This window comes from Nitrososphaerales archaeon (genome assembly GCA_032906765.1).
In the GTDB taxonomy this organism is placed as follows: Archaea; Thermoproteota; Nitrososphaeria; order Nitrososphaerales; family Gagatemarchaeaceae; genus DASPPF01.
The window spans coordinates 163,020-209,971 of the sequence record JAJTZB010000004.1; the positions used below are offsets into that span (position 1 = coordinate 163,020).

The window sequence follows — 46,952 nt, forward strand, 5'->3', positions numbered from 1 at the left end:
GGTGACCGTCGTGGCACCTGTGAGCGACGGCAACGCCAGTTGGTAGGCGTAGGACGCGGCGAGCCCGAGCGCGACCAATATGGTGATGATGGAAAGCGTCCTGATCTTGGAGGCTCCGCTCTCGACGTGCCGGATGAACTCTTCGTGCAGGCCGAGGGCAGCGGCAGCCTGCGGCTCTTCCTTCTCAGACATCTGTGTCGAATTAGCGCTCTACGGCATAAAAGGCCTGCTCATCTTAGATGAGTCAGGGTAGACCTTCTCCCATATCTTGCGCCAATCCTCGGTGAGCTTGTAGCCGTCGGGAGTGACGCTGTAGACGTCGTGCCCGTCTTCCGTTTCCTTCCTCACCAGTCCCCTCGCTTCGAGCTCGGCTAGTATCTCAGCGCATTTGTCGTAGCTGAGGTTGCACAGCCTCGAGAGCCTCGTGGGGCCGCTCGGGCGCTCGATCAGGCGCCCTAGAACGTCCATGTAAATCTCGATTCTGGGGCGGTGCCTCAACCGAGGCTATTCTCGGCCTGTGATAGATAAAGCAGGGACACTCATCTAAGAAGAGTTTCTTACGTGCGTCAGTCATTTTAGCATTGGAGTGACCGAACTGCCCCATGAACGCTGTGACAAAGGCGGTCTGGCTCGGCCACTGCAGGACCGGCGGCAGGCTGTGCCTCAAGCCGGACGAGCTTCTCCCGGGGGTGAACGTCATCGGGAACGGCGCCGACGAAGTATCCTCGGTCATCTCGTTCGCCTGTAGCGAGGTGGGTCTGAGGACGCTCGTCCTCGACTTCGGCGGGAGCATCGCTGAGAAGGCCGCGGGCCGACTGGACGTCAGAGGCGTCGGCCATTTCCTCTACGACTCCATGAGGCTCGAGGAGAGCGCGTCTCTCCATGCCGAGCTGGCCGCGTCGGCCTACACTATGTCGCTGAACCTCTCGTTCGAGCAGGAGGGATTCCTGAACTCGGCGATGCAGTTGATAGGCTTGGAGCAGGGAGTGGCAACCCCGGCCTCGCTCATCGACAGGCTGGGCGGTGCGGGCGAGTACAGGGGGCACACGGCAGACGAGCTGAAGGGGAAGCTGGGGGCGCTCAGGTCGCTCGACGTGACGGGCGAGAGCGGCGCGGTCAGGGAGATGATGGGGAAGAGTTCCGTCGCCAGCTTCGCGGGAGCCGAGTCCCGTCAGGCTGCGGAGGTCGCGCTGATGCTGTTCATCGCCAAGGTCCTGGCCCTCGGCGCGTCGGGCGAGAAGCTCCCCGACGTCATCGTGGTCAACGACGCGAACCGCGTCTTCTCCAACCTGCCCCTGACGCGCCACGGCAACAGGTTGCTGACCGCGCTGCTCGCCTCGGAGATGGCGAGGATGTTCGCCTCCGAGGACACATACGGCCTCGACCACCACTTCATCGAGACGGCGCCCGTCAGGATTCTTTCCAGCGGCCTCTGGAACGAGGTGGGCGGAGGGAGGGCTTCAGTCGGCGGGCTTTACTCTCCCCAGCACGCGGCGCAGAAGAAGGGTTCGGCCATACCTTCCGCCTTGATCCTGACCCCGAACATGTTCGTCCTCCAAGACTCGGCCCGCGGATACGAGGAGGTCTTCGTGCCGAGGTACTTCCCGCCCCTGCAGGCAGAGGCCGTCGTCGAGGTGCGACCTGCGAAAGACGAGAACCATCTGATCAAGCAAATCCTCGAGGCGGTCTCGAGCTACGACAGCGCGACCCGCGGCTCCGTCGTCTCCTACCTCTCTCTGGACAACCCGAAGGAGGAAATCGAGAAGGCGATTGACAGGCTGCAGGCGCAGGGCTACCTGACGGTGGCAGGGAAGGACGTCAAGCGAGACGGCCCGCTGGTCTCCGTCAAGCTGACTGAGACTGGCTACAAACTGCTGGGGAGCCTGGGCTGAGATGGAGAAGCTGCCCACACAATGCAAGGCGCTCGACGCCCTCACGGACGGCGGCCTGCCGACGGGCACGATAACCCAAATCTTCGGGGAGAAGGCGCTCGGCAAGAGCATCCTCTGCTTCCAGGCCGCGTGCGCCACAGTCGCTGCAGGACGTACGGCGATTGTCATGGACACGGAGCAGTCGTACCTGAGCTACCTTGTGGAGTACCGCCTGCCGGGCATGGTCAAGCGCTTCGGGAAGGAGATACCCGTCAAGGACATCAAGCTGGAGGCGGTTCCGAAGTCGGCGGGGAGGAAGAAGGGGGTCAGCAGGAGCGAGCTCGTCTCCCTGCTCAGCGGCGCGCTCACCCGCGCTGGCGTGGCGTACTCGGAGAACCACCTGTCCTCTGTCGCAGACATCCTCTGCCCCGAGTTCGACGTCCAGGTGGAGGCGCCAGACGAGCCGAGCGTCCTCATAGTGCAGATGCCCGAGATCATAGACCTGCTGAAGCTCCACGGCGTGGACGCGTACAAGGCCGTCTCCGAGGGGGGCAGGGTGGAGATGCGGCTGAAGTCGACCCCCGTTTACGAGTCGGCGCTCTACAGGCTGGTCGAGCGGACGAAGGCGAAACTGCTCATCTACGACTCCCTCTCCGCGCCGCTGAAGTCGACGTTCCCGTCCACGCAGGACCTGCCGGCGAGGAGCTCGAGCCTAGCGATGCTGCTCTCGCACGCGCAGAGGCTCTGCATCCAGTTCGGGATATCTGTCCTCACTACGAGCCACGTCTCCATAGACCCGATCAAGGCGTGGAACAGGCACCCCTACGGCGGGGTGATACTGGGCCACGACGCGAAGTTCAGCTTCGAGCTGACCAAGCCGAACGCGAAGAGGAACTCGGACGGGAACCCGACTGCAGTCAACCCGGAGAAGGAGATTGATGACGAGAATAGCGGGAGGGCGGTATGGGTGGCGAGACATCCTGCGATGGCGGACTATTCTCGCTTCGGATATTCGCTGCTTGACGGTGAGGGGTTCCACTGAGCATGCTAGCGGAGAGGCACGCGACTGAGCCCTGGGACCCTGTCGAAGGCAGTGTCGTCGGAGACGATTGCGGAGTCAAGCGAGAGGGCGGACGCGGCGAGGAAGCTGTCGTAGAAGCTGAGGCCGTATTTCGACTCCAGCTCGCACTGCAGGGCGACGAGGGACGAAGTGACGGTCCCCACCTCCTCCACGCCGTGCTCCCTGAGCACTGCGCCGACGTCGAGCATCGCCTCGCTCGTCTCTGCGGAGCTGCGCCCTCTCGCCCTCAGCACCGCCATGAACTCGAGGAGGCAGACATCCGTGGCCACGAGGTCGCGCCTGGAACCGAGGAGGTGGATGGCCTGGTGGTGCTTGCGGTCGTTGGGGCTGAGAGCGAACAGGACTTCGGTGTCAAGCGCCGGCATGCTTCTTCAGCCACTCCTCGGCCAGCTTCTCGTCACGCTTCTCGTCGTACGGCTCGCGTATTATGCGCCTTAGGCTTTCGTATGGGTCCTTCGGGAGAGGACGGATCAGGATGTCGTCCCCCGCCGCTAGCACCATCACTCTCTGGCCCTCCTCCAACCGCAGCTTCTCCCTTATCCTCTTGGGAACAACTATCGCGAAGCGCTTTCCCACAATGGCATCTTCTGACATTGCTGTCTTCATCAGATGATAAGATGTCTCTCAGATATAAGCGCAGCGGTCAGGAGTGGGATTGCTCGCCCCCGATTAGAGCGAGTTGCGGAGGACGCGGCTGATGGGCTGGGGGCTGAAAATCGGCCTCTTCGTCTTCGCGCTCGTCGCGATTGGCTTTGGGGCCTGGATTATAGCCATCCCGATTCTCGCATTCCTCTTCATCCCACCACTTCTGCCGAAGAGGAAAGCGCCGCGCGAGCAGAATCAGAAGGTTGGCTCCACTGGGAGGCGTAGAATGCCGGGCCTGAAGCTGCTGGGCGGGATTCTCGTCGCGCTCAGCGTCGTGGCTTTCGTCAGTGGAGGGATATTTTCGCCGATCGTGCTCGTGGTGGCAGGCTTCGCTATTCTGTTCAGGCCGAACTTCGGGTCAGGGCTCTCCTCGCGGGTCAAGCCGGTCGACGACTCTGTACTCCTGCGCGGAAGGTTCGTCCCGTTCAGGTGGTTCGCGGTGGCCGAAGCGAAGTTCGCGACGCGCGACCCCGAGGGCGCCCTTTCGGGGATTGACGGGAAACTGCTGCTATTGCCTGCGCCGACTCCCCGCGTCCTCCTCATTTTCTCTGTCGCCTCGCTCCGAAGAGGCGGAGCCGAGAAGGACATTCTTGGGTGTATGAAGGCGGCGGCAAGGACGCTGGGAACGTTGGGCGTTTACCTTCTGCCTCTGAACTCAGAAGATGCGTTCGAGCTCTCGAAGCTGGGAACCAAGCAGACAGGACAACAAGTCAGCGGACTCAGGGACTTCGCTTCGTCCGCGGATTACGGGCCGCTCATGGTGGAGGCCGGAGGGGGCTACGTCGGAAGGTTCGAGATTTACGAATGGGAAGCACCGGGGAAGGGTGGCAACTCCGCGTTCTCCGAGCCAGGTAGACGACTCGGCGACTCACTTCTACTACGCAACCTCTTGCAGGCTGTCATGGTAAGGACTGGAACGCCGCAGCCTGACAGATACACGGCCTTCCTGAGCAGCATGGCAGCCACGGCGGGAGAGACTCTCGGACAGAGGATGACGCAGGCGGCTGAAGGGTCAGACGGCCAAGTCGTTCTTGTCGCGTCGGTCGGCAGCCCGCAGGTGGAGATGAGCAAGGCGCAGCTTCGCTTCCTGACCAACGTCTACTCCTGAGGTGGTGGGACATCGGCCTCGCAGCCAAGCTTCTCGGGCTTGTCGTGGTGCTCGTCGCCGGCGCCCTGACTTGTGTATACTTTAAGTAAGCCATGCTTCTGTATACAGATGATGTCTACCGTGTATAGCGTGCGCATCCCAAAGAAGCTGAAGGAGGCCCTGCAGAAGCTTGACGGGACGGATTGGCAGGGGGAGCTAAGAGCATTCCTAGAGAAGAAGGTGAGGGAGGAGACGATGGCCCGACAGCTCGACGAGGGGAGAAAGCTCAGGTCCAAGATGCGCGCGACAGTCAGCGCAGCGGAAATCGTGAGGGAGGACAGGGAGAACGCCCACTGACGTGGTGCTGGATTCGGCTGCAATTGCAGCGCTCTTCTTCAGGGATTCTCAGTCCGAAAAGGTCGAGGCGGCCTTGGCGAAGTACTCGAACCTCCACACCCTCGACCTTGCGTTCGCCGAGGTCTGCAGCGTCGCGTGGAAGCGGGTCAAGTTCTTCGGTGAGGAGCTGGAGACGGCGTCGAGGGCCCTTGCCCTGGCGAAGGATTTCGTCGACAGCTCCTGCCGCGTCGCACAGAGCAGGGACCTCCTCCAGGAGGCTCTCAGACTGGCAGCGGAGCAGGGCACGACTGCCTACGATTCCCTCTTCCTTTCGCTTGCGCTGAAGTCGAAGACGAAGCTCCTGACCACGGATGAGAAGCTGCACAAGAAGGCGGAATCGTCGTCCAAGACGCGAGGCCTCACTCTAATGCCGTGACTCTTGACAGATGAAGATGCTAACTCATGTCGTGTTCGGCTACTGAGCCTTCTATCTGACCCTGACCGCTCGGTCGAACAAGGCCTGCAGCTTCGGGCTGTCCGCCGCCACCCACACAACCCTGTCTTCCTTGTCGATCATGATCTTGCCGGAGGCATCCAAGTACTCGATCGCCCTCTTGAACGTCTGGTACATCATCTTCTTCGGGAGAGACGTCCAGAGTTCGGTCCTCCTGGGGGGAATCTCGGACTCCTTGATCGTCCTTTCTATCATCAGCAGCGTCTCGAGCGTGGGCCAGTGCCCCTCGGCTCCGGGGCTGAGGACCGATGGCTTCATGCGACGGAATGGGTCGTTTGATTATATAAGTCTATATGATTACTGAGCACTGCGCGGTCGGGCCGAAGGCGGGGACGACAAGGAGCTAATCCATGGCGATTCTAGGGCGCCTAGGGTTCTGTTGCGCTGCTTGGATATGGGGGCTTATGAGCTAAAATGAAATCTCAATTCAAGGAGAATGCAAGCTAGAAAGTCGGTCAAACAGCTCTATCGGCCTAGTCCTCAAGTTCTGTCAATCATGGAAGACTTCCGCCAGATGGTCAACGACTGCGTAAGAATTGGATTGAAGTTTGAGGATGAGAGTCATGCAACTCCCTCGATGAAGAGACTATCCTTGCTGTGTTACGGTCAACTCGAAAGGTATGGGGTCTACTCGGCTTACCGCCTGACAGCGATTAGCAAGGCCGCCGGCATCCTCTCCGCTCGTAAGAAGTCAATCAACCGAGGCTTTCATACTAAGAGCCCTTATGTTTCAAAGCCGCTTCTCGTATCCTGCTACCATCTCAAGATTCAAGATGGCATGCTCAGAGTTCAGCTGGGAGATAAGCGGTGCGAATACATCCCTCTCAACACCCATACCCTCCAATTTCTGTCAGACACTACGCTGAGAATCAATTCCTTTACCTTGACCTGTACTTCTCTGTCGCTCTGCATCTCAAAGGAGGCGATACATATGGAGCCGAGTGAACTCACGAGTACAGTTGGAATCGATAGGAACCTCCGAAACCTCGCTGTAGGAAACATTGAGAAGGTCACCTACTATGACATGAGCAAGATTGTTCAGATTGCCGAAAATACAAGGAGTGTCGTCAGGTCATTCAAGCGCAATGATGTAAGGATCAGACAATCAATCTCTTCGAAGTATGGCAGGAGAAGGAGTGAACGGGTGAAGCAAATCATTCATGGTGTAACGAAACGGATTGTACAGGAGGCGAAGGCGAAGAAACAGGCGATAGTCTTCGAGGAGATTAGAGGAATCCGCAACCTCTATCGGAAGGGAAACGGTCAAGAGAGGTCATTCAGAGGGCGAATGAACTCATGGCCTTTCCATGAGGTGAAGAGGCAGATTGAGTACAAGGCTGCGTGGGAAGGGGTGCCAGTAGTGACTCTATCACGGAATGATACAAGAGGGACCACAATGGACTGCGTGAGATGCGGGGAGAGACTCCAATTACCAGTCCGTGGCGATTTGGAACATCATCGCCAGTTGTGGTGTGAGAAGTGCGAGAGATGGATGGATAGGGACCTCATGGCCGTCCTGAACATCTCTCGCAGGGGGCGGTTGAGGTTCGACCGTTCACTGACGGAAGGCGAGGCAAGCGAAGCAATGAAGGGGAACGCGGAACACGACGGGGAGCCGCTAATCCTCAGAGTGGATGCCTCGAAATTGCGCCTTGCACAGCAGTCGCAATAGAACCGGGCACGACAGCAGGAACGGCATGAGTGTGAGGTCGCCTCTGACCCATTCCATCTTCACGGCACCGGTATGGGGAGCGGGAACGGCGTACGTGCTGTGGCTCGCGGGCTCCGCCCTGGGCTTGGTCGGCCCCGGCTTTGAATGGTTAATCATAGTCTCGGGTGTCCTCGCGGCATATTCTCACCTGCTGCTGGATTCGATCACCGAGGGAGGGGTTTACTTCCTGACCAAGAGGATTGCCATAGCGCACTTCAGCTATTCCAATCCGGCATTGAACGCAGTGTTTGCCGCCGTGGGGCTTCTACTCTTCGTGGTCTGAATCATTTCCCCTAGGCGTCTGGGACAGGGTAGACGAACCACTCTGGATCCTCCAGCTCGTGCCAAATCTTTCTGTATTTGGAGTTCCACTCGAACTCCGCTAACAGGATTTCATGGATGTCGTCGGCGATTGCCCCGTGGTCGTCTGTGCCGAGGACCTCGGCGAATAGCCGTTCAGCGTCCTGGTTCAGTTCGATTACGAGCTTCACAGGGCCTTGGGCTGACAGCTCTTGGTATATGTCCGCTCGTCTAGAGTTCCCGGCCGCGTGTCAAGCATTTCCGGCTTCGGCGTTCATAGACGCAAGACCTCGTCATCCCAATCTGGTTATAGTTCTCTTTCGCTTACCCCTCCCAACCAATTTCGAAATCGATGGCCTCCTGTTTTAAGCAGCCGTCAGGCGATTCTCATCAATGACAAGCGGGGAGAGGGGACACGAAAGCGGATTCGTTGAGCTTGAGCCTGTCGTGGATGGCCTGGGGATGACACACTTTGTGCCGCCGAAGAGATGCAGGAACTGTGAGGATTAGATGAGTGTGTCTGGATTTGGATCAGGCCACATGGGTGGTCGCTTCGAGGTGGTTATTCCGACTAGGGCAGGAAAGGACCTAGAAAACGCCGACAGGACTCGGGATGCGCACATCCGCATCGAAAGCTACAGGCATGTGGGCACTAACGTCTACGTTGACGTCTTCGACTCAGCCACTGAAGATGCTGACGACGCGCACATAGTCTCAGAAGCATTCCCCTGGGCCGATGAAGGAGCCGACCAAGCCACCCGTTTCCTTCAGAAGTTTGGCTTCCGAACGGTAGTCATGATAAAGTAGTTACACTTCAACAGGACTCGGCGTCCGAATGTCGGCGCTCCGGGAACTGCTTACCACCACCTTTTGCTGTACTTGAGACTGATTGTTTCTTCTTCCCTGGCAGGCTTCCTGAATATGTAGAGGTGCTCGTGAGCAATCTTGTAGAAGTCGTACTTGTGACCTCCCCACCGTTCGCGGGTGCTCATGGTCTTGTGCTGCAACTTGATGATGTCCTCCCTAAGAACGAAGCCAGCCTCCAAGTACTTGGCCAAAACACCGATGCTTATCGGGATGTAGTGACGGTGCTTGCGCGTATCCCCAATCAGGATAGCGCAGTGCCGATCCGCTTTCAGTATTCGGAAGCACTCCGCAGCCACCTTTTCCATCTGAGCTAGGAAGTCCTCGAGTTTGAGGGCCGAGAGATCACCCAGCACCCGGGCGTTTGAGTATGGTATGATACCCGCATACGGCGGATGAGTGGCCACAAGATCAATTGACAAGTCTTCGATTGCATCCAGCGAACGAGCGTCGCCGATGTATACCTCAATCTTTGACTTCGGGTGCTGATCTGCGGGGTAATCAAAATCCAGTCTGTTAATTGCGACCATTGCGGCGTCGGGGTTGATATCGACCCCAATTGCGTTGCGCCCCATCAGCTTGCACTCCACTAGGGTTGTACCGCTGCCAGTCATTGGATCGCAAACGGTGTCTCCAGGCTTTGTGAAGTGGTCAACCAGGTTTCTGGGTATGAACGGACTCCAATTGCCCCGATAGTTTCCTACATGAGTAGCCCAATCTCCACGATCGGGGAAGCTCCATACGGTCCACTCTTCCTGAGAGTACGTGTCGGGCTGAAACTTGGTTATCTTCCAATTCTTGACCAGCTGGACGTCTTTGTTCTCGATTCGAACCGAGTCATGCTGTCGAAGAAACTCGGCGTAGTCGTGATGCGTCACCAGCCTCATGCCAGGAATAGCGGCTTGTTGGACTTGGGTTGCCGAATGGGATCTCCTGCCTTTCTTCTGCTTTGATAACCTTCTTTGGGACATAAGAGCGCCACTGTCAAGACGATCGAGCTTAAGTAAGATCTGATCGAGCTTTCTGCAGTGCGATCGTGACACCCGAAGAGAAATACTCTCTCTTTGCCTCCCGCGTTTCTTTCTTTGAGTTTCGTGACGATCTACCGGAGTTCAAACGCTCCGATTTCGATTACTCGAGAATCGGCGATGCCGTTTCCGGCCTCCAGAGGGGCGTTCCCTGGCAGACTGAGCGATTGACGGCGTTCCTCGCAAAAAACCCGCAGGGAGCTCAAGCGATTGAGGGACTCTTCCAGCAGTTCCGATTTAGCGATGCACAACTTACGCACTTCCTCTTTGATGTCAAGGAGGGACTGAACGTTGACGACGTGAACAGACTTTACGACTACGCCATCAGTAACATCCAACACGACCCCCATTGCCAAGACCTCGTCTTGCAAGAGGCCCGGGCCTCGAGTGGCTCACTCGTAACCCTAGATGACCTGCTGACAAACAGCAAACGGTTAGGGCGAGAGATGGTCGTTGGAATCTTCAAGATAGTTGTGTCAAAATACGTATCCGAGGCATCGAAAGAATTCGGAGTCTTCTCACGAAGAATGACGAGCACCCAATTCGGAGTAGCCGATAGACTGGCAGACTATTCCATTAGAGTTCTCAAGCTAAATGACCTGCTCGGTGCCGTGAATGGCATCAAGTATCTTGAAAACAAACAGATTCCAAGAGATACGAAGGGGCTGCACGGTGAATACGCGCAAAGGAGAGTTGAGCAGGCATTGATTGCTGGAAAGTTTCGATCTCTGGAACCTTCCCTCGTGAAGTTGGGAATTGGATCCTTGTTACCAAAGATGATAGACTTGGGCAGGGTTGGTTTGGACCCTCAGGGCCGATACTTCTGTGCACAGAAGATGGTGGAAGGAGTGGGCGAACTGAATGGTAAAGAGAAGAGATTCGATTTTGTTTTGGTAGTTGGAGGCATTCCAAAGCATCTGTTCGAAGTGAACTTCTACGCTACCACTGGTACAAAGATTGGAATCAACGAGCAGGAATATGTCATCCTTCACGACGTTGTAAAGAAGAAGACCCAATTCGAGTTTCATTGGATAACTGACGGGAATTATTGGCTATCGCCAGGAGGCAAGCGGATGTTCCTGAGACTTTTGGAGCGCTTCGGTGAAGTATACAATCTCAATACATTCGCCGAGAACCTTAATTCGTTCTCCTGAATTCGAGTTCGTGATTCCTAATAGTTTCTGACCAGTAACTCGTCAACTGGTCCTCGTTTTGTACCAATGCTGCTTATGGCCCTTCCAGCTTTTACTACCTCGATTCTGTAATCGTAACCTTCGTAGAGCTCCCTCACGCGAGGCGAGTTGCTTAACATCACGTTGCAGCCCCTCCCGGCAAGGATGTTGAACAGTCTTGAGAGGGCCCGCTGGTCATCCCACGTGAAGTCTACAGCTGTGTACGACGTGAAGTTGGCAGTCTTGCTTATCGGGAAATATGGGGGATCAAAGTATACGAAGTCGCCTCGCTTTGGTTCGTCGGCCATGGAATGATAGTCGCGGTGAAGAACAGAGATGCTAGGCATATTGAGCACACGATTTACTGCGACTAGGTTCTTCTCATCATAGACCCTTGGGTTCTTGTATTTGCCGAAAGGCACGTTGAATTCGCCCTTCGCGTTGACTCGATACAGACCATTGTAGCAAGTTCTGTTAAGATAGATTAGGAGCGCAGACCTTTCGGTTCGATTCTTGATGCTCGCGTGCCTTCTGATTTCGTTGAATCTTTTTCTCGCGGAATAGAATTCTTCATGACTCTTCACGCGTCGTTGAAAGTCACGAAGGATAGAAGACAGCCCGCCTAAATCGTCTTTGATTGTGAGGTAGCAGTCGACGAGGTCTGCGTTCGAGTCAGAGAGTCGAGCGCGAGTTATTCTGTTGGTTCTCACGAGATGGAAGAAGACGGCCCCGCCCCCTAGGAATGGTTCGTAATACGTTCCGAATGCCTTCGGGAAACGGGTTTCAAAAGACTGAATGAGCTGAGATTTGCCACCAGCCCATTTGAGGAAGGGAGTGGCTGAGACGCCAGTATCCTCCTTTAGGATCTCCATCGCTCATGTGTGAGTTTAGAGAGTGTTAAATCTAATCAGGGCCGCCGATTCACCAAGCATTTTCCGGAGGCAACACGGCATGTAACACAGAACCCGGCTTGGTCGCGATGAAAGTTGAGAGGCTCGTGGAGCTCCTACCGTGCATAAGGGTTTGTCGAGGGTTCATTGCGCCTCCGCCGGAGCACTCATCCAGTAGCCTCAGCGCTTGATATCTCTAGAAAGCACCACTAAGATGACCTGGCGACTTCGCGAAATCTTCGTAAATCTTTCTGGCTATAGGAGAAGAAATCAGAGAGCATCCGATCGAGTTCTTTGGGTTCGGGGTTCTGGCGCTTGAGACCAACTACCTCTTCAAGTTCGTATGCTTTGCTGGCGGAGTCGACATATATCTTTAGCAAACCAACTCCAAAGCGAGCGGCCTCGGTAATCAAGTACTCGGGGATGGGATGGGCAATGTCTGGAACCTCCACCACTAGGTAGGTATAGTGCGCCCACCTCTGGTGGGAGGCAGCCTCGTACACGCTCGCCAAATCGGTCAAATCAGAGAACCGCTTGATTTCGAAAGTGCTCACTTCTACAGATCTTTGCGGGAGCACGTCGAAGCGACTTACCTGGATTGAAGTGATGTCTGGTCTTGACCATTTGCCGAGCTGACCTTTCCGCACCTTCGATGCAGTGATCCTAGCCCAATACTCGTCGCCGTCATCTCTGACTTCTTTCCCCCAGTTTGCATCTAACCATTGTAAAGCCGGCTCGTACAGTTTGTCCTCGTCACCTACCAACATGGTAGCAAGAAGCGCGGAACCCGAACTCGATGCGGAGATGATAGGAGATGTTGTTTCCTTTCTAGATTCTGTTCGGCCAAATTCGCTCTGGAGGCGGTTTCTTCCTTTTTCAGTAATCCTCCATATCCCGCGTGTCGACCTGTCAAGTTCTCCTTTGCTGACTAAGTGTTGCCTCACCCACTGAACGCGGTTGGTCCAGTAGTTTCCTGTACCCGATGGGAGTTTGCGATTGAGGTCTTCGGTTGTCAGGTTGGGAAACAATCCAGTGACCAGTCGTACTGCCTCCTTCATCCTCAACTCGCCCCCTGACTCCGCTATGACTTTGAGAAGCGGCAATTCGACGTCCTTCTGCGCTGGTATGGGCAACCTGCGGTAGACGACGAACGAGCTTTGGATTTAACCATTGCAGAACTGGAGAATCAGAATTGAGAGGGATTCCATGCACCTCCGCCGGGACATTTGGCTTGGGCGATTAGAGAGGCTTATTGCGTGACAGTCGGAGTGCCCAACCGGAATGAATGCGCGCCGAGGCAGAGCCCGTGCAAGACCTTGCCTACGAGGACGTGTGGCAAGGCCACTATCACATTTCAGCGGCTCGGGCCCAGCGTGACCTTCGTCCCGTGAAGCTCCCCTCTGAAAGAAGCAAGTCTTCTTCCAACTCTACAATGTTCAATGGCGCAGGAACCGTGAATCTATTGGAACTTATTTTTGCAAGAACTTTTCGAGATTCAACCCCCTTCTCCATTGCCACATTTGATGCTCACGAGAAACCAGACGCTCGGTTTCTTCGACTAGACCAAGGAACTCCTGTTTCGTTGTTGCGTCCTCCATTGTTTTTGCGATTTCCTCGAGTGATTCGTGTGAGTACTCGTAGGGCTCCACCAATTCGTCGTAACGTCTGCTTTGTGCCCAGCCAATCAAGCTTGAGATGGTTGTGGCTATGATGGTCAGGAGGACCGATGCTCCGAAAGAAACCTCTAAGAATCCCACTACTGCAATGACTACGCCAGCTCCCTGCAGGAGTGTCGCAGCGAAGGCATAGACAGTTGACAGCTGTTGGTTTCGTTTCGCTTTCGCCAAGTACCACTTACTCTGGTCGAGAACTCTCTCTTTGATGTAGACCTCGCGTTGTTGCTCCCATGGAGCACGCCGCAGATGTTTCATGGTATCAGTCGTTTCGTCTTCGAGTTTTGCTGCGTCGACTAGACCCAATGTCTTGGTGTATCTAGACCTGGCGAATGTTACTTGTTCAACAAGATTCCTAGCGGAATCGTCTTCGGTCTCGAAACCAGCCGATGCCGTGGCGTATTGCCACTGCATGCTCTTCGCTGTCTCGGCGACCGCGCGCGCCTCGAACCACTTTCTCTCAAAGCGGAAGATTTGGCGACTAACCTGTGCTACCATCCCTACTACTAGAAGTAGGATTATTGTCAGGACGAGACCCTGCGAGAGCACCTCAAAGACAGCACTCCAACCTGAAACAATTGATACGCCAACGCTTCCGCCGAGCTCTAGGAGGACGGTGACTCTCGTCCAAAGTTCGTTCCTTCGCGCGATTCTAGAGGCTATCGAGTGCGTGTCTCTGGGTTGCAAGGATTGCTCCAGTTCAAATCAGGCTGCACGAGCAGGTTCAATGCCAGAGTTGTGTTCGGCCAACTTCGTCGCAACCTTCCCGCAGACTGCCTCGAAGTCGGCTTGGTCAAACTCAAGCCTGTCGAGCGGCTGTATCGTAAAGCCAATGTGAAGCCCCTTCTCCATAATGGGGATTACGGGTTTTCCCAGACCCAGAGCAATCCCGACTTCTTGATCTACGCCGCTTGAGGGATTTGCCTTCGTGTAAATTGCAACGACGTAGTCGGACTCTTGGATCTTCACCCTGACCTTGTCCTGAATCGGCGTGCCTGGACTCAACTCCTCCTCTGCCGCATACACCCTCATGTTCTTCTTCAGGAGCGCGTCTCTCAGGGTATTCTTGAATGACTCGTCGGCAAAAGAGTGAGCTATGAAGACAAGGGCTCTCTCCGGCGGCCTCGCCCTCGCGCCCGATTCTATCCGAGTTAAGAGGTCCTCGACTCCTCTCTTGTAGCTCCCCATGAAGTCTATCACGAATCTGCCGATGATTGCATCGGGAACTTCGCACTTCTTGTACATTATCGGGAGGACCGATATCTTCTTCTCTTCTAGCTCTTTGACTAGTTCTACGATGAGATCTTCCCGGACCCAAGCCGACTTTACGGAGTCTTGGCTCAGCACGACTCCTAGGCTGTCGCCTTCCTCCATCTGCGGATGATTGACAGGGCGGATTGGATTCCCATCTTTGAGGTCGAAGTTGTCAGCCCAGACCTCGACCCTGTAGCCCCGGAGGTCCGTCGCCAGCTTCTCGACGAACGCTCTGTCTTTGCCGGAGTGGGCTAAAGCGATGCGCGGCGGGTTCTCTTTGTTGAACTTGAATATTCTCTTGAGGTGTATGTAGCTTCCGCTCACATCGTCTAGCGAGTAGGACACGACTAGGCCTAACTGTCCTGCCTTCTCCTCGTCCAGCTCAACGGCTAAGTAAAAACAGAAATCTCTGTAGGAAACGGATCTCGAGTAGTAGCTTTGGATGAATTCTGCGTCTCCTACTCTAATCTTGCCCGGCGGCATCCCGTCGACCACCGTCTTGGCGACGCTAAGTTGGAAGGGAATTCCAGAGAGTTCTGCCTTGTTGGGCGGCCCCGTCAGATTGAAGTAGAGACTCGTGCCCGTTCCTTCGGGTACGATATACAGAGATTTCAGCAGGAGGAGGTAGCCCGCATTCATCTTTCTGGTCAAATCGGCGGTAAGAGAGATTACTTCTCTCAAATCCGATGCCTCCCTGCCGGGGGTCTGGACTCCTCCCGCAAGACCAGCCTCTACTCGCAGAAGGCTGTCATGGTACCTTGTGATGTCTTGGACCGTCGCCGGATGGAAGATTTTGCAGAAGATTTGTTGCCAGCAACCCGGGGAGTCTTCAGAACCATTCGTCATCAGCCTCACTAGGTCCGAGAGAGAGAGCAGGTCAGTCTCGCGAGACCAGCTTGCTCTCCTCTGTTGGTTCGCGTTGACGGACGCCAGGATTTTCTCACGGGACTTGGCGTCTGCGTGCTTGAGGCGGTTGGGGAAGTCCCCGTAGACCAAGGTCATGACGTTGTTCACGAAGATTCGAGTCTTCTTCTCGATGAATTCGCGGAGTTCGCCGACGCATTCCTCGCTCTTCCCCGCAATCCATTTGTCTCTTGCCTCAACCAGGGCTTTCGCGTCTTCGTTGTCGAGCCCATTTGAGCTAACGTGGACCCAGCTCAGGGCGTGGTATTCCTTTCTTACGAACTCAAAGAGGGTCTTGAACGCCCGGTTATAGCTCCCGATGGTATTCCAGAAGTTGTCCGGGTGCACACAGTCTTCTTCGTCCATGATTCTCCTCTGAAAGTCCGCGACGTCGTCGGGGAAGTTCCAGAAATTCTCCCAGAAAGTGAGGTCAACATGGTCGGCAGGAGATTCGTCAGACCGCTCTACGAAGGTGACAAAAAACTGAGTCAGAACGTTCAGTGACTCGATGCATTTGCTCAATACCTCTCGGTTGGTAGTACGTTCCGTGTAATATGCCAGAGCTTCCACAATCTCCGTGTGTAGGGCCAGTATCTTGGCCAACATGTCTCGGGAGTCGGCCTCGCATTCTTCGGAGAAGGCCTTGATTTGTTCAATCTCCTTGCTCATCCTGAACTGTTGCCTGATTACCTGCGGGATGCCGTAGATTTTGAAAAGGTAGTCGTCCAGAGAAAGTGGATACTGCTCAGCAATCGCCTTGCTCACGTCTTCGAGCTCCTGGCAAACAGCCCACGAGTGCTGGTGGTCGCCGTCGTCAACTCTCGAAATCAAGAGGGCGCTTTCAAGCGCCTTGAGGTAGAACAGGCGCCCCTGCGTTTCGAGTTCCCTGAGATAGGGAAGGTTCCTTGCCTCTGCGATGTCTTCGTCTCTTAGCCTCTTTGTTCTCTCGTTCCTGAAAATGTCTGTCAGAAGCCTGATACAGATGCTCCTGTTCCGTTGGTCGCCCTTTATTCTATCCTCCAGCAGCGTCCTGAACCGATTGCTGAGAGTCTGGTTGCGTTGGAACACTCCTCTAATCTTCGAGAGTATCTCCGCGGGTATCTTCACGGGGTCGAAGGCGAGCGCGGTGAAGTCGTCGTGATCGAATTGGAACTCGAGCCTTTCCATGAACTTGCGAAACGTGAGCTCCTCTTTGTGCACCACCAGGTTGGTGTAGACCTGCTCCACATAGTCCACCCTTATCGCCCGCTTTACTTCTGGGTTGGGATAGAACGACTCCAGCCTTTTGTTGAGCATCTCGTTGGCCTCATCTACGGTGATCGGCGCTATTGTCTCTCTGCGGACCAGAGATGCGGAGTAGCTCGAGTCTGAGGAGATGGTTTCCTTCCAGGACAGAGCTCCTGCGACGTAGAAGCCCAATTTCCCAGATACATCGTCGAAGTACTCGTCCTTCGGGGCCTGGAGGTACTTCAGAAACGTGAGCGCTGCAGGAGCATCAACGTCCAACTTGTTCAGATTGTCAATGAACACCAAAATCCCGTTGAACTTCGGCTTCTGGCCCAACCTTCTCATGAGCTCCTTCAGGGATAGTTCTTGACCGCTTTCCCCCAGCCCCAGAATTCTCCTCAGTTCGGCCGCAAACTGTTCTTCGAAGGCGGCCCTGAAGCCGTCGAAGTTCCCGTAGCCGCTCAGCCTAAGGAACGCGGTGTCTATCTGACGTAGGGCCGCCGCGCGCTGTAAATACTGCAGGATGGCCGATTTGCCTGAACCGTATATCCCGAAGAAGACGGTACTCTTGAATAGCTCCTGCGGCAGCTCGTCCATGTATCGAATGTATTTCTGGAACAAAGGTGTCTTGACAATTACCGAGTCAAAGCGCTGAGGCTCGATGCCATAGAGCCCCTGCCTCTCCTTGAACGGGTTCGCGGTCAGGTGTAGCTTTTCCCACCATTCCAATCTCTCCTCCGTGTCAATCTCCTCGGGGAGCTTGACTGGCTCTTGAAACTCCTTGCCGTCGATGACTGAAGGAAGGGCAGCGATTTTGGCCATCTTCTCCTCGAGTGTCCGGTCGGCCTCCTCGATTGCTCGTTCGTTTTCTAACCTCGTGCCCTGTGTTTTCAGCTCCTTCTCGAGCTGGGCACGGACCTGTTCACGAATCGACTCCAAGAAATCGCCCCGCCGCACCTGGGCGTAGTCTATATCTGGCCCTGTGTGCCTGGCCTCGATAGCGTCTTGGAATGGCTCTGGATTGAGACGCTTCTCCTTCATCAATCCGTTCGACAGTACCTCGTCTAGTTTCTCCCTTGTGGTTATCTGCGACCTCCTGATGAGGAACCAGACCGTCTCTGCCGCTATCTCGCTGTCGCGTGGGTATCCCTGTCCAGACTCACCGTACCTCACCAGAAAGTATTCTCGTTTCTTGTCACGATATTTCTTTTGATCGAATGGGGAGGAAGTTAGCAGTTCGAGATTGTTATCATCGCGGATGAACCCATGGATGAGTTCGAGGCGATCCAACCCGCTTGGTATAAGCGGAATGTTATTTACGAGTGTTTGATGATAATCTTGGCGATTCCTGGTGCGTATGCGAGTCTCTTCTGAGAACCTTTCTCCAAACTCTTCTGAGACACATTAACATGTGACAGGCAAGCCTCGCCGTGAACAGGTGTTCATTGAACCTCCGCCGAGAAAATCGTATGATTCTGGCTGTTGGTTTCATCCCTTCCCATCCTGGCGTGGAGAGGGCAGCGTAACTATCCCATGGAATCCAATGCCAGACAGTCGTCAGCTCATGAGCTCTGACACTAGGGCCTTCGCTGTATCGGCAATCAAAGACGATCGCCTGTGCAAGAAGGATTCGAAGTCATCATCTAGAATTCCAAACTCCTTGAGGTCGCCTATGAGGTGACTTGATAGTGCTTCCGAGAGGTGGCTGTTCTTCTTTTGCAGCTCAGTGATGTACTCGCTGGGTGGTCGGTTCGAGAATCCGATGTTATCTCCCAAAGGCACAAGAGCAATATTAGCCATGCTGTTGATGTATGGTTTGACCTCTTTCTCGAAATCCTTGTCACCACCGTACTTTGTTTGTAGAAAGTCCTTTGGAAAGATGTGATGGAGGCTCCTGTTGTTCACCTCCGCGAAACTTGTCCCTAAGTTGATTCTTGTGTTGTTGACCAAGTTCAATGGTTCTTTGCTCCCTAGAATCCAAAGGATCGTTCGACTCACTGCAGACTGCGCACTGAACTCGGACTCCCTTACTTTCTTGGCGTCTAGCACTTGAATCTCGGTGAAGGGGTCGTGTGAGTTGTCAGACTTCAGCGCATTCATCTCAGTGATGTCAGCCTCAGCTTTGGGATTCTGTCCTTGAACGTATCTCTCAGACAATCCAACGTGGAGGACATAGCGCTTTAGCTTTCGTGCCGTTGTCGGGTCAACACTCGTAGCGGGTCTGTTGTAGAAGAAGGCTGTCAAAGGAGCCAGCATCACGTCATAGGGAAGGAACTTCGATGTAGGAACACCAAGGGTGTCTCTGGCTCGGTCTATCGCAATCTTCAGTGACTTCTCCATGATGTTCCACTCCGCCTCGAGCCTTTCTCCCGAACCCAGAATGTGCTCTCGAGAGATTCCGCCTTTGAGGCATGCTGAGAAACACTGTAGAATCGTCCTATCGCTAATGGAGAACCCGCGGGCGTCAAGGAAGCCTGTGAGATCATTAATCCTATTTCTCAGATTGAATTTCTCTGTGTATGTTTTCGCTACCATGAGGTCTACTACTGTTAGTACCGTTCCGGTGTTATTCGTCCTCTCAAAGATTGTTGCGGCAGTTCCCAGATCCTGCCTGACGATAACCGTAGGCAATGCCAATTGGGTGAACCGTTCATACAGTTGGATGTACGATTGGATATTGTCATCGTGAGCGATGGTGGATTCGAGTTTCTTCAGAACGCCCATGTTCATGGAGGAACTCTTTGAAGGCCAGTCGATTTTGATTGCTTCGTCCACTGGCAACATCGTCTTGTCGTTCGTTGCGTCCGTGTTGCCTACCAAGTCATTCTTGTTGATTAGTTTGAATTCCCTCGTTGCAAGGTTGTAGAACGCCCTGTATTGGTTGTGCTTGCGGCCACCTATCTGCAGGTTGTTCTTGAGAATGGTTAGAAGCGTAACAAGTCGCTGCTGTCCATCAAGTAAGTACCGAGCCTCAATGCCGTCTTTCAGATCTTGTAATGCCAGCCTCGCGGGGTTCAGTTCTTTCAGCCTTTCGGTAGTAGCCCAAACTAGAATAGATCCAATCGGGTACCCAAGACTGATACTCTTGAGAAACTCCATGATTTGCTCTTCACCCCAAATGAATGCTCTCTGGAAGTCTGGAATGCGCAGAGTCCCATTATGCATTTCTGACAACAGCGCCGTCAGCTTTACTGTGTCCACCTCGGGCAGAGCTGGCATGGGGACGGTTCGGTCTCCGGCTAATTATAACCATTCATTACGTCTGGAAAACAAAGCTCCGTGCGTGACTTCCGTGTGCTTTGGTTTGTATGATATCTTCGATTCCAAATCAGAAGAGTCGTTGCCGCGCATAGGGTTCATTGCGCCTCCGCCGGGAGATACCCATCCTGCGTTGGGAGATAGTTGGTCGACCGGCTGAACAAGTCGCCCTTGCGGGCTTCTTGCGTACACCGCGACTACTTCAAACCAGTCTTCTACTGGATCCCTTCTCTGTTCGCCCCTCCCTCCTTGCGGAGAGAGGTTTGGACAAAAGGCTCACTCTTCTCGGGAGTGGCTTCCCGCTTAGATGCTTTCAGCGGTTATCCACGATTGCTTAGCTGCCCGGCGGCGCCCTCTCGGACGACCGGTACGCCAGAGGCAACGCCCCGCTGTTCCTCTCGTACTGGGCAGGGCTTCCCCTCAGTGAACCACCGCTTCCATCAGGTAGAGGCCGACCTGTCTCACGACGGTCTAAACCCAGCTCACGTTCCCCTTTGATGGGCGAGCAGCCCCACCCTTGGCCCCTGCTGCAGGACCAGGATGGGAAGAGCCGACATCGCAACTTTGCCCAAGATTACTCTTGGAGTTAGACTATGTCTTCACCCCCGCGCACAACGGGGGGTCGGCGTATGATGGCAGGAGTTTTGAATGGCGCACCCGAGCGTATGTCGCGGCACGTCGGAACGTGACGCGTCCCTTGCGGGATACTCGAGCTTGCCCTCCGAGCCATCTCATTACGCACATCTTCTGCGCGCTCAGTCGTTACGGGGTCACAACGGTTAGGTCGTTTCCTCTCGCTGATTTTCGGTGGCATCCGGGATGTTAGCAGCTTTGAGACTCTTGGCCCTTGGAATCGAGGTTTGCTGAATCGATGCTTGAAGCGGCCGGGGTCGCCGGACTCGTTGACGCCGTCCAATTTGGCGAGCCGCCTGTCGCGGAATCCGTGCTTCCCTGAATCGATGTCTGGGTAAGGACCGTGAAATCTCGCGCTGCTACCGCCGTATGCTACCACATCTTTTTGTCGCGGCGTTCCGGACGAACCTGCATGAGCACGATCAAGTGCGCCGACTGCGGGTGCTCCCCAGACGAATGCCGAAAGGCAAAGTCGCCCAGAGACTGCCCGAGCTGCACGCTCGACGAATGCTGCTGCTGGTCCGCCGTACACCGCTGAACCTTCCATGTTTCGGAGTGCTTCGTCCCGTTGGACTTCCCTCGGCGTTGCCCTCTCCCGCTCTTCCCAAAGCGCCCCGAAGGGCGTCCTGGATAAAGGAGGTCGGGTTTCGCCGATATAAGCCGATACTCGTATTTTTTCTGCGGATACTTCAATCGCGTTACCACGATCTTGCCCCAAGGCCCACAAATGGGCCGAGGTACCAAACCGCGGGGTCGATTGGAGCTCTCGCCCGCGACGAGCCTGTTACCCCTGGGGTAACTTTTCTGTCACCTCCGGCCCCCAACAGTGAGGACACGGAGGATCGCTAGGCCACGCTTTCGCGGCTGGACGCTCTGCGTTTAAGCGCCCAGTCAGGCCGGCTTTTCGCCTTGCCGTCAACTCCGGAGTTCCAGCCGATGTTAGCAGAGCGATAATCGTGAACTGTTTGGAGGAATCGCTTTCCCTCCTTCCTGTTGTTCAAGCTCAGAACCCATCTTCTGTGCACACCACTTTGAGTAGCGTATTTCGAAGACGGCGAGATTCTGATTGTCTTGAAGTCCAGGGCTGCCAACAAGTCTCCGAGGTCTCTAAGCAATCTGGGTGGCTTCGTTGTTTCCTTCGAAGCGAGCGCTATTCTTGCCCTCCCGCTTTCGCCATCGCAGTAGTATGCTGCTGCAACGTATGGAACTATTAAGTTCCGCGTTGTCAGCTTTCGTTTGATCGATTCTGGAATGCCGATGTCGGATTGGACCTTGCTGCCCTTCGGCAACCCAAGGTTCCTCTCCAGCAGCACTCCGATGATTGCAGGGTAGTAGAGTGTCGTTGCCACGCCACTTGGGCGCGATCTGACCAGTGTTCTTCCGAAGCAGATCTCGACCAGTCGTCGGAACCTGTTCAGGAGTGACTCTTCGTCGGAGGTGTAGTGAACCCTCCGGTCTGTGTCTATTCCACCATCGTGCAGTAGATGACCCAGAAATTCTGCGAACTCCCGGTTCAACTTCTGTTCGACCCTTGGTTCGAATAGTCTTTCGCTGTCGTACCTTGTCCTGATGTATGCGATCCTTGGCTTCATCCTGGCCAAGTCGCAAAGTTTGTTCAATGCTGAAAGCGGATAGCAAGCTTCGCCCTCCTTCCACCTATACAGTTGCTTGGAGCTCAGTTTGAGACTGTCGGCGGCATGCTTGACGGTTCCTTTCTCAAGGAGCCGCTTCCACAGTTTTGTGTGAAAATCGTCCTCGGCCACAGCGTATATGTTGTCGGACATTGCTCAATATATCTGTGGTTGAGGGCAATTTAAGCTGCTCTGCTCATCGGTTTCTGACCCGGATGAGCCGACCTTAGGGCCCTCTCGATATCTTTTCAAGAGGGTGCCGCCCCAGCCGAACTGCCCACCTGCCGTTGTCCTTCCTTGGAAGTTAGCGACGCAGTCGTGAGAGGCTGGTGTTACATTGTTGCCTCCACGCCACCCGAAGGCAGCGCTTCGAAGGCTCCCAGCTACACTCTGCAACCGCAACCGCATCGCAGCAACAAGCTGCAGTAAAGCTCCACAGGGACTTCTCTCCCCGATGGAAGTCGATGGACTGTTCGTCCACCTTACGTAGGTTCGCCGGGTCGTAGATAGGGACAGCGGGGCCCTCGTTGGTCCATTCATGCACGTCGGAACTCACCCGACAAGGCATTTGGCTACCTTAAGAGAGTCAGAGTTACTCCCGGCGTTTACAGGCCCTTAGCCCAGTTGAACCCGGGTTTTAGGTACCTGCACTGGCCAGGATTCATAAAGCGTACACATCCTTTCGGACTTGCGCTTTACTGTGTTTCTTACCTCAGTCGTGGCTCTCTGTCAGAGGCCCGTGCTGATTCTTTACTTCGCGATACCCCCTTTTGAGAGGCATGCGCGAAATAGTAAACAGTCGGGACCCCCTTGTTATTGCAACCTGCGAACGCCATTTCTCATGACGAACGCAGGCACCACTTCTAGCTAACGTACGTGGCTGATTTCAGCTAGGTCCAATGAGCTCGGAGTTGAGATCCACGCCGATTCGAAGGAATAAATCCTTGAACTTGCGTGCATCTCGAATTGAGCGTAAACATTCTTGCAGGAAACCTTCCAACGGTTCAGTCTTGCTGAAGTTAGGATTGATCCACTGTCTCTTCACGGAGATTCGACGACAGATTATCATGAAGTCGATGACATCGTTCTTCGGAAAACCACGGAAGAGCTTGCCTCTTCTGACCTTGGACTCTTTCAGGAATCCGATGGATTCCCTGAACTTTTCCATGGCTTCAAGCGATTTGATTGTCAGGCCTTCCTTCCTCTCTGAAAGTTGGATGCCTAGTCCATTGAAGAGTGTCTTGAGCTGCTTTCTGAGGTGCGGATTGAAGCAACCTATCTGAATTCCTGTCCCCAATTGTATGGAGCCACTTGTTCTCCGGTAGACCAGAAATTCAGGCCCACCATCGCAAGTGGAGTAGTACTTCAGGAATTCTGATGCGAGCTTTTTGTTGTCGAAGATGGGACGAGGCAGTCTGATTCTTGGATATCCAATCTTACCATTTGGCGATCTTGGATATGTCTCGAACTTCCTTGTCCTTGTAGTTCTTACGAGGCGACCTATCAAGTCCGTAAGGTCCTTCCCATAAGCCCTTGCCCGTAGTGAATTGTATAGGCGGTCCGTCTTCCAGACAATCTTGAGACCGTCTATCGAGCTGAACTCCTTGATGAGTCTGCGGACTACTTCCGGTTGTTCTGTGAATGTGGTTGTGTATCTTGGACCGAAGTCAACTGAACCATCAGCCAGTATCACTGCAAGCATTTTGTAAACTCGGATAGTTATCACCGTAAAGGGAATGTGCTTTTCCATAAAAGCACCGCGGTGACAACAAAAAACGAGCTCCTGTGACCTATTTGCCGAGTTCCCTTACCTACAGTTCCCCGACACGCCTTAGGCTTCTTACCTAGGGGCACCGGTGTCGGATCTGGGTACGAACTTCGATGCGTCTTTCCAACTCCGTCTTCAAGGTCTCCGAGAATTGAGCGAACCACCCCAACGGGCGGCCATTCTCCTCTCGCCACGGTTCTCGTCATTACGACACTCCCCATGGCTCGAAAGATTAGACAGAGCGATAAACTCTGCACGTCCTATCCCAAAGCATCGGAGCCGATTCCCGCTCTTGCGAGCGATTGACGCGTCAAAGGCACTGGAATTTTGACCAGTTTCCCTGGTTCGTGTTTCCCTGTTGAGGATACACTTAGGATCGGCTAACTCCTGGCTGACGACGCATTGCCAGGAAACCCGTGCCCTTGCGGCGGTCAGGAAATGAGGACGTATATTCTCGCATCAGCTGGTCAGTCCAGAAAACGAATAGTGTTCCCAGTATTCCGGAGTTTATCCGGATTGAAATTGTACCATAATCGCTTCGCCCGGCCCTTTCCTTGAGCCGGACGGATGGTTTCCTGAACTTGGCCAGGGGTATGCCCATGCTCTTGGACCAGAATTCCATCTAAGGCTGGACGCTGCTTGATGCTTCCTTGGTGATTCGAATTCCTGCGAATGCTTCAGGGATTAAATCACCCAGGTCCAGCACAGGAATGGTACCTCTACAGTGAGGTGCACACCCTATTAATGCGCCAATACATCATTCTCACCCGACTTGGCTGCTACTACTGCCAGGATCTGCACTGGAAATCGGTCCACCGGACCTCACGGCCCGGCTTCCGCCCAATCTCCACGCCCACCTACCACAAACTTGTCTCAAACAAGTTGTCTGAAGTATCGGCAGCAGGCTTTAGTCCCGTCCATTTTCGGGGCCCTCAAGCTCGGCAGGTGAGCTGTTACGCTATCTTTGAAGGGTGGCTGCTTCTAAGCCTACCTCCCTGCTGTCTGAGCTCAAAGACGCCCTTTGGCTTGACACTTAGCCCGCATTTGGGGGCCTTAACTTCAGTCTGGGTTAATCCCCTCTCGGTTATGAGGCTTACCCCACATAAACCCGCTTCCCCGCTTCTTCTGCGCTGACACATTCGGAGTTCAAAAGGAAGGTGGCCCCTTTCGGAGCCTTGTCTTCTTATTGGTGCTCTACAGCGTCAGCAACATCGACGGAGACAGGACTGGGATCCGCTTCGGTGGGAACTAGCAATCACCAAGTTAGATAGGCTTTTGGCCCCTTGCCCCCGATCAGGGGACTAAGTTGCACGTTAAGACCCTTTCAGGCTTCCACCAGGCTTTCGCCCGGCTTCACCTTGTCGAGGGCACGATCACTTGGTTTCTAGTCTAAACCGCCATGACTTTAAGGCACTTTCGCACCTCCTCCCTGACCCCTTGCGGGGCTGCGGAGAATCGCTTTCGCTTCGCCTCCGGGCTTCGAACCCTTAGGCTCGCCATGACAATTAACTCCCTGGCCCGTGTTTCTAGATCAGCGAGCAGGCGGACTGAAACGAGGGTGCATCAGACGCAAACGTGACGATACGAGTTCCATCTGTTTCTTCCCGTTTAACCTCAGAATCGAGCCATAAGCGTAATGATAAACTCTGGGCCTGAACTCGTCTGACACTTCGAGTAATAGCTTCCTGAGACCATCGATGAACCGTGGACTGTACATTTTGACCGCGAAGTTTCGATAGCCTCTCGGGTGTCTGTCGACTTCCTTGAAAGTAACTGCTGTTCCCTCTGCATCGAAGACTCCGCTGAGGAATTCGGATTTTGTTCCGGCATTTGATGAAGAGATTGAATTGGGAACAACGATGATTCTCGCCTTCGTGCCTGCAGGGACTCCGAGCTCGTGGAGTTTGCTCCACATGGCTTTCGAACTCCTGTATAACGTGTACGAGTTGTTTGTGACATCGTGGTAAATCTTTGGTTCTTCGCGAAAACACTCGATGAATCTTGGCTTCAAGACAGATTCTACGAAGTGGAGATTCTGGTCATATAATCTGACCGAGAACCCGACCCTGGAGATGCTGCCATCTCCGAATGTGAATCCTAGAATGTATGCTAGACTCTCGTTCGTCACGCCAGCATCTGAATGCCCTCATCCAGTTAAACGCCCCTCAACTGAAATTCTAGACGGAATGCGCGACACCGGAGCGCTTACCCCCGATTGAGCTCCCTTGCGGGAACTCGCTCAAGGATCGTACTCCTTTCATGCCGCGCACGTCTGTAACCGTATGGTTTCAGGCTCTTTGCACACCCCTTTCGGGGCACTTTTCAACTTTCCCTCGCGGTACTAGTTCTCTATCGGTCTTGGGTAGTGTTTAGCCTTGGAGGCTGCTTTCCCCCAGTCTTCCCTAGCCATTGACGAGGCCAGGTACTCTGTCGCCGACACAACCTCGGTCGGGCCCAGCCTACGTGAGTATCACACTGTGTTCTCCGCCTTTCCAGGCGAGTTCGGCCGTTCCTTTCCAGGGTTGCAAGCGCCGGCGGCGAACCCTACATCTCCCTTACCTTTCGGCAAGGGATTCGGTTTGGGCTTTCCCGTTTTCGCTCGCCGCTAATAACGGGATCTCAATTGATTTCTCTTCCTGCTGGTACTCAGATGTTTCCTTCCCCAGCGTTCGCGCTCCTCGCGGAGCACCGGAACGCCTTGCGGCAATCCCGGTAGGTTCTAACCCATTCGGAGATCCCAGGATCAAAGGCTGCATGCTCCTCCCCTGGGCTTATCGCAGCTTGCCACGTCCTTCTTCGCCACCCAAGCCAAGTCATCCACCATACGGCGTCGTTGCGTACGGATGAGTAAACATCCCGGCGGATGCTTGCGCGAACCCTATGCACGGCTTAATCGCGGTTCCGCCTTGCGGGCGGGCCGCTGGCCCTTCACACCTAGTCGAATCGACGTGGTGTTGCATCTTCCATGGATCGTGCTTTACATAGATACTTCCTCGTTGCAGTGCGTGGTCGCACTCCCCGAGTTCGTTTCTAAGGAGGTGATCCGGCTGCAGGTTCCCCTACAGCCACCTTGTTACGACTTCTCCCCCCTTGCCGAACTTAGGTTCGATCAGCCCAACAAGAGCTGGCCTCGCCTAAACCCAACTCGGGTGAAGCGACGGGCGGTGTGTGCAAGGAGCAGGGACGTATTCACCGCGCGGTGATGACACGCGGTTACTAGGGATTCCATATTCATGAGGGCGGGTTTCAGCCCTCAATCACAACTGGGGTAGGGTTTGAGGATTGCCTTCCTCTGTCGAGGTCGGGACCCACTGTCCCTACCATTGCAGCCCGCGTGTGGCCCAGGAGTTTCGGGGCATACTGACTTCGGCTGACGTGTCCATGTTCTAACCCCTACGTTCCAAGCAGTAAGCTCAACAGCGATTCTGTATCCCTCACGAATGAATCGTACGACTCGCTTAGGAGGTATGATTCTCCGTTCGTAAGGGGAGTGTCTGATTCTATGAAGGCGACGATTCTCGCCTTGGGTACGTATTTCCGTATTCTGAATCCTTGGTAAGCCAAATCTTCGATTGCCCGCCTGTGCGTATTGCGATTTCGACTTTTGATTCTTCTGCACTGGATGACCGTTTGAGACGGTCTGTCGATGTAGATGTCTGCTGTGACACTGTTGTTCGCGTCCAAAGGAAGGTTCGTTTTCGCGACAATTTCCTTCCTAGCCAAAGCAACCATGACCATTCGTTCTTGGTCAGTGGCGATCTTTGCTAGAAGGGATACCGCACCCTTGCGGGCAGCGGAAGTCGCGCGTTGCTCGCCTTCGTGAGCTTGGAACCATCCTTTCGACTCGGCTCTGAGTGTCTCCAGATGCTGGAGCGCGTCCCGCAAACCTCTGTTCGCGGGCTTGCGTTCGATGAATGTGTTGATCATCCTGGAAGCGGTGTCCGACCTCATTGTCGGTATGAGACCGGTTTCGTACTTGGTGGTGTTTCCGTGGCTCCGACCCAGAATTGATTCGAATTGCTGCTGAGAGAGGCCTAGCATGACTCTCAGAACGAGAATCCTGCGTGGCTTCTCCGTAAGCATTTCCGGTTCGAAGCACGTGAAGTTCCTTGTCAGCCTTCGGACCTCTTTGAAGAGTCTTGTGAACTCAGTCTTCGAGGCACGAAGGTTAGGCAATTCTACGTACCAAGGATGTTATTGCTTGGAGCGTATCTAAGGGAACATAGGCAACGTCATCTGCCGTGGCCCTCTCCTTCCTCCGCTTTAGCAGCGGCAGTCCCGGTAACTAGCCTTCGGGATACTGCTACCCCGACTAGCAATTACCGGCAAGGGTCTCGCTCGTTGCCTGACTTAACAGGACGCCTCACGGCACGAGCTGGCGACGGCCATGCACCTCCTCTCAGCTCGTCAGGTAAAGTCTTCAGCCTGACCCTCAACCTGCTGTCGCTCCTGGTAAGTTTCCTGGCGTTGACTCCAATTGAACCGCAGGCTTCACCCCTTGTGGTGCTCCCCCGCCAATTCCTTTAAGTGAACTGCCGAACGTCGGAGATCTCTCCGGCGCCTCGGATTCAGCCTTGCGACCGTACTCCCCAGGCGGCGAGCTTAACGGCTTCCCTGCGACACTTCGATCGCGAACTGCGATCGAATCATCTAGCTCGCATCGTTTACGGCTGGGACTACCCGGGTATCTAATCCGGTTCGCTCCCCCAGCTTTCACCCCTCACCGTCGAGCGCGTTCTGGCGGACCGCCTTCGCCACTGGTGGTCTTCCGCGGATCAAAGGATTTTACCCCTACACGCGGAGTACCGTCCGCCTCTCCCGCCTCCTAGTCCCGCAGTATCCTCTGCAGGCCAACCGTTGAGCGGTTGGATTTAACAGAGGACTTACGGAACCGGCTACGGGTGCTTTAGGCCCAATAATCGTCCCGACCACTCGAGGAGCTGGTATTACCGCGGCGGCTGACACCAGACTTGCCCTCCCCTTATTCCCCGGCCTATTTACAGCCGAGAAAAGCCCCCCTCAGCGGGGAGCACTCGGACTAGCCTCGTCACGCTTTCGCGCATTGCGAAGTTTTCGCGCCTGATGCGCCCCGTAGGGCCTGGACCCTTGTCTCAGTGTCCATCTCCGGGCTCCTTCTCTCAAAGCCCGTACCGGTTACAGGTTTGGTGGGCCATTACCCCGCCAACAGCCTGATCGGCCGCAGTCCCATCCTGGAGCGGAAGGCACGGAGCATACCCGTGCCGCCTTTTGGACGACCTCTCCTTCCAGATGAGGTCATCTATCGCGTATTAGCCCCAGTTTCCCGGGTTTATCCGCACCTCCAGGGTAGGTTGACTACGTGTTACTGAGCCGTATGCTGCGCCTCTCGTAGCCGAGCGCGCACAACTAACATGGCTAAATCCCAATCCGATAGCAGTCGGGTCCGGCAGGATCAACCGGAGTCAATTATCGAGGAGTACGACCACGCATTTCTGCGAGGTGTAAAGCACAACCCACGTCGGATCTAACTCGTTACGTTAGATCTCCATGCTGTACGCGCACCTGGAGGTCATGCATCTCATGGCGTTCGGGCTCGGCCCTTTGCTCAAGGCAGACGCCGCCAATTAATGCGCAAATTCTCGCGAGGCCTTGGGTCGATATATATGCGTTATCGTGTTAATTCGACACCCTGAGGGCAACGGGAGGCCGAATATTCGTGAAGGAATTACCAGGGAGTGTGCAATATGAAATGGCGAGCGTGCGGGGGCGCTACCTCCAGCAGAGCCTGACTGCCTTGGCGTAGGCCTTCTCGTCGCTCGGGCCGCCCCACACGCCCCCGACCTTGAAGTCGGGCTCGCCGATGATGACGCCGTCCGCGATGTCGTAGAACCTCCTGACGTTGGAGAGGCCGATGCCGCTCCCGATGAGGACGGGCTTGGTGATGGCGCCTTTCACTTTCCTGACGCGTTCGTAAGACGGTGGGACTGGGCTGCGTGGGCCGGAGACAATGACGGCGTCAGCGCCTCCCCTCTCCGCTAAATCCTGGGCGGCGTACTCTATCTCGACGTTGAAGATCGGGTAGGCGTGCTTGACGTGGACGTCCCCGAAGACGAGGACCTCGGAGGAGAGCTCCTTCTTCAGGCGGGCGACTCGCGCTGCGCAGCCCTCGATGATGCCCTGGTCGGTCGCGTACGCGCCGATGAGGACGTTGCAGCGGATGAACTGTGCGCCGGCCACGTGGGCCACGGAGAGCGCTTCCTCGCACGCGTTGCGGAGCATGTTGACTCCGACCTTCATCTTCGTGTGCTTGACGACCTCTTTCGTGACGTTGGCCATGGCCGCGATGGTGTAGGGAGGAAGGTCACCTTTGAGCAGCGGCGTGTCGCCCACGTTCTCCACTATGCATGCGTCGAGGCCGGCCCGCTCGAGCTTGTCAGCCTCGGAGAGTGCGAACTTGGTCAGCTCATTCATGGACATCGTGTTATCCGGGGCGCCCGGGAGCGGGGGCATGTGGATCATGCCGATGATGGGTTTCCCTCGGAAGAGTTGCTTGAACTTCACGATGGGTCGCAAGGCCTGTGGCGATTAAAAGATTTCAGGGCCAGTAGACGTCGGGGTGGAGCCACGGCACGAGCGCAGTCGTGACGCACTGCTGCGTGAGGTCTGCCCTCGTCATCTTCCCCTTCGTCAGGTAATGGACCAACCCGCCCTTGTCGCCTATCTGTCCGACGCCGCTGAGCGCTTCTGCGAACTGCTCGAGCTCCTTGCCATCCTTGACCATGCTTTCCATGGCTCCGCGCGGAAGTGGGTAGCCGGCAGAGTGGCCGAGGGAGACCCTGCCCTTCGAGTCGACCACCGCCGCCTGCTGGTGGTCGAAGTAACCGTCGCCTATCATGAAGATACCAGCCTCCACTCCGACGCCGAAATCGTCGCCCGTGTTTGATATTGCGAACCTGGCCCTCGCGATTGCTCCCTCGACCATCTGCACGAGGCCGACGGGCTGCGGTCTGGCCACCGAAGAGGAGTCAACCGGGCGCAGTTTGACGTCGTCGTAATACTGCGTAAACGCGCGCCTGATGCCTTCCAACTTGGCCGGATTCTTGGTGCCGACTGCTATGATCAACGGTCGGCGAGTAGGGGCGCGGTTGATAAGATGTTGGCCTACGCCACACGGAGTTCGTCGAGCATCTTCCTGATGCTAGCTAAAGGCGTGCCGTCTGGCCTCGCTATCTCCTGCTTCGCTGGTGGATTGGTCCTGTAGGAGGGCATCCTGCCGGTCAGTCTCTCTTCGTATGTGGGGACGAATTCGTTCTGGTAGAAGACGCCGATTGGCGTACGGTCTCCGAACTCGAACGTCTTGAGCACAGCCTGGCCGACCTTCTTCTCCATCTCCGCCTCGTCGCTGGTGTGGACGACGCCGTCGTAGCCCGTCTCCTCGAGCTTGTACGTCCTCGGCTGCATGCGGCCGTTCGCGTCGAGGCGCCCCTCGCCGGCCCAGTACTCCTTTGTCTGGACGTCGTTGTAGGTTGGGCACGGCTGGAGGACGTCGAGGAAGGCGAAGCCCTTGTGCCTGACCGCCTTGATTATCAGGTCCTTCAGGTGCCTGACGTCGTACGAGTAGCCGCGCGCGACGAACGTGTACCCCGAGGCTATGGCGAGCATCAGCGGGTTGACGCCCTGGTTGATGTTCGGCAGGGGGAGCGACTTCGTCTTCATGCCGAGCTTCATCGTCGGCGCCGCCTGACCCTTTGTGAGACCGTAAACCTCGTTGTCGTGGATGATGTATACCATGTCCACGTTCCTCCTCCCGGAGTTCACGAAGTGCCCTGCGCCTATTCCCATGCCGTCACCGTCTCCCCCCTCGCAGATGACCTCGAGGTCGGGGTTGGCGAGCTTGATGCCAGTGGCGAACGGTAGCGACCTGCCGTGGAGAGTGTGGACGCCGTAGGTCTTCACGAAGTGGGGGACCTTGCCGGAGCAGCCGATGCCGGAGACTACGACCGCTTGAGTGGGGTCGACGTTCATCTCGGCCAGCGCCATCTGGACGGCGTTGAGGATGCCGAAGTCTCCGCAGCCGGGGCACCAGTCGTTGTGCGCCGTCGTCTTCAGGTCTGAGAGCTTAAGCGCCACGGTTCAACACTATCCTCTTCGGAGCCTTTCCTTGTGCTATCATCTTGATCGCGTCGTAGACCTCTTCCGACGACATCGGCCTGCCGTTGTACTTGACGACGAGCTGCTCGACCGGGATGCATGTCCTCTCCCTGAGTATCCCTATCAGCTGCCCTGAGTAGTTCATCTCCACTCCCACTATCCTCTTCGCCTTCGAGAGCACCTTGGTGACGTATTCGGTGGGGAATGGGTGGACCAATCTGATCTGGAGGAAGTTCACCTTGATTCCGTCCTCCTTGAGCCAATCCATCGCGTCTAGAATCGCTCCCTTTGGGGACCCCCAGCTGACGATCGTCACGTCTGCGCTCTCCGGGCCGAAGAAGTTCACCCTCTCCTGAATCGGTATCTCCTTGTCTGCTAGGACCAACTTGCCCATCCTCTTCTCCATCATCACATCGCGGTTGGTCGGGTCCTCGCTGATGTGGCCGTGCTCGTCGTGCTCGTCGCCAGTGTTCCAGTAGACGCCGCCCTTTGTGCCCAAGGCCGGCCTGGGCGAGATGCCGTTTGGCGTGAGCTGGAAGCGCTTGAACTCGCCGTTCTCAGCGCCCGGCGCGCTGCCCCTGAGGAGCAGCCCCCTGTCGATTTTTACCTTGTTGACGTCGAACATCTCCATGGTCGAGTCGGAGTTGGCGAGAGCCTTGTCGACCATGTGGATGACTGGAGTCTGGTACTTCTCCGCGTAGTTGAACGCCCTCACGGTGTCGTAGAAGGACTCCTCAAGGTCGCCGCTGGCGAGTATCATCCTGGGGAACTCGCCATGGCCGGCGTGGAGAGCGAACCTGAGGTCGCCCTGCTCGTGCCTGGTCGGGAGGCCGGTGCTCGGACCGCCCCTTGAATACAACGTGACCACGACCGGGACCTCATTCATCCCCGCCCAGCCGAGCCCCTCCGCCATCAGAGAGAAACCGGGACCTGACGTGGAGGTCGCAGACCTCACGCCTGCAAGGCCGCCGCCGATGGCCATCGTTATGGCCGCAATCTCGTCCTCGGTCTGGACGACTGCTATCGAGCCCTTGTTCTGCATCGTCTGGACCTCTCCGACCTGCGGGTTCTCGTGACCAGCGGAGCCGTCAAGGTCGATTATCTCGTGAGCCTCGAGGTACTCGCTCTCGTCGCTGGCGGGAGTGATGGGATAGTACGTCTGGAGCCTGCAGCCTGCGAGCTCCTTGGCCATCGCCACGGTGGAGTTTCCCCTGACGTAGAGGCGCGTCTCGCTTGGCTTCGATGGTTGGAGTTTGTAGCCGAACCCGCCGTTGTACTTCTCTTTGACGTATTCGTACGTGAAAGTGACGGCGCTTGCGTTCATGTCCCCCACCTTGGGCTTGGACTTGAACTGCTTCCTGATTGCTTCCTTAACCAGCCCCTCGTCGTAGGAGAGGAGTGCGAACGACGCAGCCACTGCCAGGACGTTGAGCATCCTCTGCAGCGAGCTGAGCGAGGTCTCGCCCCACTTCTCGCCGACCTTCTTGAGGAGGTCTGTGTAGGGAATGGAGTATACGTGCACGCCACCCCTCCTCGCTAGCTCCAGGATTCCGTTGACATCGGCCGAGAGGTCGCTGCCCGAGAGCTTCTTGGCGAGGGACTCAGTTACATTGTGCTCGATTGTCGGTATGTCTGCAAGTCTCTTCATCCCCTGGTCCGGGTCGTAGATTATCGCGCCTTCCTTTCGGACCTCGAGGGCGTGCCTGAAGATCGTCTCCTCCTCGAAGGTCGCGAGCATGTCGACCGTGTCCACGTGGGACCTGATCAGGGTCTTGGAGAGTCTGACCTGGAAGTAGCTGTGCTCACCCTTGATGTTCGAGTAGTACTCCCTCTTGCCGAAGACATAGAGGCCTCCGGCGGCGGCGGCCCTGGAGAAGATGTTGGCCGAGGTGTCGACCCCGCTGCCCTGTACGCCTCCGATCATCCAAGAGAAATCGTTCCTCTTCAAACGTTATCTCTTGCGAGAATGTTCGGCGGACGTTTAAGACTATGGTATATATAGTATATACTACAGCTGGGTCGCGTGGACGAGCTCAGGAAGGTGCAGAAGGTGGGCTACTCGACGCTATCGGTGTCGATACCCAAAGAGTTCGCCAAGGACCTGCGATTGGGGCCCGGCGACAGCCTCCTGTTCAGGCAGGACGCTGACGGGACGCTCAGGCTCATGCCTGCAACGAGCGCGAAGAAGTCGAGCAAGGTCATGATCAGGGCGGAGCAGGTGGGCAGCGGGGAGATGCTTGCGAGGCTCATCATCGGCTCGTACGCACTTGGCTACGACAGGATAGAGATAGTGAGCAGGAACCCGCTCGGGAGGGTGACCGTGGACAAGGCTGTCGAGACGATTAAGAGGCTCCGCGGCCTGGAGGTCGTGGAGTCTGACAGCAGACACATCGTCGCGCAGAGCTTCACTGACCCCACCAAGTTCCCGGTCGATTCGCTGATCAAGCGGCTGCAGATGCTCGTCTCAGAGAGCTTGGGCAACGTGGTTGAGGCGCTGGACCTGAAGAGGACCGGGAGCCTGAACGATGTGAAGAGGGTCCAAGACGAGATCGACGAACTCTACTGGCTGATAGCGAGGCAGCTGCTCGTCGCACTGAACAGGAGGGAACTGGCGTCTGAGATAGGGATTGAGTCGCCGCTCCACGCCTCGGGCGACAGGGTCTGCGCGAAGACGCTCGATGAGATTGGGGCCATAATCTTGGACATAGCGGAGGAGCTGGTCAGGTTAAAGTCGAAGGGGACGAAGATGGATTTGGCCGTGGTGGAGAAGATCAGGGGGCTCGCTGCCAGTGCGGGCGAGGCGTTCAACGTCACGGTCGAGAGCCTGCTGGCGCCAGACATCAAGCTGCTGGATAGGTCAGCGGCGCTCGTGGAGGAGACGCTGAGGCTGGAGGAGGAGATAGCCCACGAGATGCTGGAGACTGGCGAGTACGGGTTTGCCAGGGTCTTGGTATCGCACTTCGCTCAACTGGCCAGGTACTGTAACATCATCATCGAGATAGCCTCCCACAGGCTGCTGAGGAAGACGAGCAGGATAGCCACCGTCCAGTAAGTGTGGGTACATCCTATATCCACACTTTTCGCATAGGGCGCGATGCGGGGGTAACGAAGCCTGGTTAAACGTGCGGGACTCAAGATCCGGCCATACTTCGGATGGGACATCCCGTCCCTCAGGGGTTCGTGGGTTCAAATCCCACCCCCCGCACTAATGCTGGGTCCCTGACCTGTGGGTCGAGAGGGCCCACGGGAAGATGCGCTCCTCCTCCGCCTTAGTGTGCTGGCCGAAGAGCCCATTCAGCTCCTCTTCCTTCGACTCGAGCTCGGCGGGGGAGAGCGCGGCGAACCGCTCAATCGCCTCCATCAGCGTGTACATCGGCCTGTGCTGGCGGAAGACCATGATCGCGTCCTCTGCTCCCTTCACCCCATACGCTTCTATCAGGACTTTGAGCACCTGCGCCTCCTCGTCCGCAATGTGCCGCGTGAAGACGGCCTTGAGCCCCGCCAGGATCGCCTTGGCGGCCGCATAGTCCCTAGCTTCCAAGGCGCTTCGGAGATTCTCCAGTCCTGCCTTCATCTCGGTGTGTTCCGCCACTAGGACTGCGACCAGGTCTTCCAGTTCCATCTTGCGGGGCGTTTCAGACCTCCCTCCATCTCGCCTTCTTCACGGCTATGAGCGACAAGACGGCAGCGACTGCGAGCATGACGACCCAAGCGACCGCTGTCTCGATTGTCGAGAGCGGGACGAGACCGGCAGCACTCTGCGCTATCTCCGCGGCGTAGGTGGTTGGAGAGAGGTAAGCGATGTACCTGTAGGGGAGAGGTATGTAGGTAATCGGATAGTAGACAGGCGGGAGGGTCGAGAAGAGCGTGGAAATCAGCCTTGAGAACGCGAAGCTCTGCACAATGTCGCTCGAGAAGGTGGAAAGGGTGAACCCGAGAGTCACAGATGCGAGGAACATCAGAAGGAAGACGCAAAGGAGCTCAAGAGCCTGGACCACCCCAGGATGGATGTAGATTGCAGCGAGGATTGTGAGCACGACGAGGGCCGGGAGGGAATAGATGATCTCGGCCAGTGCCATGCCGCTGACGTAGGCGGCCGGGGCGGTCGGCGAGCTGACAACCATGTCCTGGAGCTTGAAATCGTTCTTCAGGTGAGAGAGGTCCCCCTGCAGAGACATGCCGCTCTGGAACATGCTCATTATGAAGCCGCCTTCGATCGCTTCGCCGATCAGCTGCCCCCTGCTGACGAATGCGATGACTAGCAGGAAAGAGAGTGGGGAGAGGACTGTGTTCAGGAGGACTACTGGGTAGTTCTTCATCTCGTAGACAGAGTTCACCAGCACGGATGCGAGTATCTGCCTAGCCCAGGACTTCATCGGGCTACGACCCCTGCCTCGCTCTTGTTCACCAGACGAAAGAAGATGTCGTCGAGAGAGATGCGGCTCATCGAGAACTTGGAGCCGTCCTCCAGGAGCTGCCTCGAGATCCTGTGCGCCTCGACCTCGTCTGTCAGTATCTGTGTCTGCCCGGAGCGTCCCCTCGTCACCAAGCCGTCGGGGACTGGAGGAAGTTCCTTGGCTGAAGCGACCATGATGCTGTACTGGTACCCGACCTCGGAGCGGAGCTGGTCGAGGCTGCCCAGCCCGACGACCTTCCCTTTGTGCAGTATCCCGATGACGGTGGCGAGCTGTTCCGCCTCCTCGAGGTAGTGGGTCGTGAGAATCAGGAACCTGTCCTCCGCCAAGTTGGCCAGGAACGTCCAGAGTTCGCGCCTTGAGATTGGGTCGAGGCCGGTGGTCGGCTCGTCCAAGAAGATGATTTCTGCGTCGGAAGCGAGGACGGTGGCCACGAGCACCTTCCTCTTCATCCCGCCAGAGAGGCGCCTGTTGAGCGTGTCCTCGTGGTGCTCGATTCCCACCTTCGCCAGCACCTCCGAGGCCTTGGCCTTCGCCTCCCCGTAGCCGACGCCCCTCCAGAGCAGGTAGGAGAGGACCGTCTGCTTGGGAGTCATCCATGGTACCGTCCTTGCCTCCTGGGGGACAGTGGCAATCACCTCTCGCAGTTTCTTCGCGTCCTTCATCACGTCCATGCCCCTGATCGACGCTCCTCCCGAGGTCGGCTCCAGCTGCGTGGCCAGAATCCTGACGAGGGTCGTCTTTCCAGCGCCGTTCATGCCTATCAGGGAGAAGACGCCCTTGGATGGAATGTCGATGTCCACCGAGTCCAGGGCCGTCTTGCCGCCTGAGCCGCTGTAGACCTTGGTCAGCCGATCGCAGTCGAGCCCTTCCATGTCCAATTCTACAGTGCCACAACTGGCGGTCGTTATAGAATGTTGCCGAGCGGAAGGGTCAGACCTTGACGCCGAGCACCCGCTCTATGATGTCCGAGAGGGTGATCATGCCTATCATCCTGTCGTCGTCATAGACGAAGGCGATTGTCGTACCTGCATCCTGCAGCTTCTCCATGACAGAAACGAGACCCTCGTCCTTCAATACCTTCGCCGGCTGGGTCATGTAATCGAGGATGCTTTCACTAAAGTGATCCCGGTCTATTGCTTTGGACACAGTCCTGAATGTCACCGCTCCGATGTATTCTCGCCTCTTGTCGTCGTACACTGGCATCCTCGGATGGTTCGTCCTGCCCATCAGCTTCAGCGCGTCCAGCACCGTCCCGCCGCTCGGCATTGAGATTATTTGTTCCGCGGGCGTGATCACGTCCAGAGCAGCGCTCCTCGACGAGCCGAGGGCGGAGCGAAGGAGCCTGCCTGCGTCGGGTTCGATGTGGCCTGCCTTCTCGAGCATCGTCACTACGTCCTCGAACTCATCCACCAGGTCGACCTCCTTGTAAGCTGGCTTTCCGACTATGGCCTGCGAGAGCACCCTGGCGAGTGAGGTGAGAGGAACTGCGATGGGCGCGAAGCCGTCCATCAGCAGCTTGGAACTGGGGGCGAGAAACAGCGCCATTCTCAGCGAGTGCTCTATCCCGATTGCCTTCGGCAGCAGAGAGAGTAGAATCATTATCATGAGGGAGCCGACGACCACGCTGTAGACCCATCCAATCGGCCCGAAGGTCTCGGCGAGGATCAAGCCGATGGAGCTGGCCAGCACCACGTTCGAGATGGTGTCCAGCAGGGTCGTCACGCTGATTAGCCTCGTCTTATCGTTGACTATCTCGAGCGCGTGCTTGGCCCTGGAGGAACCGTCGCTGATGGACGAATTCAGCGAAAGGGGATGGAGGGTGAGGTAGGTGGCCTCGACGAGCGAAACCCAGAATGAGACGAAAGTCGCTGCCCCGAGGGCAGCGAAGACTACGGGCTCAACCATGCCTGCGACCCTTCACGCAGCTGCCTCAACTGACTACCGTGCCTATCACTTGGCCGTGGACAGCCTTGAGCACGCCCTTGGGCTTGGCCCCGTTCAAGACCACGAGCTTGACCCGCGACTTCATCAGCTGTTCGACTGCGACCGGGTCGACGATGCTGTGGATTCCCGGCTTGTGCTCGCCGCCGAGAATCTGCTGCATTCGCTCGTAGGAGATTCTGTCGAGCTTCTTCGCCCGCCTGTTTACCCGCGGGTCGGCGGTGAAGATGCCATCCTGGTCAGAGCATTTGATCATCAAGTCGGCCCTCCACCTTTCCGCTACAAGGGCCGCGACTGCGTCCGTCGTTATGCCTGGCTTCAGCCCGCCCATCACGGACATCCTGTTTCTGGATAGCCTCTGGAGCATGGCTTCGACCGAGGTGGGCACAGAGCTGACGCCACCGAACTTCATTGCAACCAGCCTCGCATTAAGCCTAGAGGCGAAGATGGCAATCGTGTCCTGCTGGAAGGAAGAGAGGCCGAGGTCCCTCGCAGACTCGATGAACTTCCTTGAGATCTGGCCCCCTCCGACCACGACGGCGATGGAATGCCCTTCGGCGGTGAGGCTTGAGAGCACAGTCGCGTACTCCTCGACCAGCTTGGCGTTGGGAGGAGACCCCAGTACCGAACCCCCGAATCTCAGAACCACCTTCATCGCATGATACCTGCTTTCGTTGTTTGGTGTCTGTAGGTTTTATAAATGGGTGCGGGTGTTTCGGGTGCAACTGCATGCCTGAGGCACCCCGCTTCAAGAACGACGCTGCCGCCTGACGTAGAGGATACTCCGCATTGTCAACCAAAGCAGACTCTGTCAGGCTATACAAGGTAAGGAAGCTCATCTCTGAGCTCGCCAGCAAGGAGGGAAGAGGAACCGAGCTGGTCACCCTGTACGTGCCTCCGAAGAAGCCCATCCATGAGGTCATAGCCAACCTGCGGGAGGAGTGGGGGACGGCTGGCAACATCAAGTCTGATACGACGAGAAACCACGTCCAAGACGCCCTCACGAGGACGATGCAGAGGCTCAAGCTGTACAGGACGACGCCGGACAACGGGTTGGTCATCTTCTGCGGCGCCCTCCCCACGAACGGCCCCGGGAGCGAGGTCATCAACCTCAACGAGATCGTGCCACCGAAACCGGTCACAGCGTACCTGTACCAGTGCGACGACCACTTCCACCTCGAGTGGCTGAAGGACATGCTGAGAGAGGAGAAGGTCTACGGCATCATCTCGATAGACGCGTCGGAGGCGGGGCTGGGGATACTCAGCGGAGACAGGCTAGAGATCCCCGACCACATCACCTCCGGCATCTCGGGCAAGACGAGGAAGGGAGGACAGAGCGCCAGGAGGTACGAGCGGGGTCGCGAGATGGAGCTCACGTACTACTACACCAGGGTCGGCGAGCACGCCACGAGGGTCTTCATCGACGGAGGGAAGGTGACTGGAATGATAGTGGGCGGCCCTGGGCCGACTAAGGAGGAGTTCCTCAAGGGAGAGTACTTGCACTACGAGCTGCAGAAGAAAGTCCTTGCCGTCCTCGACACTTCCTATTCGGGAAGGGAGGGCGTCAGGGAGCTGGTGGAGAAGGCGGCCGACACACTGCAGGGCGTTAGGCTGGTCGAAGAGAAGAAGCTCGTCCAGAAGTTCCTCCTCGAAGTGAACAGACAGGGCGGCCTCGCGGTCTACGGGCTGCCGCGCGTCCTTGAGGCGCTCCAGAAGGCAAACGCTGAGGTCGTGCTTGTGTCGGACGACCTCAACACTGTGAGGGTAGAGGCGAAGTGCAAGAAGTGCGGGACGACGAAGTCGGAGATGGCTCAGGGCCCGACAAAGGGGCAGAAGATGCAGGAGATGATTTCAGAGCCATGCAAGAAGTGCGGCGCCCTGGAATACGAAGTGGCCGAGAAGGACGTGGTCGACGTCCTGGAAGAATTGGCGTTCCAAGTCGGCTCGAAGGTCGAGGTGATATCGTCAGGGACAGAGGAAGGGAACATGCTCAAGTCGTTCGGCGGCGTTGCCTCGATCCTTCGTTACAGGACCAGCTGATTCAGCCGCTCCGGACCGCAAATGGTTTAATTCCGAGCGTGGCGCCGTAATCAGGAGGTAGTGTTTTGCCACCAATTCGAATAGGCTTGATTGGGAAGACAAACGCCGGGAAGACGACTCTCTTCAACTCCATGACTTTGATGTCGGGTGAGATTTCGAACTATCCCTTCACGACCAAAGCGCCAGAGACGGGCGTGGCGAGCGTAGTGACGCTCTGCGTCCACAAGGAGTTCGGCGTCCAGGACGCCCCCGCCAACTCCAAGTGCGAAGACGGCTGGAGATTCGTGCCTGTCGAGGTAACGGACCTGCCCGGCTTGATTAAGGGGGCGTGGATGGGGAAAGGGCTCGGGAACCAGTTCCTCAGCGTCGCCGCGCAGTCTGACGCCCTGCTTCACGTGGTTGACGCGTCGGGCAGCGTGGACAAGGACGGGAGGATTACCGAACCAGGCACCGGCGACCCGCTGGCAGACTTCGCAGACGTGGAGCTCGAGCTTGTCCTGTGGTACACCAAGCTGTTCAGCAGCAACGTCACGAAGATCTCGAAGCTCTCGAAATCGCCGGGCTACGGGCTGCCGGACGCTGTGGCCGAGGTGCTCCAAGGCATAGGCGTGAGGAAGGAGCACGTGATCAAGGCGCTTAACGAGTCGCTGTTGAAGGAGAAGAATTTCGACAGCTGGAACGAGAAGGACACGCAGAACTTCTGCTGGATTCTGAGGGAGGTCTCGAAGCCGACTTTGATCATAGCGAACAAGATGGACCTGTCGTTCGCAGCCGAGAACTTCCAGAAGCTCAGGGAGACGCACAAGAGTTTGATCGTTGTCCCCACAAGCGGCGAGGCCGAGCTTACGTTGAGGAGAGCTGAGGCGAAGGGACTAATCAAGTATGTGCCGGGAGAAGAGAGGTTCGAGATATTGAGACCCCAGGACCTCAACGACGCGCAACGGAGCGCGTTGGCATACATCAGGAGGAAGGTGTTCGGCGAGTATCTGAGGACGGGCGTGCAGTTCGCGTTGAACATCGCCGTCTTCAAGCTTCTCGCCAACCTAACCGTGTACCCCGTGTATGACCCCGAAAAACTCACGGACAAGGATGGAAGGGTACTTCCAGACGTATATCTCCTACCGAGCGGATCGACAGTGGAAGACTTGGCAAGGGTTATTCATACCGAACTTGCGAAAGGTCTTCTATATGCCGTCGATGTCAGAACTGGCTTGCATCTCCCCTCAAACTATGAGCTGAGGGATAGAGACGTGTTGTCGATAGTGTCAACAGCGAAACGTGGCTAGCAAGAGCCTTAAAGACAGCACGCAGTTCTTTTCACCAGAGGACAGTTGTCGTACCGAGGACCGGCTCTCTCCGACCTGGAACTGAGGTATCCCTTCGCCCCGCGCTCCAGGAGGTTCTTCGAGTCGATCCCGGTGGAGGAGGGGTTGACTAGCAGAGAGGTCGTCCAGCAGGCAGAAGGCCGATTGCTGAACGCTCTCGGGAGAAGGAACTACGAACCACACCTCTCCGAGCTGATCGAGTTCTCGAGCTTCTTCGCAGCCGCCCTCGTGGCGAGCCAAGACGGCTTCCTTGCCTCGAAGTTCTCGAAGAAGGAGGCGGAGAGGGCGAAGGCTTTCTTCATGAAAGAGGGGGCCAAGGCCAAAGTCGCTGTGGTGGCGGAGTGCTTCAACGCTCCAATGACCCCGTTGGACAGCGGAGACCAGATTGCAAGGTACTCTATGAAATTCGAGGACTATCTCACATTGGTCGCCCACTACGAGCTGTCCAAGCAGCCCCGATGGAAGCTTGCGAGGCAGGCGCTCCAGAAGGGCGTGGTCTTCGTGAACGATAACCTGCTCAACGACCTCTTCGGTGACTGCGCCGAGAAGGCGATTGCAGACGGAGTGAAGAACTTGAGGAAGGCGCTCTTCCCGAAGCAACTATCGGAAATCAAGGCCTCGCTCGCGCGGTACATCCCTGTCCAGAAGAGCGGGACTGGAAGAGGGTACCTTTACGTGGACCACCTGTTGAAGCATCCGGTCGCTGACGGAAGGCACAGGCTCGTCTGGCTCGTCCTGGCGCCTTACCTTGTGAACGTCAAGAAGCTCGCGGACGACGAAGCGATAGACGAAATCAGGGCCTTCGTGTCTGTGGCTGGGGAGACGAGTGACATGAGGCGCTTCATCGAGTACAACGTCAGGAGGGCCCGCAGAAATGGCCTTCTACCGCCCACCTTTTCCACGTTGAAGAACGAGCACCCAGACCTCTATTCCCTGCTCCCGAAGGAGGCGTTGGCCACAGACGCGACCCAGAGGCCCAAGTCTTCGAGAGCGCGGCTCTAGCCATCAATCTTCGGAAGGTATAGATGAAGGAAGTGCGGCCGCCCTCTCCAGATGAGGCGCAAGACCTTCGGAAAAACGGGCAGAGAAGCGTCCGAAATTGGTGTGGGCACGTACTACGATCCCCTCTGGATAGCCACGGCATTCATGGGCTGGAGGAGAGGGGCGGCAAAGAAGGTAGAGGCCATCGGGGCGGGGCTGGAGGCCGGGATTACCTTGGTCGACACGGCCGAGGCATACGGGTCAGAACCACTGGTCGCCGAGGCAATCCGCGGAAGGAAGAGAGATAAGTTCTTCGTTGCGACCAAGGCGTGGTCCAACCACCTTCGAAGGGACGCCCTCAAGAGGTCGCTGGAGAAGAGTTTGAAGCGCCTCGGAGTCTCCTACGTGGACCTTTACCAGGTTCACTTCCCCAACAAGCGCGTTCCCATCAGTGAGACCATGGCTGCAATGGAAGACTTCGTGAGAGCAGGGAAGATTCTTCACGTCGGGGTAAGTAACTTCAGCCTCCAACAAATCCAAGAGGCGAATGCGGCACTGCCGAAATCCCAGCTCAGCTCGGTCCAGCTGCCCTACAACTTGATGAACAGAGCGGTAGAGAAGGAGATACTCCCATACTGCGTGCGTGAGAGGATTGCCTTCATTGCGTACTTCCCATTGGCGCATGGCAAGCTCGTGTCGAACCAGAGGCTCGCAGCCGTCTGCGCGAAGTACGGCAAGACGGCGAGTCAGTTAGCGCTCAGGTGGCTCGCAAGGAAGGACGGTGTGTTCCCAATACCCAGGGCGTCGGAGCCGGGCCATGTGGCTGAGGACGCAGCGGCGAGCGGCTGGGACCTGACCGATGAAGACGCGATGCAGTTAGAGCGCCTGTTCAGCTAGTCGCCTGAGGCTTCCCGCTGAGATTTGGGCAAAGCTGGCGTGTGGCCTCCTTCCCGAACCGCCATGCAAACCGCGGTGGGGAAGAGGACGGAAACAAGAGATGGAGTTTAGGAAACCCCAAAAACCGCTCTTAACTTCAAATAGGTCGCGCAACTGACTGGCTGACGTCGTTTGCAGCCACAGTTCTCGGCCAAGCTCGAAGCCACTTCTTGGGACCCAAAGTTGGAAATCGAGATAAGACAGCTCTGGGAATCAGAAAGGTTGTTCGAATTCAAGCCGCATACAAACAAAAATCGCAATTTCGTAATGGACACGCCTCCACCCTATCCGTCTGGGAGGCCTTGGCACCCGGGCGCCTTGACTCAGTATTCGCAAATCGACATGATCGCAAGGGCCGCGCGGATGAGGGGCTACGCCGTGCTCTATCCAGTCGGCATAGACAGGAACGGCCTGCCGGTCGAAATCTTCGCAGAGAGGAAGTACAGGGTCCAGATGAGGAAGACACCGAGGGAGGAATTCATCAATCTGTGCAAGCACGCGCTGGACGACCTCGAGGCGTACATGGTGGGTCTGCTCAAGACAATCGGAGTCTCGGGGGACTTCCAGAACAAGTACCGCACAGACTCCGAAGAATACAGGAAGCTGACGCAGTGGTCGTTCATCGAGATGTGGAAGAAAGGGCTGGTGTACGTGGCAAACAGGCCGAACAACTACTGCGTCGACTGCAGCACGACCATCGCCGACGCAGAAATCGAGTATGAAGAACTCCCCACGTATCTGGTGACCAACAAGTTCAAGGTAAAGGAGACGGGCCAGGAGCTGCTGGTGGCCACAACGAGGCCGGAGCTGCTGGTGGCATGCCAGCTCGTGGTCGTTAATCCGGATGACCCCAGATACAAGAAACTGATTGGCAAGACGGCGATTGTTCCAATCTACAACCAGGAGGTACCAATCAGGGGACACAAGAGCGTTGACCAGGAATTCGGGAGCGGAGTGCTGATGGTGTGCAGCTACGGCGACTACAACGACGTGCTCCTCATCCGCGAGCTCAAGCTGAAGGAGGTCGTCGCTATAGACACGGACGGGAAGATGACCGCTGCGGCTGGCAAGTACGCAGGCATCATGATCAAGGACGCGAGGTCCCAGATCATTCAGGACCTCCAGGAGATGGGCATCGCCACGAAAGTGGAACAGATCCAGCACAGGACGCCGCTCTGCGAAAGGAGCCGGACGCCGATAGAGATCATACCGATGGAGGAGTACTACCTGAAGCAGTTGGAGTTCAGGCCGAAGCTGAAGAAGATGGCGAAGAAAATCGACTTCCATCCGCAGATGCACAGGCAGATTCTGCTTGATTGGATGAACTCCCTCTCCACGGACTACCCTGTGTCTAGGAGGCGGTACTACGCCACAGAGATACCAGTGTGGTACTGCAGCAAGTGCAGCACCCCTCACCTTCCGAAGCCGGGAAGGTACTACAGGCCGTGGCGGGAGGAGGCCCCTTTCAAGAGGTGCAAGAAGTGCGGGAACACGAAGTTCATCGGCGAGACGAGGACATTCGACACGTGGATGGACTCGAGCCTCTCGCCCCTCTACATCACGAGGTACCTGAAGAACAGGAAGTTCTACGGCCTGACATACCCTACCACGATCAGGGTTCAGGGGAAGGACATAGTGCGGACCTGGCTCTACTACACCCTGCTGCGATGTTACCTGCTGACCGGGAGGGCTCCATTCAAGGACGCCTGGGTGGGCGGGCTGGGACAGGACGCGCAGGGGAGGGCGATGAGGAAGAGCCTCGGGAACATCGTCGACCCCGAGCCTGTGCTTGAGAAGTACGGCGCAGATGCGTTCAGGTTCTGGGGAGCCGCGGAGGCGGGGCTGGGGTTCGACTTCAGGTTCAGCGAGGACAGGATTGGCGGCGCCGGCAAACTGCTGACGAAGCTCTGGAATACTGCGCGGTTCATCAGCTCCTTCCCGCAGCCAAAGACGGCGAAGTTGACTTGGACTGATAAGTGGATGCTGAATGAGCTCGCCAAGCTCTCGACCGAGTGCATCGCGGCCTACTCGAAGTTTGACGTCTTCACTGTGGCGACGAGGGTGCGCGAGTTCCTCTGGAACGTTTTTGCGTCGAACTACATCGAGATGGCCAAGGGAAGGGCCTACGGCGACGGCTCGAGCAAGGACGAACAGGAGGCTGCGTGGCTCACGCTCCACGCGGTGGTGAAGGGCCTACTGTTGCTTCTCGCCCCCATAACGCCGTACATCACAGACTATGTGTGGAGGAAGAGCTACGGGACTCAGAGCATTCACTTGGAACGTTTCGCGACCCCGAAGAGGTTCGACGTGAGCGAGAAGGTGAGCCAGAGCATCCTCGAGTTCAACGCGCAGGTATGGAAGAGCAAGAAGGACAAGGGCTTGGCGCTGAAGGACCCAATTGAAACGAGGATTCCGACGAAATTGAAGCCGTTCGAGAAGGACCTCGTCAGGATGCACCACATCCAGGGCCTGGTCAGACACTAGTCAACTGTCGATTATACATCATATGTCGATGATGAGTTCGGCTAGTGCCTGACGTTAAATATCGAATGGGGGACTGCGCGTCAATGTCCCAATGCATCTGGTGCGACTCGCGCTTGGACGACTCCGACCAGCTGCAGGTCGCATACCAAAGTTGCCCAGGGTGCTTATATCCGCTGCCTACTGATTAGTGTGTGGAATCGATCAGGTGTTGGCGGTGCGGTACCGCCGATATAATCAAGAAAGGTCACAGCCACGACGGAAGTAAAAGACAATACTTCTGCAAGCGGTGTCGTCGCCTCTTTGTCTTTCCACAGGAGATTATGCGCTACCGACTAGGCGAGCCTCGTTGTCGTCACTGCAATGTCTTATTGACTGACGATAGCTGGTACCCTTCCGACGGCCGAAGAAGAAATTGGGTATGCATTCCTTGTCATAAGAAGGCAAGGCACCAGTGGATGGTTAGAACCGACTACAATCGGCGTCTTGCAGCGAGGTTGAGAGACGAGGTGATGAGTCACTACGGAGGTAGATGCGTCTGTTGCGGTGAGGGCAGCGTTGAGTTCTTAACGCTTGATCATGTCAACAACGACGGAGCGACCCATAGGAAGGTTATGAACCACGGGAAGAACACGCGTTTTGGTGGATGGAGACTATATCGCTGGTTGAGGGCCCACGACTATCCAGACGAAGTAAAGCTACAGATACTCTGCTGGAATTGCAACGAAGCGAAGCGGTTCTACAAGATTTGTCCCCATCAAAAGAAACTTGGTTCTCCTATTCCCGCAGACCGAGTGTCGTCACTCCTACCTTGACATGGATGCGTAGTCCTCTTCGGACAGCCTGAATTTTTT

36 protein-coding genes, 1 tRNA gene and 2 rRNA genes (1 of these 39 only partly in view) are annotated in these 46,952 nt (G+C 56.3%); 16 read left to right on the forward strand and 23 right to left on the reverse strand.

Features of this window, described 5'->3' with window-relative positions:
• Both LYZ69_06045 and LYZ69_06050 read right to left on the reverse strand, forming a co-directional pair.
• Nucleotides 1-192: the 5' portion of a hypothetical protein gene (locus LYZ69_06045; GenBank protein ID MDV3278014.1), read on the reverse strand. It extends 171 nt beyond the left edge of the window; the window shows 192 of its 363 coding nt (coding positions 1-192); it begins with the start codon at nt 190-192; the stop codon falls past the left edge of the window.
• 18 nt (nt 193-210) lie between these two features.
• Complete coding sequence (locus LYZ69_06050; protein ID MDV3278015.1) at nt 211-498, reverse strand: hypothetical protein; 288 nt, start codon at nt 496-498, stop codon at nt 211-213.
• Between the two features lie 104 nt (nt 499-602).
• Here LYZ69_06050 and LYZ69_06055 point away from each other — a divergent pair, with 104 nt between their 5' ends.
• Together LYZ69_06055 and LYZ69_06060 are read left to right on the forward strand one after the other, a co-directional pair.
• Nucleotides 603-1,892 (forward strand): hypothetical protein, encoded by a 1,290-nt coding sequence (locus tag LYZ69_06055; GenBank protein MDV3278016.1) that lies wholly within the window; start codon nt 603-605, stop codon nt 1,890-1,892.
• Nucleotide 1,893: 1 nt separating this feature from the next.
• Complete coding sequence (locus LYZ69_06060) at nt 1,894-2,913, forward strand: hypothetical protein (GenBank protein MDV3278017.1); 1,020 nt, start codon at nt 1,894-1,896, stop codon at nt 2,911-2,913.
• A 5-nt stretch (nt 2,914-2,918) separates the two neighbouring features.
• Here the strand turns inward: LYZ69_06060 and LYZ69_06065 are convergent, their stop codons facing one another.
• Together LYZ69_06065 and LYZ69_06070 are read right to left on the reverse strand one after the other, a co-directional pair.
• Entirely contained in the window at nt 2,919-3,317 is a 399-nt protein-coding gene (locus LYZ69_06065) for a type II toxin-antitoxin system VapC family toxin (protein ID MDV3278018.1), read from the reverse strand.
• Nucleotides 3,304-3,558, reverse strand: a complete 255-nt coding sequence (locus LYZ69_06070) for an AbrB/MazE/SpoVT family DNA-binding domain-containing protein (GenBank protein MDV3278019.1) — start codon at nt 3,556-3,558, stop codon at nt 3,304-3,306. The genes LYZ69_06065 and LYZ69_06070 overlap by 14 nt, the downstream gene beginning before the upstream one ends.
• Nucleotides 3,559-3,649: 91 nt before the next feature.
• On the opposite strand from LYZ69_06070, the gene LYZ69_06075 reads away from it, so the two are divergent.
• The 3 genes from LYZ69_06075 to LYZ69_06085 all read left to right on the forward strand — a co-directional run bounded on the left by LYZ69_06075 (nt 3,650) and on the right by LYZ69_06085 (nt 5,456).
• Nucleotides 3,650-4,705, forward strand: coding sequence for a hypothetical protein (locus LYZ69_06075; protein MDV3278020.1), 1,056 nt, complete (start codon nt 3,650-3,652; stop codon nt 4,703-4,705).
• Nucleotides 4,706-4,816: 111 nt separating this feature from the next.
• Nucleotides 4,817-5,041, forward strand: a complete 225-nt coding sequence (locus LYZ69_06080; GenBank protein MDV3278021.1) for a hypothetical protein — start codon at nt 4,817-4,819, stop codon at nt 5,039-5,041.
• Nucleotide 5,042: 1 nt separating this feature from the next.
• On the forward strand, nt 5,043-5,456 hold the full coding sequence (locus tag LYZ69_06085) for a type II toxin-antitoxin system VapC family toxin (GenBank protein ID MDV3278022.1): 414 nt from the start codon (nt 5,043-5,045) through the stop codon (nt 5,454-5,456).
• A 51-nt stretch (nt 5,457-5,507) separates the two neighbouring features.
• Here LYZ69_06085 and LYZ69_06090 read toward each other — a convergent pair whose 3' ends face one another.
• Nucleotides 5,508-5,792: a hypothetical protein gene (locus LYZ69_06090; GenBank protein MDV3278023.1), complete on the reverse strand. Its 285-nt coding sequence runs from the start codon at nt 5,790-5,792 to the stop codon at nt 5,508-5,510.
• A gap of 178 nt (nt 5,793-5,970) precedes the next feature.
• Here LYZ69_06090 and LYZ69_06095 point away from each other — a divergent pair, with 178 nt between their 5' ends.
• Together LYZ69_06095 and LYZ69_06100 are read left to right on the forward strand one after the other, a co-directional pair.
• The gene (locus tag LYZ69_06095; GenBank protein ID MDV3278024.1) at nt 5,971-7,206 is read left to right on the forward strand and encodes a transposase; all 1,236 of its coding nucleotides are present in this window, start codon (nt 5,971-5,973) and stop codon (nt 7,204-7,206) included.
• 25 nt (nt 7,207-7,231) lie between these two features.
• A complete protein-coding gene (locus LYZ69_06100; GenBank protein ID MDV3278025.1) occupies nt 7,232-7,528 on the forward strand; it encodes a hypothetical protein in 297 nt (98 codons plus the stop codon).
• Nucleotides 7,529-7,538: 10 nt separating this feature from the next.
• On the opposite strand, the gene LYZ69_06105 is transcribed toward LYZ69_06100, so the two are convergent.
• On the reverse strand, nt 7,539-7,736 hold the full coding sequence (locus tag LYZ69_06105) for a hypothetical protein (GenBank protein ID MDV3278026.1): 198 nt from the start codon (nt 7,734-7,736) through the stop codon (nt 7,539-7,541).
• Between the two features lie 367 nt (nt 7,737-8,103).
• Here LYZ69_06105 and LYZ69_06110 point away from each other — a divergent pair, with 367 nt between their 5' ends.
• The gene (locus LYZ69_06110; GenBank protein MDV3278027.1) at nt 8,104-8,352 is read left to right on the forward strand and encodes a hypothetical protein; all 249 of its coding nucleotides are present in this window, start codon (nt 8,104-8,106) and stop codon (nt 8,350-8,352) included.
• A 50-nt stretch (nt 8,353-8,402) separates the two neighbouring features.
• Here the strand turns inward: LYZ69_06110 and LYZ69_06115 are convergent, their stop codons facing one another.
• Nucleotides 8,403-9,296, reverse strand: coding sequence for a hypothetical protein (locus LYZ69_06115; protein MDV3278028.1), 894 nt, complete (start codon nt 9,294-9,296; stop codon nt 8,403-8,405).
• Between the two features lie 149 nt (nt 9,297-9,445).
• Here LYZ69_06115 and LYZ69_06120 point away from each other — a divergent pair, with 149 nt between their 5' ends.
• Nucleotides 9,446-10,591: a type II restriction endonuclease gene (locus tag LYZ69_06120; protein ID MDV3278029.1), complete on the forward strand. Its 1,146-nt coding sequence runs from the start codon at nt 9,446-9,448 to the stop codon at nt 10,589-10,591.
• Between the two features lie 17 nt (nt 10,592-10,608).
• Here LYZ69_06120 and LYZ69_06125 read toward each other — a convergent pair whose 3' ends face one another.
• The 11 genes from LYZ69_06125 to LYZ69_06175 all read right to left on the reverse strand — a co-directional run bounded on the left by LYZ69_06125 (nt 10,609) and on the right by LYZ69_06175 (nt 33,924).
• Nucleotides 10,609-11,481, reverse strand: a complete 873-nt coding sequence (locus tag LYZ69_06125; GenBank protein ID MDV3278030.1) for a DNA adenine methylase — start codon at nt 11,479-11,481, stop codon at nt 10,609-10,611.
• A 227-nt stretch (nt 11,482-11,708) separates the two neighbouring features.
• The gene (locus tag LYZ69_06130) at nt 11,709-12,602 is read right to left on the reverse strand and encodes a winged helix-turn-helix domain-containing protein (protein MDV3278031.1); all 894 of its coding nucleotides are present in this window, start codon (nt 12,600-12,602) and stop codon (nt 11,709-11,711) included.
• Between the two features lie 366 nt (nt 12,603-12,968).
• Entirely contained in the window at nt 12,969-13,859 is an 891-nt protein-coding gene (locus LYZ69_06135) for a DUF4231 domain-containing protein (GenBank protein ID MDV3278032.1), read from the reverse strand.
• 18 nt (nt 13,860-13,877) lie between these two features.
• Nucleotides 13,878-17,729, reverse strand: coding sequence for a toll/interleukin-1 receptor domain-containing protein (locus LYZ69_06140; GenBank protein ID MDV3278033.1), 3,852 nt, complete (start codon nt 17,727-17,729; stop codon nt 13,878-13,880).
• A gap of 384 nt (nt 17,730-18,113) precedes the next feature.
• Entirely contained in the window at nt 18,114-19,721 is a 1,608-nt protein-coding gene (locus LYZ69_06145) for a DUF262 domain-containing protein (protein MDV3278034.1), read from the reverse strand.
• Between the two features lie 217 nt (nt 19,722-19,938).
• Nucleotides 19,939-26,691 (reverse strand): 23S ribosomal RNA (locus LYZ69_06150).
• Between the two features lie 1,173 nt (nt 26,692-27,864).
• Nucleotides 27,865-29,288: ribosomal RNA gene (locus LYZ69_06155) — 16S ribosomal RNA — on the reverse strand.
• Together the 16S and 23S rRNA genes form the textbook arrangement of a ribosomal RNA operon.
• Nucleotides 29,289-29,594: 306 nt before the next feature.
• A complete protein-coding gene (locus tag LYZ69_06160; GenBank protein MDV3278035.1) occupies nt 29,595-30,386 on the reverse strand; it encodes a BtpA/SgcQ family protein in 792 nt (263 codons plus the stop codon).
• 34 nt (nt 30,387-30,420) lie between these two features.
• Nucleotides 30,421-30,948: an inosine/xanthosine triphosphatase gene (gene yjjX / locus LYZ69_06165; protein MDV3278036.1), complete on the reverse strand. Its 528-nt coding sequence runs from the start codon at nt 30,946-30,948 to the stop codon at nt 30,421-30,423.
• 38 nt (nt 30,949-30,986) lie between these two features.
• Nucleotides 30,987-31,955, reverse strand: a complete 969-nt coding sequence (locus tag LYZ69_06170; GenBank protein MDV3278037.1) for a thiamine pyrophosphate-dependent enzyme — start codon at nt 31,953-31,955, stop codon at nt 30,987-30,989.
• Nucleotides 31,945-33,924 (reverse strand): 2-oxoacid:acceptor oxidoreductase subunit alpha, encoded by a 1,980-nt coding sequence (locus LYZ69_06175; GenBank protein ID MDV3278038.1) that lies wholly within the window; start codon nt 33,922-33,924, stop codon nt 31,945-31,947. The genes LYZ69_06170 and LYZ69_06175 overlap by 11 nt, the downstream gene beginning before the upstream one ends.
• Before the next feature lie 75 nt (nt 33,925-33,999).
• Here LYZ69_06175 and LYZ69_06180 point away from each other — a divergent pair, with 75 nt between their 5' ends.
• Complete coding sequence (locus LYZ69_06180) at nt 34,000-35,028, forward strand: phosphate uptake regulator PhoU (GenBank protein MDV3278039.1); 1,029 nt, start codon at nt 34,000-34,002, stop codon at nt 35,026-35,028.
• A gap of 44 nt (nt 35,029-35,072) precedes the next feature.
• Nucleotides 35,073-35,181: transfer RNA gene (locus LYZ69_06185), tRNA-Leu, on the forward strand.
• Here the strand turns inward: LYZ69_06185 and LYZ69_06190 are convergent.
• Genes LYZ69_06190 through pyrH form a run of 5 tightly spaced genes read right to left on the reverse strand, consistent with a single transcriptional unit; the run spans nt 35,182 to nt 38,990 of the window.
• Nucleotides 35,182-35,598 (reverse strand): hemerythrin domain-containing protein, encoded by a 417-nt coding sequence (locus LYZ69_06190; protein MDV3278040.1) that lies wholly within the window; start codon nt 35,596-35,598, stop codon nt 35,182-35,184.
• Nucleotides 35,599-35,611: 13 nt separating this feature from the next.
• On the reverse strand, nt 35,612-36,352 hold the full coding sequence (locus LYZ69_06195; protein ID MDV3278041.1) for an ABC transporter permease: 741 nt from the start codon (nt 36,350-36,352) through the stop codon (nt 35,612-35,614).
• The gene (locus LYZ69_06200; GenBank protein MDV3278042.1) at nt 36,349-37,266 is read right to left on the reverse strand and encodes an ABC transporter ATP-binding protein; all 918 of its coding nucleotides are present in this window, start codon (nt 37,264-37,266) and stop codon (nt 36,349-36,351) included. Before LYZ69_06200 ends, LYZ69_06195 begins: the two co-directional genes overlap by 4 nt.
• A 58-nt stretch (nt 37,267-37,324) precedes the next feature.
• The gene (locus tag LYZ69_06205; GenBank protein MDV3278043.1) at nt 37,325-38,299 is read right to left on the reverse strand and encodes a CNNM domain-containing protein; all 975 of its coding nucleotides are present in this window, start codon (nt 38,297-38,299) and stop codon (nt 37,325-37,327) included.
• A 25-nt stretch (nt 38,300-38,324) separates the two neighbouring features.
• Entirely contained in the window at nt 38,325-38,990 is a 666-nt protein-coding gene (pyrH, locus tag LYZ69_06210) for a UMP kinase (protein ID MDV3278044.1), read from the reverse strand.
• A 134-nt stretch (nt 38,991-39,124) separates the two neighbouring features.
• Between pyrH and prf1 the strand changes: the two genes are divergently transcribed.
• The 5 genes from prf1 to LYZ69_06235 all read left to right on the forward strand — a co-directional run bounded on the left by prf1 (nt 39,125) and on the right by LYZ69_06235 (nt 46,101).
• Nucleotides 39,125-40,375, forward strand: coding sequence for a peptide chain release factor aRF-1 (gene prf1, locus LYZ69_06215; protein ID MDV3278045.1), 1,251 nt, complete (start codon nt 39,125-39,127; stop codon nt 40,373-40,375).
• A 65-nt stretch (nt 40,376-40,440) separates the two neighbouring features.
• A complete protein-coding gene (gene ychF / locus LYZ69_06220) occupies nt 40,441-41,661 on the forward strand; it encodes a YchF-related putative GTPase (GenBank protein ID MDV3278046.1) in 1,221 nt (406 codons plus the stop codon).
• A gap of 45 nt (nt 41,662-41,706) precedes the next feature.
• The gene (priX, locus tag LYZ69_06225) at nt 41,707-42,702 is read left to right on the forward strand and encodes a DNA primase noncatalytic subunit PriX (GenBank protein MDV3278047.1); all 996 of its coding nucleotides are present in this window, start codon (nt 41,707-41,709) and stop codon (nt 42,700-42,702) included.
• Nucleotides 42,703-42,753: 51 nt separating this feature from the next.
• Nucleotides 42,754-43,578, forward strand: coding sequence for an aldo/keto reductase (locus LYZ69_06230; protein MDV3278048.1), 825 nt, complete (start codon nt 42,754-42,756; stop codon nt 43,576-43,578).
• Nucleotides 43,579-43,800: 222 nt separating this feature from the next.
• A complete protein-coding gene (locus tag LYZ69_06235; protein MDV3278049.1) occupies nt 43,801-46,101 on the forward strand; it encodes a valine--tRNA ligase in 2,301 nt (766 codons plus the stop codon).
• Nucleotides 46,102-46,952: the final 851 nt, after the last annotated feature.

Bases quoted from the DNA above. Each gene is read 5' to 3' on its own strand.
- LYZ69_06055 (MDV3278016.1), top strand. From the start codon at position 603: ATGAACGCTGTGACAAAGGCGGTCTGGCTCGGCCACTGCAGGACCGGC.
- LYZ69_06060 (MDV3278017.1), top strand. From the start codon at position 1,894: ATGGAGAAGCTGCCCACACAATGCAAGGCGCTCGACGCCCTCACGGAC.
- LYZ69_06065 (MDV3278018.1), bottom strand. From the start codon at position 3,317: ATGCCGGCGCTTGACACCGAAGTCCTGTTCGCTCTCAGCCCCAACGAC.
- LYZ69_06070 (MDV3278019.1), bottom strand. From the start codon at position 3,558: ATGAAGACAGCAATGTCAGAAGATGCCATTGTGGGAAAGCGCTTCGCG.
- LYZ69_06075 (MDV3278020.1), top strand. From the start codon at position 3,650: ATGGGCTGGGGGCTGAAAATCGGCCTCTTCGTCTTCGCGCTCGTCGCG.
- LYZ69_06080 (MDV3278021.1), top strand. From the start codon at position 4,817: ATGTCTACCGTGTATAGCGTGCGCATCCCAAAGAAGCTGAAGGAGGCC.
- LYZ69_06090 (MDV3278023.1), bottom strand. From the start codon at position 5,792: ATGAAGCCATCGGTCCTCAGCCCCGGAGCCGAGGGGCACTGGCCCACG.
- LYZ69_06095 (MDV3278024.1), top strand. From the start codon at position 5,971: ATGCAAGCTAGAAAGTCGGTCAAACAGCTCTATCGGCCTAGTCCTCAA.
- LYZ69_06100 (MDV3278025.1), top strand. From the start codon at position 7,232: ATGAGTGTGAGGTCGCCTCTGACCCATTCCATCTTCACGGCACCGGTA.
- LYZ69_06115 (MDV3278028.1), bottom strand. From the start codon at position 9,296: ATGAGGCTGGTGACGCATCACGACTACGCCGAGTTTCTTCGACAGCAT.
- LYZ69_06125 (MDV3278030.1), bottom strand. From the start codon at position 11,481: ATGGAGATCCTAAAGGAGGATACTGGCGTCTCAGCCACTCCCTTCCTC.
- LYZ69_06145 (MDV3278034.1), bottom strand. From the start codon at position 19,721: ATGCATAATGGGACTCTGCGCATTCCAGACTTCCAGAGAGCATTCATT.
- LYZ69_06190 (MDV3278040.1), bottom strand. From the start codon at position 35,598: ATGGAACTGGAAGACCTGGTCGCAGTCCTAGTGGCGGAACACACCGAG.
- LYZ69_06195 (MDV3278041.1), bottom strand. From the start codon at position 36,352: ATGAAGTCCTGGGCTAGGCAGATACTCGCATCCGTGCTGGTGAACTCT.
- LYZ69_06200 (MDV3278042.1), bottom strand. From the start codon at position 37,266: ATGGAAGGGCTCGACTGCGATCGGCTGACCAAGGTCTACAGCGGCTCA.
- LYZ69_06205 (MDV3278043.1), bottom strand. From the start codon at position 38,299: ATGGTTGAGCCCGTAGTCTTCGCTGCCCTCGGGGCAGCGACTTTCGTC.
- pyrH (MDV3278044.1), bottom strand. From the start codon at position 38,990: ATGAAGGTGGTTCTGAGATTCGGGGGTTCGGTACTGGGGTCTCCTCCC.
- LYZ69_06230 (MDV3278048.1), top strand. From the start codon at position 42,754: ATGAGGCGCAAGACCTTCGGAAAAACGGGCAGAGAAGCGTCCGAAATT.